General features: G+C 65.1%; 53 protein-coding genes and 1 other RNA gene (2 of these 54 only partly in view). 29 read left to right on the top strand and 25 right to left on the bottom strand.

Going from position 1 to position 55,308, the window contains the following annotated elements:
* Nucleotides 1–393: the 5' portion of a MarR family winged helix-turn-helix transcriptional regulator gene (locus BTJ49_RS02570; RefSeq protein WP_113063773.1), read on the bottom strand. It extends 42 nt beyond the left edge of the window; the window shows 393 of its 435 coding nt (coding positions 1–393); it begins with the start codon at nt 391–393; its stop codon lies beyond the left edge, outside the window.
* Between the two features lie 88 nt (nt 394–481).
* Nucleotides 482–1,123, bottom strand: a complete 642-nt coding sequence (locus BTJ49_RS02565; protein WP_113063772.1) for a hypothetical protein — start codon at nt 1,121–1,123, stop codon at nt 482–484.
* Nucleotides 1,124–1,674: 551 nt separating this feature from the next.
* On the opposite strand from BTJ49_RS02565, the gene BTJ49_RS02560 reads away from it, so the two are divergent.
* The 3 genes from BTJ49_RS02560 to BTJ49_RS02550 are packed head-to-tail and all read left to right on the top strand — an operon-like array spanning nt 1,675 to nt 3,782.
* Entirely contained in the window at nt 1,675–2,082 is a 408-nt protein-coding gene (locus tag BTJ49_RS02560) for a GntR family transcriptional regulator (RefSeq protein ID WP_113063771.1), read from the top strand.
* A gap of 23 nt (nt 2,083–2,105) precedes the next feature.
* Complete coding sequence (locus tag BTJ49_RS02555; RefSeq protein WP_113063770.1) at nt 2,106–3,011, top strand: ATP-binding cassette domain-containing protein; 906 nt, start codon at nt 2,106–2,108, stop codon at nt 3,009–3,011.
* A 57-nt stretch (nt 3,012–3,068) separates the two neighbouring features.
* A complete protein-coding gene (locus BTJ49_RS02550) occupies nt 3,069–3,782 on the top strand; it encodes a hypothetical protein (protein WP_113063769.1) in 714 nt (237 codons plus the stop codon).
* Here BTJ49_RS02550 and BTJ49_RS02545 read toward each other — a convergent pair.
* On the bottom strand, nt 3,769–4,143 hold the full coding sequence (locus BTJ49_RS02545) for a hypothetical protein (RefSeq protein WP_113063768.1): 375 nt from the start codon (nt 4,141–4,143) through the stop codon (nt 3,769–3,771). The genes BTJ49_RS02550 and BTJ49_RS02545 overlap by 14 nt on opposite strands.
* Before the next feature lie 12 nt (nt 4,144–4,155).
* Nucleotides 4,156–4,776, bottom strand: coding sequence for a hypothetical protein (locus tag BTJ49_RS02540; protein WP_113063767.1), 621 nt, complete (start codon nt 4,774–4,776; stop codon nt 4,156–4,158).
* 372 nt (nt 4,777–5,148) lie between these two features.
* Between BTJ49_RS02540 and BTJ49_RS02535 the strand changes: the two genes are divergently transcribed.
* Entirely contained in the window at nt 5,149–5,346 is a 198-nt protein-coding gene (locus BTJ49_RS02535; RefSeq protein WP_113064017.1) for a hypothetical protein, read from the top strand.
* A 133-nt stretch (nt 5,347–5,479) separates the two neighbouring features.
* Here BTJ49_RS02535 and BTJ49_RS02530 read toward each other — a convergent pair whose 3' ends face one another.
* Together BTJ49_RS02530 and BTJ49_RS02525 are read right to left on the bottom strand one after the other, a co-directional pair.
* Nucleotides 5,480–5,902: a hypothetical protein gene (locus tag BTJ49_RS02530; RefSeq protein WP_146742240.1), complete on the bottom strand. Its 423-nt coding sequence runs from the start codon at nt 5,900–5,902 to the stop codon at nt 5,480–5,482.
* Nucleotides 5,903–6,035: 133 nt separating this feature from the next.
* Nucleotides 6,036–6,572: a DUF924 family protein gene (locus tag BTJ49_RS02525; protein ID WP_113063765.1), complete on the bottom strand. Its 537-nt coding sequence runs from the start codon at nt 6,570–6,572 to the stop codon at nt 6,036–6,038.
* Between the two features lie 211 nt (nt 6,573–6,783).
* On the opposite strand from BTJ49_RS02525, the gene BTJ49_RS02520 reads away from it, so the two are divergent.
* Together BTJ49_RS02520 and BTJ49_RS02515 are read left to right on the top strand one after the other, a co-directional pair.
* Complete coding sequence (locus BTJ49_RS02520) at nt 6,784–7,434, top strand: hypothetical protein (protein WP_146742239.1); 651 nt, start codon at nt 6,784–6,786, stop codon at nt 7,432–7,434.
* A gap of 932 nt (nt 7,435–8,366) precedes the next feature.
* Complete coding sequence (locus tag BTJ49_RS02515; protein ID WP_113063763.1) at nt 8,367–10,031, top strand: hypothetical protein; 1,665 nt, start codon at nt 8,367–8,369, stop codon at nt 10,029–10,031.
* A 119-nt stretch (nt 10,032–10,150) separates the two neighbouring features.
* Here BTJ49_RS02515 and BTJ49_RS02510 read toward each other — a convergent pair whose 3' ends face one another.
* A complete protein-coding gene (locus BTJ49_RS02510; RefSeq protein ID WP_113063762.1) occupies nt 10,151–11,179 on the bottom strand; it encodes a phytanoyl-CoA dioxygenase family protein in 1,029 nt (342 codons plus the stop codon).
* Between the two features lie 149 nt (nt 11,180–11,328).
* The gene (locus BTJ49_RS02505) at nt 11,329–11,832 is read right to left on the bottom strand and encodes a hypothetical protein (protein WP_113063761.1); all 504 of its coding nucleotides are present in this window, start codon (nt 11,830–11,832) and stop codon (nt 11,329–11,331) included.
* A 268-nt stretch (nt 11,833–12,100) separates the two neighbouring features.
* Here BTJ49_RS02505 and BTJ49_RS15695 point away from each other — a divergent pair, with 268 nt between their 5' ends.
* On the top strand, nt 12,101–12,274 hold the full coding sequence (locus BTJ49_RS15695) for a hypothetical protein (RefSeq protein WP_168184638.1): 174 nt from the start codon (nt 12,101–12,103) through the stop codon (nt 12,272–12,274).
* 142 nt (nt 12,275–12,416) lie between these two features.
* Nucleotides 12,417–13,502: a hypothetical protein gene (locus BTJ49_RS02495; RefSeq protein WP_113063759.1), complete on the top strand. Its 1,086-nt coding sequence runs from the start codon at nt 12,417–12,419 to the stop codon at nt 13,500–13,502.
* 131 nt (nt 13,503–13,633) lie between these two features.
* Here the strand turns inward: BTJ49_RS02495 and metK are convergent, their stop codons facing one another.
* On the bottom strand, nt 13,634–14,878 hold the full coding sequence (gene metK / locus BTJ49_RS02490; protein WP_113063758.1) for a methionine adenosyltransferase: 1,245 nt from the start codon (nt 14,876–14,878) through the stop codon (nt 13,634–13,636).
* 201 nt (nt 14,879–15,079) lie between these two features.
* Here metK and BTJ49_RS02485 point away from each other — a divergent pair, with 201 nt between their 5' ends.
* Nucleotides 15,080–16,432 (top strand): hypothetical protein, encoded by a 1,353-nt coding sequence (locus BTJ49_RS02485; RefSeq protein ID WP_146742238.1) that lies wholly within the window; start codon nt 15,080–15,082, stop codon nt 16,430–16,432.
* Between the two features lie 8 nt (nt 16,433–16,440).
* Here BTJ49_RS02485 and BTJ49_RS02480 read toward each other — a convergent pair whose 3' ends face one another.
* The 10 genes from BTJ49_RS02480 to BTJ49_RS02435 all read right to left on the bottom strand — a co-directional run bounded on the left by BTJ49_RS02480 (nt 16,441) and on the right by BTJ49_RS02435 (nt 27,618).
* Nucleotides 16,441–17,565 (bottom strand): transporter substrate-binding domain-containing protein, encoded by a 1,125-nt coding sequence (locus BTJ49_RS02480; protein WP_113063756.1) that lies wholly within the window; start codon nt 17,563–17,565, stop codon nt 16,441–16,443.
* Between the two features lie 160 nt (nt 17,566–17,725).
* Nucleotides 17,726–18,712 carry a tRNA dihydrouridine synthase DusB gene (gene dusB, locus BTJ49_RS02475; RefSeq protein WP_113063755.1) on the bottom strand — a complete coding sequence of 329 codons (987 nt, stop codon included), beginning with the start codon at nt 18,710–18,712 and terminating at the stop codon, nt 17,726–17,728.
* Nucleotides 18,713–18,882: 170 nt separating this feature from the next.
* Nucleotides 18,883–19,944: a PepSY-associated TM helix domain-containing protein gene (locus BTJ49_RS02470; protein WP_113063754.1), complete on the bottom strand. Its 1,062-nt coding sequence runs from the start codon at nt 19,942–19,944 to the stop codon at nt 18,883–18,885.
* A 182-nt stretch (nt 19,945–20,126) separates the two neighbouring features.
* A complete protein-coding gene (locus tag BTJ49_RS02465; protein WP_206098354.1) occupies nt 20,127–20,600 on the bottom strand; it encodes an NUDIX hydrolase in 474 nt (157 codons plus the stop codon).
* A 163-nt stretch (nt 20,601–20,763) separates the two neighbouring features.
* Nucleotides 20,764–21,729 (bottom strand): ribokinase, encoded by a 966-nt coding sequence (locus BTJ49_RS02460; protein WP_113063752.1) that lies wholly within the window; start codon nt 21,727–21,729, stop codon nt 20,764–20,766.
* A 6-nt stretch (nt 21,730–21,735) separates the two neighbouring features.
* A complete protein-coding gene (locus BTJ49_RS02455; RefSeq protein WP_113063751.1) occupies nt 21,736–23,091 on the bottom strand; it encodes a nucleoside permease in 1,356 nt (451 codons plus the stop codon).
* 100 nt (nt 23,092–23,191) lie between these two features.
* Nucleotides 23,192–23,803 (bottom strand): uracil-DNA glycosylase family protein, encoded by a 612-nt coding sequence (locus BTJ49_RS02450; RefSeq protein ID WP_113063750.1) that lies wholly within the window; start codon nt 23,801–23,803, stop codon nt 23,192–23,194.
* A gap of 221 nt (nt 23,804–24,024) precedes the next feature.
* Complete coding sequence (locus BTJ49_RS02445) at nt 24,025–25,395, bottom strand: FAD-linked oxidase C-terminal domain-containing protein (RefSeq protein ID WP_113063749.1); 1,371 nt, start codon at nt 25,393–25,395, stop codon at nt 24,025–24,027.
* Nucleotide 25,396: 1 nt separating this feature from the next.
* Nucleotides 25,397–25,756 (bottom strand): YraN family protein, encoded by a 360-nt coding sequence (locus BTJ49_RS02440; protein WP_113063748.1) that lies wholly within the window; start codon nt 25,754–25,756, stop codon nt 25,397–25,399.
* The gene (locus BTJ49_RS02435) at nt 25,756–27,618 is read right to left on the bottom strand and encodes a penicillin-binding protein activator (RefSeq protein ID WP_168184636.1); all 1,863 of its coding nucleotides are present in this window, start codon (nt 27,616–27,618) and stop codon (nt 25,756–25,758) included. Before BTJ49_RS02435 ends, BTJ49_RS02440 begins: the two co-directional genes overlap by 1 nt.
* Nucleotides 27,619–27,691: 73 nt before the next feature.
* Between BTJ49_RS02435 and rsmI the strand changes: the two genes are divergently transcribed.
* The 18 genes from rsmI (at nt 27,692) to lpxC (ending at nt 47,293) form a co-directional block, all read left to right on the top strand.
* Nucleotides 27,692–28,519: a 16S rRNA (cytidine(1402)-2'-O)-methyltransferase gene (gene rsmI, locus BTJ49_RS02430; protein WP_113063746.1), complete on the top strand. Its 828-nt coding sequence runs from the start codon at nt 27,692–27,694 to the stop codon at nt 28,517–28,519.
* A gap of 197 nt (nt 28,520–28,716) precedes the next feature.
* On the top strand, nt 28,717–29,892 hold the full coding sequence (locus BTJ49_RS02425) for a GGDEF domain-containing protein (protein ID WP_168184635.1): 1,176 nt from the start codon (nt 28,717–28,719) through the stop codon (nt 29,890–29,892).
* Nucleotides 29,893–29,906: 14 nt separating this feature from the next.
* Nucleotides 29,907–30,272, top strand: an RNA gene (gene rnpB / locus BTJ49_RS02420) — RNase P RNA component class A.
* A gap of 299 nt (nt 30,273–30,571) precedes the next feature.
* Entirely contained in the window at nt 30,572–31,018 is a 447-nt protein-coding gene (mraZ, locus tag BTJ49_RS02415) for a division/cell wall cluster transcriptional repressor MraZ (RefSeq protein ID WP_113063744.1), read from the top strand.
* 41 nt (nt 31,019–31,059) lie between these two features.
* Nucleotides 31,060–31,986, top strand: coding sequence for a 16S rRNA (cytosine(1402)-N(4))-methyltransferase RsmH (gene rsmH, locus BTJ49_RS02410; RefSeq protein WP_113063743.1), 927 nt, complete (start codon nt 31,060–31,062; stop codon nt 31,984–31,986).
* Nucleotides 31,983–32,255, top strand: a complete 273-nt coding sequence (ftsL, locus tag BTJ49_RS02405; protein ID WP_113063742.1) for a cell division protein FtsL — start codon at nt 31,983–31,985, stop codon at nt 32,253–32,255. The genes rsmH and ftsL overlap by 4 nt, the downstream gene beginning before the upstream one ends.
* On the top strand, nt 32,252–34,024 hold the full coding sequence (locus BTJ49_RS02400; RefSeq protein WP_240601694.1) for a penicillin-binding protein 2: 1,773 nt from the start codon (nt 32,252–32,254) through the stop codon (nt 34,022–34,024). Before ftsL ends, BTJ49_RS02400 begins: the two co-directional genes overlap by 4 nt.
* Nucleotides 34,021–35,499, top strand: coding sequence for a UDP-N-acetylmuramoyl-L-alanyl-D-glutamate--2,6-diaminopimelate ligase (locus BTJ49_RS02395; protein ID WP_113063741.1), 1,479 nt, complete (start codon nt 34,021–34,023; stop codon nt 35,497–35,499). The genes BTJ49_RS02400 and BTJ49_RS02395 overlap by 4 nt, the downstream gene beginning before the upstream one ends.
* Entirely contained in the window at nt 35,493–36,863 is a 1,371-nt protein-coding gene (gene murF, locus BTJ49_RS02390) for a UDP-N-acetylmuramoyl-tripeptide--D-alanyl-D-alanine ligase (RefSeq protein ID WP_113063740.1), read from the top strand. The genes BTJ49_RS02395 and murF overlap by 7 nt, the downstream gene beginning before the upstream one ends.
* Complete coding sequence (gene mraY / locus BTJ49_RS02385; RefSeq protein ID WP_113064015.1) at nt 36,853–37,935, top strand: phospho-N-acetylmuramoyl-pentapeptide-transferase; 1,083 nt, start codon at nt 36,853–36,855, stop codon at nt 37,933–37,935. Before murF ends, mraY begins: the two co-directional genes overlap by 11 nt.
* Before the next feature lie 3 nt (nt 37,936–37,938).
* Nucleotides 37,939–39,183, top strand: a complete 1,245-nt coding sequence (gene ftsW / locus BTJ49_RS02380) for a putative lipid II flippase FtsW (protein ID WP_193568470.1) — start codon at nt 37,939–37,941, stop codon at nt 39,181–39,183.
* On the top strand, nt 39,180–40,262 hold the full coding sequence (gene murG, locus BTJ49_RS02375; protein ID WP_113063739.1) for an undecaprenyldiphospho-muramoylpentapeptide beta-N-acetylglucosaminyltransferase: 1,083 nt from the start codon (nt 39,180–39,182) through the stop codon (nt 40,260–40,262). The genes ftsW and murG overlap by 4 nt, the downstream gene beginning before the upstream one ends.
* Nucleotides 40,259–41,704 carry a UDP-N-acetylmuramate--L-alanine ligase gene (gene murC, locus BTJ49_RS02370; RefSeq protein ID WP_113063738.1) on the top strand — a complete coding sequence of 482 codons (1,446 nt, stop codon included), beginning with the start codon at nt 40,259–40,261 and terminating at the stop codon, nt 41,702–41,704. The genes murG and murC overlap by 4 nt, the downstream gene beginning before the upstream one ends.
* Nucleotides 41,701–42,675: a D-alanine--D-alanine ligase gene (locus BTJ49_RS02365; protein ID WP_113063737.1), complete on the top strand. Its 975-nt coding sequence runs from the start codon at nt 41,701–41,703 to the stop codon at nt 42,673–42,675. The genes murC and BTJ49_RS02365 overlap by 4 nt, the downstream gene beginning before the upstream one ends.
* Entirely contained in the window at nt 42,672–43,424 is a 753-nt protein-coding gene (locus BTJ49_RS02360; protein ID WP_113063736.1) for a cell division protein FtsQ/DivIB, read from the top strand. The genes BTJ49_RS02365 and BTJ49_RS02360 overlap by 4 nt, the downstream gene beginning before the upstream one ends.
* The gene (gene ftsA / locus BTJ49_RS02355) at nt 43,421–44,656 is read left to right on the top strand and encodes a cell division protein FtsA (protein WP_113063735.1); all 1,236 of its coding nucleotides are present in this window, start codon (nt 43,421–43,423) and stop codon (nt 44,654–44,656) included. Before BTJ49_RS02360 ends, ftsA begins: the two co-directional genes overlap by 4 nt.
* A 141-nt stretch (nt 44,657–44,797) precedes the next feature.
* Nucleotides 44,798–46,009 (top strand): cell division protein FtsZ, encoded by a 1,212-nt coding sequence (gene ftsZ / locus BTJ49_RS02350; RefSeq protein ID WP_113063734.1) that lies wholly within the window; start codon nt 44,798–44,800, stop codon nt 46,007–46,009.
* A 372-nt stretch (nt 46,010–46,381) separates the two neighbouring features.
* Entirely contained in the window at nt 46,382–47,293 is a 912-nt protein-coding gene (gene lpxC, locus BTJ49_RS02345; protein WP_113063733.1) for a UDP-3-O-acyl-N-acetylglucosamine deacetylase, read from the top strand.
* 237 nt (nt 47,294–47,530) lie between these two features.
* Here lpxC and BTJ49_RS02340 read toward each other — a convergent pair whose 3' ends face one another.
* Nucleotides 47,531–48,013, bottom strand: a complete 483-nt coding sequence (locus BTJ49_RS02340; protein ID WP_240601693.1) for a DciA family protein — start codon at nt 48,011–48,013, stop codon at nt 47,531–47,533.
* A 29-nt stretch (nt 48,014–48,042) separates the two neighbouring features.
* Between BTJ49_RS02340 and BTJ49_RS02335 the strand changes: the two genes are divergently transcribed.
* Together BTJ49_RS02335 and secA are read left to right on the top strand one after the other, a co-directional pair.
* Nucleotides 48,043–48,975, top strand: coding sequence for a M23 family metallopeptidase (locus tag BTJ49_RS02335; RefSeq protein ID WP_113063732.1), 933 nt, complete (start codon nt 48,043–48,045; stop codon nt 48,973–48,975).
* Between the two features lie 177 nt (nt 48,976–49,152).
* On the top strand, nt 49,153–51,870 hold the full coding sequence (gene secA, locus BTJ49_RS02330) for a preprotein translocase subunit SecA (protein WP_113063731.1): 2,718 nt from the start codon (nt 49,153–49,155) through the stop codon (nt 51,868–51,870).
* Nucleotides 51,871–51,942: 72 nt separating this feature from the next.
* Here the strand turns inward: secA and BTJ49_RS02325 are convergent, their stop codons facing one another.
* The 5 genes in view from BTJ49_RS02325 to BTJ49_RS02305 are tightly spaced (at most 50 nt apart) and all read right to left on the bottom strand, a layout consistent with a single transcriptional unit that may run on beyond the window.
* Nucleotides 51,943–52,878: a symmetrical bis(5'-nucleosyl)-tetraphosphatase gene (locus tag BTJ49_RS02325; protein ID WP_113063730.1), complete on the bottom strand. Its 936-nt coding sequence runs from the start codon at nt 52,876–52,878 to the stop codon at nt 51,943–51,945.
* 27 nt (nt 52,879–52,905) lie between these two features.
* On the bottom strand, nt 52,906–53,289 hold the full coding sequence (gene apaG, locus BTJ49_RS02320) for a Co2+/Mg2+ efflux protein ApaG (RefSeq protein WP_113063729.1): 384 nt from the start codon (nt 53,287–53,289) through the stop codon (nt 52,906–52,908).
* A 50-nt stretch (nt 53,290–53,339) separates the two neighbouring features.
* On the bottom strand, nt 53,340–54,113 hold the full coding sequence (gene rsmA, locus BTJ49_RS02315) for a 16S rRNA (adenine(1518)-N(6)/adenine(1519)-N(6))-dimethyltransferase RsmA (protein WP_113063728.1): 774 nt from the start codon (nt 54,111–54,113) through the stop codon (nt 53,340–53,342).
* Nucleotides 54,110–55,135 carry a 4-hydroxythreonine-4-phosphate dehydrogenase PdxA gene (gene pdxA, locus BTJ49_RS02310; RefSeq protein WP_113063727.1) on the bottom strand — a complete coding sequence of 342 codons (1,026 nt, stop codon included), beginning with the start codon at nt 55,133–55,135 and terminating at the stop codon, nt 54,110–54,112. Before pdxA ends, rsmA begins: the two co-directional genes overlap by 4 nt.
* Nucleotides 55,135–55,308, bottom strand: partial view of a peptidylprolyl isomerase gene (locus tag BTJ49_RS02305; RefSeq protein ID WP_113063726.1) — the 3' end only. It continues 1,176 nt past the right edge of the window; 174 of the gene's 1,350 nt are visible here — the last part of the coding sequence; the start codon falls outside the window, past its right edge; the stop codon is at nt 55,135–55,137. The genes pdxA and BTJ49_RS02305 overlap by 1 nt, the downstream gene beginning before the upstream one ends.

Genomic DNA, 55,308 nt, shown 5'->3' with positions numbered 1-55,308 from the left:
CATGCGCACGAATGTCGCGACGGACGTCGGCGGAAGGCCGCGCACCATGCGCGTGCCGGCTTCGCGTTCGGCCTCGGCAACGCGTGCGCGCAGGCGTTTGCCGGAAGCGGTCGGCGCGAGGAGTTGGCGGCGGCCGTCGTCAGGGTCGGGGCGGCGCGTGATCAGTCCGGCCGCCTGCAGGTCGTGCACGACACGGGTGATCTGCGACTTGTCGCGATGCATGCGTTCGGCGATGGCCTGCGCGGTACATTTCGGCAGGCCGCAGATCGCCTTCAATGTGCGTACGTGCGAAGAGGGCAGGTCGATGCCGGCAGCGCGATAAGCCTCGCGCATGGCGCGCTTGTAGGCGTGCAACAGACGATGCAGGGCATCACCGGGGGGCGTGGAGGACATGGCGGGATAAAGTTGACAAAATCAACCATATTCTTGTCGTTATGGTTGACCTTGTCAACTAACTCCGGGGCATTTCCAATGCAATACCTCAGTGGCAGAACAACTGATACCAGTGCCGGCAGCGGAAGCGCACCGCGCAGCGCTTGAGCTGCGCGCCGTACTGGCGGGAGCGGTAGGCTACGCCGTTGGCCGTGCGAAGCAGCGAGCGATTGCGCTTCCAGTGTCCGCTACGGTAGCCGCCGATACCCTCGTGGTAGGCGAGGTACAGGTGCTTGGCGTCCCATTTGGAAATGCCCAGCGCGCGATGGATACGGTCGGTGTACCAGCCGATGAAGTCCAGCGCGTCCTTCATGTCCGTTCGACTCTTGAACAGGCCGCCGTTGGCTTTCTTGTAGTCCTCCCATGCCGGGTCCTGGATCTGTGCGTAGCCGTAGGCGCTGGATTTGCGCGGCAGGGGAATGAACAGGAACCAGGGGCGGTCGGGCCGCGCGCGCTTGCGAAAGCTCGACTCGCGATTGATGAAGGCCATCAGCACATGGATCGGGGTGCCCCAGCGCTTCTGCGCGTCGTGGGCCGCGTCGTACCAGTCCGGATGCTGGTCGAACACCTTGCACAAATTGTCGGTGTGCCGGGGCGGGTTCGAGGCACAGCCGGCGAGCAGGATCAGGCAGAGCGCGGTGAGTGCGCACGCGACGATGCGGTGTGCGCGAACGGTCCTTGTAGCAGTCATGCGCCCTAGGGTAGCAGTGACGCTGAGCCATAAAGCAGAAAGCCAGCGTGTGAACACTGGCTTTCTGTGGGCGGGCTTACCCTTTCACGGATCGGGTCCCCCAACCTTCACCGTGTCGTGCCTAGGTCGAACTCCACTTGCCGATACGCGCCGGCCGTCCAAGCGCGAAACGCGATGCCGCATGTGGAGCACGAATAGCTTCCGTGATTCATGTCCCAATGTCTGTAGGGGAAAGCTGATCCATGATGTGGTCGTCCACCCGCGCAGGAGAGGTGGCACATGAAGTGCCGTCGAGCAGGCGATGCATAGGTTATGTCCGGTGCGACCCGCCGTGTCGGGATGGAGGTGGTCGGGATCGCTACGGTGTTCGCTCTGCTCGACGAAGTGCCAATGCGGTATTGAAAGCGGGTGATAGGCGGTGAGCAGGGTCACAAGAGGTCCGTGTTCTCGCCCATTCCTTTGGAATATCCGCCTACCATGACCCATGGCCTTGACGGAGTAGGTTGCGCAAAGTGTACTATGTATCGCAGTACACCATACGGAGAGCGGGCATGCCGCGCACCCAAGTCCTGGCCATACAAGTTGCGACCGGCGATTCGCGCCCGCTGAGCAAGCAGATCGTCGATGCTGTGCGCATGAAGATCGCCACCGGCGAACTCGCGCCGGGCGGCAAGCTGCCCAGCGTGCGCGGTCTTGCCCAGCAGCTGGGTATCAACCCGAACACCGTGGCCAAGGCCTATGCCGAACTCGGCAACGAGGGTTGGGTGGAATCGCGGCAGGGGCTGGGTTTGTTCGTGGCCCCGCCGCGTCAGCGCTTGAGCGACGACGAGCGCGAACGCCGTCTGGACGACGCCATTCGCCACTTCGTGCATGAAGTGGTGGCGCTGGACTACCCGCCGCAGCAGGCCTTGCAGCGTCTGGATGAAGCGCTGCGTGTCCTGATACGCAAGACCGCCTGAGGGATTTCACAAGGAATTTTCCGATGAGCGAGTACGTCATCGAGACCGAGGCGTTGTGCAAGCGCTACGATCGCAAGCTTGCGCTGGATCATCTGGATCTGCGTGTGCCGCGCGGCCACGTGCACGCGATCGTCGGCGCCAACGGTGCGGGCAAGTCCACGCTGTTTCGCATCCTGCTTGGATTCCTGGCACCGAGCAGCGGACGCGCGCGCATTCTCGGCTGCAGTAGCGACGCGTTGACGCCGGCGTTGCGCGGCCGCATCGGCTTCGTGAACGAAGAGCACTCTCTGCCGCGATGGATGCGCGTGGACGCCGTGACGCGCATGCAGCGCAAGCAGTACGCACACTGGAATCAGGTCGCGTTCGAGGAAGTCATTGGGCACTACCACGTACTTCCGGAGCAGAAGGTCGGCCAGCTTTCGCGCGGCGAACGGGCGGGGCTGAATCTGGCCCTGGCTCTGGCGCAGTCGCCGGAACTGCTGGTGCTGGACGAGCCGACGCTGGGCCTGGATGTCGTGGCCAAGCGCGCATTCCTGGAGGCGTTGTTGTATTCCAGCGCGGCCGAGGCCTGCACGGCGATCTACTGTTCGCACCAGATGGAGGAGGTCGAGCGCGTGGCCGACAATCTCATCGTGATGGAGCGCGGGCGGCTCATGCACATGTCGGCGCCGGAGGATTTCTGCGCCCGCGTGCGTCTGTGGATCGCCGACATGCCGTTCAAGGGGCCGCCGCCTTCCGAGGTGCCGGGCCTGCTCGAACACAAGCGCATCGAGGGCCTGCATCACTACCTGGTGCTGGATCAGGACGATGACTTCGGCAGCTTTCTCGAAAGCCACGGTGTGCGTTCGATGCAGAGCATGCCGGTCAGCCTGGATCGTGCCGTGAACGGTTTTCTGGGCAAGAACCACGCTTCTCCCGCGGCGGCCTGACGGCGAGCCCTTTCCCCGAGCGCGTTGCCGACGCGCATCCGATGTCGAGGTTGGATCATGTTCGAACTGTTCAAGGCCGAACTGCAGCGTTTCCGTGGCTGGGCCATCGCCTATGCGGCGCTTCATCTGGTGGTGCTGTTCCTTATTTGCCGCCTGCTCGATCCAGGGCAGCAGACGTTGTTGTTCTATCAGGCGTTCGCGGCGATCTACCTGCTGAGCGGCGTCGTGCTGGGCGTGGTGCAGATGAGCGGATACCGACGCGGCAGCGCGTGGCTGAATCTGCTGCACCGGCCCCTGGCACCTTGGCGCATTGCCTTGGCGCTGACTGGAGCGGGCGCGGTTCTGTTGGCCGCGGCGATCGTGCTGCCGCTGCTGGCGGCGCTGGGGTATCAGATTGCGTTCACGGCGCGGGTGGTCGATCTGCGCCATGGACTGCTGCCCCTGGCGGCGCTGCTGCTGACCTCCTGCGGTTATCTCGCAGGCAGCTATGTCACGCTGGCGAACCGGCGGATCGCCGTCACGGCGATCGTCTTCGTGCTGGCGTTGTACGAGAGTCGTGCGGGCGGCGTCGACGCGTTGGTGGTGCAGGCACTGGTGCTGCTCTGGCTTGCGGGGTTGTTGTGGACGGCGTTCAAACCGGATCTGAGTGCGTTGCCGCGAAGTCTTCCCGCCACGCTGATCACGGCCTTGCCGTTGCAGATGATGATCATGCTGGGTGCGACGCCGGAGCTTCGGAAAGGTATCGAGCGGCGTTCGTTCAGGCGCGCTTGATCGGTTGGCGATTGGCGATGTACTGCCTGCGGCCGGCGACAGCCCAGAACGCCAGCATCACGGGTAGCGCGTAGAGTCCCGAAAACAGCAGACCGATCGCGCTCTGCGGGTCGGGATGCCAGTGGAAGATGTCCATGTACAGATAGCCGAACCAGGCCATGTAGAGGACGGTAGAGGCCAGCAGGATCGCCTCAGCCCGCCGTTCCGAGAACAGCAGGGCAAGCAGCAGCGTGATGCACAGCGGTCCCAGCGCGAACGGCGCGAAGAACAGTCCGGTCAGGGCGGGTGTCGCCTCGATGCAGAGAAGGACCAGCCCGATCAGTATCGCCGCCACTGTGGTCGTCAAGGTCGCGCGGCGCATGATGGATGGTCCTCAGTGCCCGGTCGCCGACGTGGGCCGTGCATGGCCGGACGTCGCTTTGTTGAGCACCTCGAAGTTGTGCGGTTGCAGCTCCGGCTGCGTCTTCAGGTACTGGGTGATGGTGAACAACTGCACGATGCTGGCCGAGGACACGACGGGATTACCGCTGCAGGTGGCCGGCGTGTTCTTGCTGGTGGGTACCACGTATCGTTTCGATGTGCGGCCGATGCAGACGCAATGGGCCGTCTTGCCGTCCATACTGGGCGTACAGACCTTGTCCAGACAGAATGCCCAGGTGGTCGGGCCGGGGCAGGTCACGAAGCTCTTGATCGGGTAGTAGCGCGATGGAATCCGACCTTGCGCTTCCAGCTGCTGGATCTGGGCGCAGGTCTGGGTGCCGGCCGACCAGCCTTTCTTCACCTTGCAGGTGCAGTCGTACTGGTTGTTCCCGGCGGGTGTGCATGTGGCCTTGGTGCACAAGGCATAGCGAGCGTTGCAGACGGTGAAGGGGGCGCTGGTATCGATCCCGGCCAGCATGTCGCGAGGATGGGGCTTCGCGGGAGCAGGCTGGGCAAGAGCCGTGTGGCCGATCATGCAGGTCAGTGCGAGCACGACGAATCCGAGCGTCTTCATACGGCCTCCTCCTGCACGGAATCCTTCTCTTGCTTATCATGAGCCGACTTTTTTATATATACAATCAAAAAGTTGCGTCATTCGATTCAGGCTTGATAAGCATGGTGAGCGACATGTTTGTCCGGCATGGCCCATTGCACGGCCCCATTGCAGGGATGGATGTGGTCGAATTGCGGCAGGGAAGCCGCGATGTGTTCGCTTGACTCTCCTGGATACGGACATGCGCGGCCGGGCGTCGCGTGCACAGCCGTGCGTCCGGCGCACGCGTGTTCCCGGTCTGATCCTGGGCGACATGGCTTTCGGCACTGGATGGACCACGCCGATGACCTCATGATTATCTTGTCTATTTTCGTCGAATGCCGGGAGACTGCCATGCTGACGTTCGTGCTCTGGCTTCTGTTGCTCGTGTTCTGTTGGCCGCTGGCGCTGCTTGCGCTGGTGCTCTATCCGTTCGTGTGGCTGCTTCTGCTGCCGTTCCGGCTGCTCGGTGTGGCGGTCGAGGGCGTGTTCGCCTTCCTCAAGGGAATCGTCATGCTGCCTGCTCGCATCCTGGGCGTACGCCCGGGTTAGCCATCATCGCGATGAATACGTGGAAAAGGCCGCTTTGTGCGGCCTTTTTTTTGCGTGGAACCCGGGTTTGCCGAGACCAGACGTGAGTGCGGGTCGACCTGTTCCGGAGCATTCCGGCATGTCGATGTCGTGCTCAGTTTCGCGCGGGGAGCAGGAATTGGCCGACGAGACTCGCGGTCAGCGTTGCCGTGGCGATCAGCACGATGGCCGAGATCTGGAACCACATGGGGTGCGGAAACATGGTCAGGTTCACCAGCGCGGCGATCAGTACCACACCGCCGATCAGGGTCGCATAGAGTCCGGCCCTGGCGCGTGCGATCACGATGGCGACCAGCGTGCCGTCCAGCACGCCGAATGCCCACGCCGAGAGGACGAAGCCGAACGCGCCGGTCGGCAGGGAGCGGATGAAGGCAGCGACCGCGTTATGGTCGGAGAAGTCCAGGTTCTCCGGCGGCGGATACAGACTGTGGCCGACGTACTCGATGACGGCGACAGTGATCAGGGCGCTGAGGATGCCGGCTGCGCCTGCGACGATGCGACGTGCTCTGGAGTTCATGAAAGCCATCCTGACAGCGGACCATTGCGGGAATTGTACGGGGCAGCGCGGCGACGTGCAGAGAACGCGAGCATGGATGGCGCGAGTACCTTGCCGCGATCGGTTGTCGCCTCCGTCCGTCGCATCGGCGAGCCTAGAACCTGGATCCGGGATGTTCGAGGAACGCGACTTCCTCCGGCGTCGACGCGCGTCCAAGTATGCCGTTGCGATGAGGATAGCGACCGAAACGTTCGATGATTTCACGATGTCGCACGGCGAAGCGGTAATTCTCTTCCAGGCCATTTTCGCGGAACAGCGAGTCGGCCCAGGCCTGGATGACTCGCGACTCGCTGTGCATGAACGGCATGTAGAGAAAATTGCGTTCGATCGGTGAAAGACGGGGCGGTGCGTCTGCGCGAATGGCCTCCTGCGCCAATGCCAGCGCCATGGGATCGTGGGCGAATGCCTGCGGCGTGCCGCGGTGGATGTTGCGTGAGAACTGGTCCAGCACGATCACTTCCGCTAATCGGCCGCGAGGCGTCTCGCGCCAGTCATGCAACTCGCCGGCGACCGCCTGTTCCAGCACGGGACCGAAACGCTTGCGGATGCGGGCATCGAAGTCCGTGTCCTTGGCCCACCACATTTTCGGATCGATTTCGTCGAACCAGAATTCGAGGACGGTTTCGCGCATGCGTAGGGTTTCGTGTAGAGGGAAGGAGGCGGTCTGTTTCAGTGCAGACATTCGACAGGGATTTTACGGTCACGGTTCGGATGTGCTTCCGAAACGGAAGTCATGGCTTGCGGTGATCGGGAGAGTTGATGATGCTGGATGGAAGGTTCGCATCAGATGCAGACTCTACTGAAGAGGCCGGCGGCGATTTACGGATTTCCGGAAACGGGTCGTGTTTGCCCGCTCTGCAGGCCGTTTTTGCTTGCGTCCTCAGCAAGGGTATGATGAAAACAATGGTGCGCGGTTTGCTTGCCAGAAGATCCAATACCAACAAGGAGGGGAAGCTATGTCACGTTTTGTTTCTGCCATTTTGGGCGTGAGCGCATTTCTTGCGGTCACCACTGCGTTTGCAGCCCAGACGAGTGTCAAGGCCAATTCGGCCGCGGATGCGGATATGCGGACGCTGCCGGTCCTGGTTCATGTCGACAAGCAGGGCACGGTGACGGATGTCACCCCGGCGTACAAGGTGCGCCCGAGCCTGGTCAAAGTATTGCGTGCCACGCTGAACAAGATGATCACGAAGCCTGCACAGGATCACGGGAAGCCGATCTCGAGCGATGTCGTGGTCACGCTGGCCTTGCATGTCATGGAGAAAAAGGACGGCACCCATGCGGCGAATTTCCAATATGTGTCCATGAAGCCGCTGCCGGCTGGGTCCTGGCATTGGGTGCACACCCCGGACCATCGTCTGGCCCTGGGTAATCATCAGGGTGATTTCATGCAAGCGGATCCGAATGCTACGGGGGGCGCGTTAGGCGGTTCCCAAGGCTGGAGCAATTTGACCAAGCAGGGATACGGTGTAAGCGGAAAAGCGAATCGCTGATCTAGGTCCTGCGCGAACTGAACTATGGCCGTGTACCCATGGCGGGGCATGAGTCGATGGAAGCGCGTGGCGACTGAGCAGTGAGTGGGGTGGTATACGTAACGAATGGGATTTCCGTCGTTGCATGTACCGCCCCATTCTTATGTCCTTTCGAGAGGGTGCATATCGCCCGACATGCGTGCCCGTGACGAGCCGGCCTTGTTTTCTTTCGGAAGAATATGGCGTCGGCGATACCAAATACCTTTTCTCATTGTTTTTCGTAAGTCGGATTCGCGGCAATGATGCTTCGGCCGAATAACATTCAAAAAACGTCATTGGGTCGCTTGAATCCGAGCGTTGCAGGCAGGCTTTAGTCATTCGCGGCTTCAGCGCTTGCGAACGGGATGTTTCGAGCATTCGGGGCAAGATAGAAAGCGCGGGCGGCGTGCATTTCATCGTGACCATGTTCATGAATCATCGTGCGCATAGTAGATCGTGCGTTCCTGGGCATGATGACGGTGTGCCACATCTCCATTGGTCGGTATACGGTCTTTCCCATGTCTTTAGGCGGAGAGAGCGAGCAGCGGCCTTGGTGTCTGACTCCGCTCGCGATTTATGCAGTGACGGATGCCATTACAGCGCATTCGGATGCTGGATTTTGCCAAAATTGTGCATGAATTCACGATGTGGCGGCGTATTCTCATGTATGAGCTGCGCATGATCGCGCGGCAAGTCCTGAATCGTACGAGCGTGCAAAGCGCCGCGCGCGCAGGTCTAGTACGGCGTTACGTTGAATAAAGAATTTGGTCGACGTTCACAGATGGCGCGTTGATCGATATAGGGTGGCCGATTGGCACGACGGCGGACATTCCGGAAGGGGATTGGGCGGACGAACGCCTTACGTCGTGAAGTGCCGACTTTCGTTGGATGGGAAATCAAGGAAGGAGGGGAACATGAAGATCGCATCGATGCTTGCATGGGCGGGTGTGTCCTGCCTGGTCTGGACGGCTCCTGCTGTGGCGGCCGGGCCGCCGCCGGGATCCTATCTGCTGAGTTGTACCGGCGCGGCGGTTCAGGGGGATGCGCTGTCCGCCAGTTGTCAGACCTTGAGCGGCAGTTTCCAGCAGACCACGCTGGAGCAATTGGGAACCTGCCAGAACGAGGTGATGAAGGGTGGCGACATCGCCAACCTCAACGGCAACCTGGTCTGCGTGCCCAATCTTCCGAATGCGACCGGCGAGGCGTATCCGCAGTCGGAAACCACCGTCAACGGCTGGGTCTATTCGGGCAATCAGGCGGCGTTGATTCGGCATGCCTGGTCGATCTGGGCGGGATTGACCCAGTACACCGGCAAGGTCAACGGCACGCCCGTGCGCGCTTTCGAAACCTGGACCACGCCCTCGAACATGATCTATCGCATCCAGTCCGGGCTGGGCACGGATGTCGTCAAGGGACGGGTGCTGCTGCAGAAGTCGCAACTGCTGCGTCCGGGCAGCCGCTTCAAGCTGGAAATGCCGCATCAGTTCCGTAATCTTCAACCGATGCTGAAGTCGGCGTCGGCGATTCCGGACGGCGACACCAAAATCTTCGTCACGGTGGCCTACAACCCGGCCGCTGCCGAACATGCTATCCGCAACAAGTTGTTCCTTCAGAGCACGCTTAACCGCTACCTGAAGGAGGGCTACACGCAGATCCCGGTGTTCCCGACCAGCGCCATCACGATCAAGCCGGTCTACAAGGTCATTCAGAAAAACGAGACCGATGGGAACGTCAAGGACGGCATCTACACGATGCCCGGCTGGCCTGGCACGCCTTCGCCGGCGAAGACCTTCCCGGAACCGGACTGGGGCGCGTGTGTGTACGTCGACGTCAATCAGAGTGGCCCCAGCACGGGCAACGCGATCGATAAGGGCTGTGCCGGCCGCACGGCGTCCACTACGTTTCATGTGAGCGACTTCATCCATCACGTGATCACGGCGCAGGAAGCGCCGGCCATCGCTTCGCAGACCAGGATGAAAGTGTCCGCGGGCGACATCGCCATTCTGGTCGGCATGCACGTGACCACGCGCGAGACCACGCGCTGGGCCTGGCAGACCTTCTGGTGGTCGGCCAACCCGGACCAGCCGTATCTGCCCAGCGACAGCACCATCGCGGCGGCCCGTCCGCAGCAGGACATGGATGCGGAGTCCGGTCACTACGCGATGGCGCTCTCGTACCAGATGGTCGCGCCGGCGCAACCGATCAATGGCGGCCAGAGCGTCGGTCATTCCGTGATCGCCTACAACCCGCATCTGGAAGCCGGTTTCTCGCCGTCGACCTTCCAGGCCAGGGGCAGCATCACGCAGCCGGACGGTAAGGTGATCACCAACGAGTACGGGGTGCAGACCAACTGCATGAGCTGCCACGGACAGGCGCAATACCAGTCCACGCCCGGGCACTACAAGGATCCGGACAATCGCGAGAAGCCGTATGCGGCGGACTTCTATTTCGGTCTGAACGATCCCTCGTTCCAGGGCAAGCTGCAGCTCGACTTCGCCTGGTCGATTTTGGGTAACCTGGTGCTCGATGACGATGGTGGGCAAGGCATGGTCAAGAGCAAGAAGGCCATGCAAAAGTAAAGCGGGCCATCAGGTCCTGAATGCGAAAAACGGGATGCTTCAGGCATCCCGTTTTTCGTTGCAGTCGATCGCCGAAGCGCATTTTCGTCGGGTGATCGATGTGCTCGATTCGTTCCCTGTCAGCCAGCGCGGGCAGTTGTCATGCCGACGGTGGCTGCATGCGTGATGTACTGGACGATCCGCGGGCGTTCACCCAGGTTGGGGCGACTGCCGTGTGGCAGCCAGGCGTGCCAGATCACCAGGTCGCCAGCGCGGCCCGCAATCGGCTTCGAGCCCAGTGCATGGAGGTCCTGTTGGTGCGGATCGACGCCGGGTTCGAGCGTGGTCAGCCAGTCGGGCAGTTTGTGGTGGAAACCCGGCACCACAGTCAGTGCCCCCTGTTCGGCCGGCGTATCGGTGAAATAGAGGATGCCCTGCGTGTCGAACGCGAGCGGTGCAGCGAGATCGAGATCCCAGTGCAGGTCCGGTCCGGGGAAGGGGCAATACTGGCGCTGCGGCGGATGGAATCCGCAGCGGTCCGCCGTGGGCCACAGGTCGGCGGTTCCCCACAACTGCGCGAACGCCTTGTGGATGCGCGGTGAGCGTCGCGCGGCATCCAGCGCCGGGTGCTGGATCAGCTCGACCATGATGCCGTGGCGATCGGTGCTGGATCGATACCACGACTCGGGGTCTTCGAGATCGGCTCCGACATGGGCGCATATGGTCTTCACGGCGGCCTGTCGTTCGGCCTCGGTGATGGCATCGTGCAGCACGACGTAACCGTGTTCGTTCCAATGAGCGAGGTCCGCGTCGCTCAGTACGGGCGGGCTTGCCTCGATGGCATCCAGCCAGGCGCGGGCAACTTTTGGACACGGTTCGCGATGAACGGCAGCACGCAGGCGCTCGACGTTGAATGGATCGGGCGTGCCAGCCGTGGCCACAATCCAGGCTTCGAAGGCCTCGAATGTCGAAGCGTTGTGCATCAGGTATTCCCAGGTCTGATGCAGGCCGATTCCCAGCGCATTGAGGACCTGGTGATCCAGCCGCTCCTCGCCGGGGCGCGATGGTTCCGTGGCGGACCGTGCCGCCACGGCGAACGCCCACATGCGCTTGAGGTGAGGAACGCCGAGTGCACCGGTCTCGGTCGAGGAAGGCAGGGATACGGGCATGGACAAATGATTTTTCCGATTGGGTCGTCGAAGTCGTTGTCAGCTTCAAGCTGTGCTCGGCGGTGCGCGAAACCCGGTCGCTTCCGGCATCAAGGGGCGAGCATGATACTTACCGGCTCGCTTGCCACGACAGGAAGCTGCCTGACTCATCACATACGGTCGGAATGTTTCGGTCCCATCCGCGTGAAGTAGTGAGTTTTCAGAATCGGGTGGCCGTTCTTGTCGTAATACACGGCCGTTTCAGTCATGTGCTTATGGTCCGCAGCGACCGTGTAGATGCGTGTCGAGGCCGGTATGCCATGCATGCTGAGCGCCAGGACCAGCGTATCGGGTTGCGGCATCTTCATTGCATAGAGATCGGCCTCGGGGCTGCCCTTCACCGGATACGAAGCGCCGTCGAGCGTGGCGGTGCTGACGGTGTGTACCGCTTTGCCGTTTGCGTAGACGATATCGACATCCATCGTCAGCTTCGCCAGGTCCGCGGGGCGGAATGCTATGACGACCTTTTTCGGCCGCTGTGCCGGCGGCATCGGCAGGCGTGATTTGACGACGGCCCAGCGACCGAGCAAGGGAGAGCCGTGTGGAGACTTGGACAGAACCGGGGCGCTGATCGTAGCGGCGACGAGCACAAAACAGGAAAAGACGGTTTTCATGCGAATTTTTCTAGAAACAGCAAGCCTCAACTTTGCATCAATGCCATATGTTCGGCAAATTCTTCGCGCAGCGATTGGATTAGCCATTAACCGGCATTGAGTGGGTGTTATTTTTGCCGTGCCGGGCCCATGTGTGATTTTTTTCACATTTTTTTATAGCGATGGTTCTAGAATCGGTAGGTAGTGTCCCTCCAATTATTAGGGGCGCTCGATGGGGTGCGTGTTATTCGCGCACCTCGTTCATTGTATTTGACAAGGAGATTGCATCATGGAGAGCAATAAGGTGACCGATCGCACCACCCGCCCGTTTGGGCGCGTCGTGGCGAGTGAGATCAACCGCCAGGATTCGGACGAGCTGAAAAAGGGGTGCTTCATTTCCGTAACTTCTGGCTCGGTTTGGAATGACGCGCCGGATTCGGCTGACCTGGGTTTCCTGCCCTGATCGGTGCGATGACAATTCGCTGTACCGGATAACGGGTGCGGCGGATGTGTCTTGGCCGACCGTTGCCTGCATGATCTTGCGGCGGTCGGCCATCGTTATGAAAGCAAGCTCTATATCGAACTCGATTTGAATGGAGACATACATGGACAAGGCTGTCCTGATTCTGGCCAAGTGGAATGAACCGCATACGGCCGCTTTGCGCTGGTCACTCGACCGCATGGGTATTCCAACCCGGATCGCTCCCGATTTCAGTCGTGTGGGGCAGCGTATCTCGATTCACGCCGACGATGGCGGGACGCATTGGTGGTCGGACGCTTGTCCGGAAACGCCTCGCTCGATCTGGTTCCGGCGGCCGGAAATGCCCGAACCCAAGCAGTGCATGGAAGCGGATCGTGAGTTTCTCACGATTCAGTGGAAGCTCTTCCAGAGGAACCTCTTCGATTTGGGCACGAAGCTTCTGGATACGCTCTGGATCAACGATCCGGCCGCAGCCTATGCTGCTGAGAGCAAGCTCGTGCAGTTGCAGGCGGCGGCTGAGCTGGGTATTCCGTTTCCGGACATGGTAGTGACCAATCATGCCGAGGATGTCACGCGGCTGATCGAGCGGTGGGGACAGGTGATCTACAAGACGTTCTACCCGCACAGCTGGGTGAGTCGTTCCGAGGGCACGCTGTACGACTTGGGCGTGACTCTGCTGGATGCGGATTCGGAACTGCCCGAGGCGTCCATCGCCATGTGTCCCGGCATCTTCCAGCGCTATATCGAAAAGACCGAGGACATTCGCGTGACCGTGATCGGTGATCGGATTTTCGCTGTGCGTGTGCTCAAGCATGCCGGGGGCGCCTATCTCGACTGGCGACAGAAGGTGCTTGCGAACGAAACTCGTGTCGAGATGGTGCAGTTGCCGGCAACATGGGAAGATCACATCCGTAGGCTCATGAAGAAGCTAGGGATCGTGATCGGCTGTGCCGATCTGGTTGTCGATCAGCAGGGCGACATGTATTTCCTGGAGATCAACCAGGCGGGGCAGTTCCTGTTTGTAGAAGAGAAGCTCCCGGAGGTGCCCCTGCTCAGGGCGATGACAGCGATGCTGATCCAGGGACGCTGTGACTATTCGCTTGATGCCTGCGATCCGGTACATTTCCGGGACTACAAGCAATCTGCCGAACATCAGCGCGTCATGGACTCCTACGGCGAGGTGGCGCTGATCGCATCCGAGGAACCCTGACTGCGGCACGCCTCGATTCCGCGGAAGCCGCAGCGCGAAAGGTTTCGCGTGGCCTGTGGACGGAATCGGCATAAAAAAACGGGCGGCCTGGAGCCGCCCATTTTCGATACTACCGTGTGTTCGACGCGACGTTACTTGAGTTTGGCCGCCTTGCGCAGTTCTTCCGCACGATCCGTCTTCTCCCACGGGAACGCCTCGAACGCGTCGGTCTTGTGCTGCGTCTTGCGGCCGTTCTCGAGGGTCTCGTAGCTGTAATGCGCCTTCGTCACCGGTTTGCGGCCGAAGTGGCCGTAGCTGGCGGTGCGCTGGTACATGGGATGGATCAGATCCAGCATCTGGATGATGCCGTACGGACGCAGGTCGAAGTGCTGCGCGATCAGGGCCTCGATCTTCTCGTCCGGGATCTTGCCGGTGCCGAAGGTGGTGACGGAAATGGAGGTCGGGCGGGCCACGCCGATGGCGTAGCTGACCTGCACCTCGCACTTGTCGGCGATGCCGGCGGCGACGATGTTCTTGGCTACGTAGCGCGCGGCATAGGCGGCCGAGCGGTCCACCTTCGACGGGTCCTTGCCGGAGAACGCGCCACCGCCGTGGCGGGCCATGCCGCCATAGGTGTCGACGATGATCTTGCGGCCAGTCAGGCCGCAGTCGCCGACGGGACCGCCGATGACGAACTTGCCGGTCGGGTTGATGTGCATTTTCGACTTGGTCAGCGTCTTCAGCCACGCGGCCGGCAGCACCGGCTTCAGGATGTGCTCGTAGACGCCGTCGAGGATTTCCTTGTGCTTGATGCCCGGATCGTGCTGCGTGGACAGCACCACGGCGTCGATGCCGGCGATCTTGCCGTCGTCGTAGCGCAGGGTGACCTGGCTCTTGGCGTCCGGACGCAGCCACGGCAGCGGGCTGTTCCTTTGCTTGCGAACCTTGGCTTGCTGCTCGACGAGGCGGTGCGAATAGTAGATCGGAGCCGGCATCAGCTCGCGGGTCTCGTTGCAGGCGTAGCCGAACATCAGGCCCTGGTCGCCGGCGCCTTGTTCCTCGGGCTTCTTGCGGTCGACGCCGCGATTGATGTCGGGCGACTGCTTGCCGATCAGGTTCAGCACGCCGCAGGTGGCGCCGTCGAAGCCGACTTCGGACGAGTCGTAGCCGATGTCGAGGATGACCTTGCGGGTCAGATCTTCGATGTCGACCCAGGCGTCGGTGGTGATTTCGCCGGAAACAATGGCGACACCGGTCTTGACCATGGTCTCGCAGGCCACGCGGGCGCGCGGATCCTGGGCCAGGATGGCGTCCAGCACGGCGTCGGAGATCTGGTCGGCGATCTTGTCCGGGTGTCCCTCGGAGACCGACTCGGAGGTGAAGAGGTAGCTGCTCATCGAGGCCTATATCCTTCCTTGCGGATAAAGAGATAAACGAAAGGCGCCATGATACAACCGCTGCTTCGCGATTGCATCGTGCGCTGCGGCGTCGCATGCCCGCAAACCGCCCGAACCTGCGCCGCATGCGGGCCGCGGTGCGCCCGACGGACGCCGTTCGTCGCCCTGAGTCTGGGCATGTGCGAAGCGTGGAGCAAGTCGATGAAATACAAGGGTGTGCTGATGTTGGCCCTTCTGGCAGGCCTGATCGGTCCGGCTCGGGCGGCGCAGGGGTCGTGTACCGGGCGGACGCTGCCGGTGCAGCGGATGTTCTGCGAAAGCCCGGCGTTGCAGCGTATGGAGATGGCAATCCAGGATCTGGAGCGCACCCACGTAGACGCTGGGGCTGCACGGGACGCGAGCGTGTGGCGGGCCGATCGCGATGATGCGCTGTGGACAGCGATGCGCTACGGCTTTTCCGGGCGCGAGGTGCGCAAGCGGGCCTGGGCGCTCGAACGCGCACGCATGGACGAGTTGCTGAGCCGAAGAGGACTCGGGGCTGGGCTGGATGAACCGCTGACTGCTCTGGTGCGGGTTCTGCGTGCGGCGGACGTGTCGGTGGATGTGGATCTTGCGTCGGTCTGGCGAGCCTCGGATGCATCCGTGCATACGGCACGTGTCGTGGCCGGCGACAATCCGGCGGCAGTGCCTTCGCCCGAAGGCGTGTTCCGGTCCTTGCAGGTGCATCCGACGCCGGCCTTGACGGAGCAGGTGAGGCAGTGGGCTTCCGGTAGCCCGAATCTGACGCTGCACTGGCTGGCCTCCGCACGCATCGGCGCCGTGGAGAGCGTGCAGGGCTCGGCGGATTGCGCGTACCGGGCATGGTTCCGCGTCGATGCAGACGGTGTGGCGCATGTCTTGCCCGCGCCGATGCTGGACCAGGCCCCTTGCATCGGCGCCGGCGAGCGCATCACGCTCGTGCGTGCGGGGCATGACACCTATGTGATGCTGCAGCGGCGCGTGGATGCGGACACCGTGGATGTTTCCACGCAGTGGTGGGCCGGTCAGCGTTGGGCCAGTCCGCAGCGCGTGCGCCTGCGGTTCGATCATGCGCTGCACGTCGACGCGCTGCGCTGTGCGGTCCGCGACTGCGGACCCTATCGGAAGGCGGTTGCGCGTCTCGCTGCGCGCTACGACCGCAGCCCACAGGCGGGTCAGTTGCCGGTGCCGAAGATCGAGAAGGTTGTCATGCAACGCATGCTGCGCATGGCTCGGCGAACCGCGGCGGCGCATCCCGAGGCCGGCACGAACCGCTTGCCATTCGGTCAGGATCTGGCGTGGAACCGGTTCTGCGACGAGGCGACGTATTTCTACGTGCGCGTGAACGGGCAGCGGTTGCTCGGCCGGATCGGCCACGGCCATCGGGGTTGGCGCACCGACGATGGCTGGCTGGTCGGGCTGTGGGCCGAGCGTGACGGTCGGCTGCAGCCGGTCGCCGGCGCGGTGGTGCGACGCGCACGCGGGCGGTTGCTCAGCGTGTCGGCCATGCCGCCGGCAATCATGCCGACACGTTGAGCGGGCGCTTAGGGACGGTCCGGACCGAAGTATTTCTTCAGGCGCTGGTTCCAGTCCGGTGCGTTGATTCGCTGCAGCAGCGAGGTGTCGATCTGCTCGCGCAGCGGGCTGTTGTCCGGCAGGGCGAACGCGTAGTCCTGTCGCTCCAGACGCAGCGGCAATACGCGCAGGCCGCTGAATTGCTGGTTGATCTGCCAGCGCAGCAGCGGTGCGTCGTAGACCACCGCATCGACCTTTCCGGCAGCGAGGCGTTCCAGTGCATCGTCCAACGAGTCGGCATGCACGAAGCTGTCCTGGTTGCGTTGCAGCCATTGCCCGCTGGTGCTGCCGGCGATGCTGGCCACGCGGACATGGCTCAGGTCATCGGCGGTGCGGATGCGGTTGCTGAGCTGGCCCACGGTCAGTGCGCTGGTGATCGAGGCGGTGAAGAAGGACACCACCATCAGGGCCGCCAGCATCCACACCATGCCGAGCAGGCGGCCGGGCACCGTACGCGGCGCGGTGTCGCCGTAGCCGACGGTAGTCATGGTCACCATGGCCCACCAGAAACCGGAAAAAATGCCTTGGGCGCGCGTGCCGCCGAACTGTTCCGGGTTGTGCTTGTGCTCCAGGCTCCAGACCAGGAGGCCGACGGCGAGCAGCAGCACGATCAGGGTGCCGATGACGCTGAGGAAGGCCGGCGACACCAGTGCCTGTGCCACCGCCAGCCAGCCCGATCCGCTCTGGTTGCGCACGGCGATGCCGAGGCCGGAGCTGGTGATCGGGTGGGCGAAGTCCATGCGCTGCTCGCGCTGTGCCGTCGCGGTGATTGCGCCCAGACCGACGTCGACCTGGTGGCGCTGCACAGCATTGAGCAGACCTTCCAGGTCGTAGGACTTGTATTGGAATTTCCAGCCGTGGTCGGCGGCGACTTCTTCCCACAGGTCGATGGCCAGACCGCGATAGTGGTCGCCGTCCCGGATCACGAAGGGCGGCGCGACCTTCACGCCGATGGTCAGCGTCCGCGCCGGCGCGACGGCAGTGGCAGCGTCGGCGGGTGCACTTGCGGCGGGTGCGTTCTGTGCGAACGCGAGGGGGGTGAGCAACAGCGTGCAAAGACAAAGCAGGATCGTGCGCGGCGTACGCATGGTCATCCGGGACTCCCAGTGTCGATATCCAGCGCATCGCGCACGCGATGCGCTGGCCCAGCTTAGCGCGATGTGCGACCGGCTTCAGGGCATCGGGAGGTGGCGGATGGCATGGCGATGCGCATCCACGAGTTGCGCTACGCCAGCTAGCCGGCGCAGCGCGAGTTCAGGCCGCCAGTGCTGCGTCGTCGGCGAGACGGGCGAAGTAGTCGCGGGTCAGGCGCAGCTGCTCGGCGGCGGATTCGGCGCGATTGACCACGGCGCGGAAGGCCGCGTTCTCGGGACGGTCCTTGGCGTACCAGCCCAGATGCTTGCGCGCGATGCGCACGCCCTGGTGCTCGCCGTAGAAAGCGTGCAGGTGTTCGAGGTGTTCGCACAGGATCGCGCAGACTTCGTCCGGCGTTGGCTCGGGAAGCTTTTCGCCGGTGGCCAGATAGTGTGCGATCTCGCGGAAGATCCACGGTCGGCCTTGTGCACCGCGTCCGACCATCACGGCGTCCGCGCCGGTGACGTCGAGCACGTGCCGGGCGCGTTCCGGCGAGGTGACGTCGCCATTGGCGAACAGTGGAATCGAGATGGCCCGCTTCACCGCGGCGATGGTCTCGTATTCGGCCTCGCCCTGGTACTTGTCGGCGCGGGTGCGGCCATGCACGGCCAGCGCGGCGATGCCGGCGTCCTCGGCGATACGGGCGATGGTCAACGCATTCTTGTTCTCGCGGTTCCAGCCGGTGCGGATCTTCAGTGTCACCGGCACATCGACCGCCTCGACCACGGAGCGGCAGATGCGCGCGACCAGCGGCTCGTCCTGCAGCAGCGCGGAGCCGGACCACACGTTGCACACCTTCTTCGCCGGGCAGCCCATGTTGATGTCGATGATCTGCGCGCCGTGGTCGACGTTGAAGCGCGCGGCCTCGGCCAGCATCTGCGGGTCGTAGCCGGCGATCTGCACGGCGATGGGGTCCGGCTCGCCGTCGTGGTCCATGCGTTTGCGCGACTTGGTGGTGTGCCACAGGCGCGGGTCGGCGGTGGTCATCTCGGACACGGCCAAGCCGGCCCCCATGCGCTTGCACAGGAGCCGGAACGGCTTGTCGGTGACGCCGGCCATCGGGGCCAGCACCACCGGCGGGTCGATGACGTGGGGACCGATGCGCATGGCGCGTATTGTACGGCAGTCGGCGATGACAGGTCCGGCGTTCGGTGGTTCAAGCGTCCGCCTTGGCGCGATGAGCGCCCGACCAGCGTCACGCATGCATCGATGCCTGGGCCAATATCGGCATCGATCGTGTATGCCGAGCGATGCGAGCGTGCACGACATGGGGCGATTCAGCTTGCCGCACGCCCTCCGGCTCGAAGCTTGCGGCGCGTCCACCAGAACAGGAAGCCGGTGACGACGAAGAACGGCGGCAGCAGGCCCGACAGGGCGGTTAGCACTTCCCACCATGTGCCGCCGATGCGGCCGGCGTGCAGCCCATGCACGACGCGCATCACGCTGCGCCCGCCGCGGTTGCGCGGGCGGACTTGTAGCCGCGCCGGCTGTGCCGACGCGGCGTCGACCTGCAGCGTGATTCGGCCCTTGCCGGGCTGGATGGCGCGTACGTCGACGATGGAGCGGCCGCGTGCGGGCAGGCTCACCATCGACAGTGTGGCGTCCGGCGCCGCCGCTCGCGTGCGCTCAAGCACCGATGCCCAGTCGATGGTGATCGGTGCCATCGACGCTGCCGGCGCGCGTTTTGCGGGCGTTGCGCTCTGCGGCGCGCGTGGGCGTTCGCCACGGAACGTCAGCCACGTGCCCGTGACCGTGATAACCAGCAACAGCGGCAACGTCAGCACGCCGATGCTGCGGTGCCAGCTGACCCAGCGCCGCGTCGGCGGTTGCGTGTACGGACGCAGGCTCTGGCGGACATACCCCTTGCGCGGCCACCACAGCACGATGCCGGAGACCAGCAGGAACAGCGCGCAGAAACCGAGGATGCGTACCAGCAGATTGCCCGTCGATCCGGCCAGCAAACGCGCATGGAAGCGGTGCAACAGGCCGAGGACATCGCTGCCGCGCTGGCGGGTCAGGATCACCTTGTCGCCCTGCGGATCGAGGTAGGTGCGTGTGCCGTCGGTCGTCATCAGCTGCCAGTACGGCGCGTCGGCCGAGGGCAGGCCGATCGCACGCAGGCCGGTGCGCTGCGCGCCGCCGGCGGTCAGCTTGTCGAGGATGCGTGCCTGCCGCGCCGTGTCGGGCACGCGTGCGTCGTGCGCCTGCAACTGCGGATACAGCCAGGCCTGCAGCGGGTGCTCGTAGACCAGTGCGGTGCCGGACAAGGCGATCAGGGCGAAGACCAGTCCGACGCTGAGGCCGAACCACAAGTGCAGGCGTCGCAGCCAGTGGCGCATGAGAGGGCTTCCCGAGGAAAACTCGAATATTATTGAGAAGCATTATCGTTTGTAAAGGTTTGGCAAAGAACTGGCCAGTCTCTCTCGGTGCCGGTTGTGTTCGTGAGACGGCTGTTCGGCACGCGGCCCGTTCGACTTCAGAGGCTTTCCGATCATCGGAAACGCTTGTGGCCGTGCGTTCATCAGGGATGATCCGTGCCCAGTTTGGCGATAAAGCGACGTAGGTGCGGGTCGCTACGGGCGAAGGGCACCTGATCGAAGACGAACCAGCGGGCTGCCAGAAATTCACCCTCGTCGAAGACGATGGGCTGGGTCCGGTCGGCGTGGACCACGTACCAGAGCGACACGTCGACGTGGCCGGCGGTGAGGCCGACGGTCGTCGTGCAGGTGACCATCAACGGCGCTGCGATGGGATGACCGGGGGCGAGGCCCAGTTCTTCCTTGAGTTCACGTGCCACGGTCTGTCTAGGGTGCTCGCCGGGTTCGACGTGACCACCCGTCGGCAGCCAGCGTTGCGCGTTCCGGTGATCGACCAGCAGGATGTGCCCGTCATCGACGACGGCGAAGTAGGCGACCAGATGCTTGGGCGGCGTGGCCGGCTTGGCGAGGCGGCATAGCTCGGCACCGGATTCGACCCACGCCAACGCGTCGGTCAAGTGATTGTTCTCCATCGCGTCCAACGGCCGGATCGACCGCAACTCGGCACGGATGGACGCCCGCATCGTGGCGTGAACGGGAAAAAGGTCCGGGGCTGCGGAGTTGGTGTTCACCGTGCGCAGCGCTTCGCGTGTTCGGGAACGGTCAGGGTCGTGCAGATCTTCAACGGAACCGCGCGGCGACTTCGTCCCGTCGCGGCATGGCGACGGCGGCGCCGGCGCGTTCCGTGGACATGGCGGCGACACGGCCTGCCTGGCGCACGGCATCGGCGAAGCGCGCGCTATCCGTGCAGGCGAGACCAGCGACCAGCGCGCCGCAGAAGGCGTCACCGGCGCCGGTGGTGTCGACCGGCGTTACAGTCTCGGCCGCGACGCGATAGCAGTCGGCCTCGTCGCCGCGGCGGGCGGCGCCATGCGAGACGAAGCTGCCATGGCGACCGAGGGTGACGACGACACTGCCGTTGCATAGCCGGCGGCACAGAGTGTGCAGGCGTTCGTCGTCGAGGCTGGCGACATCGTCGGTAGCGACCTCGGCGTCGAGGAAACGGGCGCAGAGTTGCGCGAATTCGCTTTCGTTGGGCGTCAGCACGTCGACCAGACCGAGCAGACCGGCATCGAGATCGGGATGCACCGGCGCGGGATTGAGCACGCAGGTGAGGTTGTGTTCGCCACCGAGTTCCAGCGCTGCGCGCGTCGCGTCGAGGTTGTTCTCCAGCTGCACCAGCAGTACGCGTGCATCGGCGAACCGAGTCGACTGCGCGCGCAGGAAATCCGGATCGAGCCGTTCATTGGCGGCCAGGTCGACGATGATCTGGTTCTGCCCGCTGGCCTCGACCAGGATCGCGGCGGTGCCGGTCGGCACGTCCTCGCGCACTTGCCAGCAGCCCATCAGGCCTTCGCTCTCGGCCAGCGTGGCGGCGCCTTCACCCAGCGCATCCTTGCCGCGCGCGCCGATGAAGACCGTCGCCACGTCCTGGCGCGCGCAGGCCACGGCCTGGTTGAACCCCTTGCCGCCCGGACCGGTACGGAAGCCGCTGCCGCGCCGGGTCTCGCCGGGCTGCGGGAAACGGTCCACCTGCCAGACGTGATCCTGGTTGTAGCTACCGACGACGATGACCTGCGTTGCCATGGCGGATCAGGCCTCGCTGGCGGGCTGCTTCGGCAGGCGGTTCTCGTCGCGCACGTGCTTGTGCTTGAACAGGGGAATGAACAGCAGCGCCATGATCAGCGCGTAGCCGGCAAAGGCCATCCAGATGCCCGGCCAGTCCTTGCACACGGCGACGGCGTCGTTGCAGGTGTGGTCGGTGAAGAAGGTGTCGATGGCCCAGCCTGCGATCAGGCTGCCGAGCACCGCGCCGACGCCGTTGGTCATGAACATGAACAGGCCCTGCGCGCTGGCGCGGATCTTCGGGTCGGCCTGGCTCTCGACGAACAGTGAGCCGGAGATGTTGAAGAAGTCGAACGCCATGCCGTAGATGATGCACGACAGCACGATCATCCACAGACCGCCGCCCGGATTGCCCAGCCCGAACAGGCCGAAGCGCAGCACCCAGGCCAGCATGCTCATGGTCATCACTGCCTTGATGCCGAAGCGCTTGAGGAAGAACGGGATGGTCAGGATGAACGCGGTTTCCGAGAACTGCGAGATCGAGATGATGATCGCCGGATGCGCCACCGCCAGACGCGTGGCCAGCTCGGAGAACGAGTGCCAGTTCAGCGAGGCGAAGAAGGTGTGCCAGTCCAGTGGCGCCATGTCCTTGTACGGCGCGAGCTTGTTGAAGTCGTGCAGGAAGGTGTCGCCGTAGGCGTTGGTCAGCTGCAGCGCCGCGCCAAGCAGCATGGCGAAGATCAGGAACACCGCCATGTTCTTGTTCTTGAACAGCACGAACGAGGTCAGGCCCAGGCGGTCGGCCAGCGACACGCTCTGCGCGGCATTCAGCTTGGGCGGGCACTTGGGCAGGGTGAACGCGTACAGGCCCAGCAGCAGCGAGGCGGCCGCGGCGATGCGGAACTGCAGCGGCGAGGTCTCGAAGTGCATCAGGCTTACCGTCCAGGTCGCGGCGATGAAACCGATGGTGCCCCACACGCGGATTGGCGGGAACGTCTTCACCACGTCGTGGCCTTCGCTCTTGAGCGCGTTGTACGCCACCGCGATGGAAAGCGAGATGGTCGGCATGTAGAAGATCATGTTCACGAGCATCACCCAGAACATCAGCTCCGGGTCATGCACGAACGGCACGCAGAACAGCACCACCGCGCCCAGGATCTGCAGGATGCCGTAGAGGCGTTCGGCGTTGATCCACTTGTCGGCGATGATGCCGGCGAGCGAAGGCATGAACAGCGAAGCGATGCCCATGGTCGAGAAGATCGCGCCGAAGCTCGTGCCCGACCAGTGCCGCGTCTGGAACCACCAGGCACCGATGGTCAGCAGCCATGCTCCCCAGATATAGAACTGCAGGAAGTTCATGACGGTCAGGCGAAACTTGAGCATGGTGGGCGTCCCCCGCATAGCGGCCGCGGGAACCGCCCCATGGCCATCAAACCTTCGCAGAGTAGAGGAATGTCCGCGAAAACGGCAAGCAGAGGGCCGGTCAGGCCAGCGCGTCGGCGACGCGTTCGCGCAGCGCCGGTAGCAGCTCTTCCGCGAACCAGACGTTGCGCTTGAGCCAGCGGTTGTTGCGCGGACTGGGATGCGGTAACGGCAGACGGCCGTGTTCGAGGTGCGTGCGCCAGTCCTGCACAGTGGCGGTCAGATTCGCGCCGCGCGCATCACCGAGCACGGCCGCCTGCGCGTACTGGCCGATGACGAGAGTCAGACGCACTGCACCCAGGAGCGGCAGCACGCGCGGATGCCAGGTCGGCGCGCATTCCGGGCGCGGCGGCAGATCGCCGCCGGAGCCGGTACCGGGATAGCAGAAGCCCATCGGCACGATGGCGATGCGATTCGGGTCGTAAAAGGTGTCGCGGTCGACGCCGAGCCAATCGCGCAGGCGCTCGCCGCTGGGATCGTCGAACGGTACGCCGCTCTCGTGCACGCGCCGCCCCGGCGCCTGACCGACGATCAGCAGGCGTGCGTCCGCTGCCGCTTGAAGTACGGGGCGCGGACCCATCGGCAAATGCGCGGCGCACAGGCGGCAGCCGCGAATCTCTTGCAGCAATGCCTCGAAGGAGGACGAAGCAGGTTTTTGCAGGTCTTCGGCCATGATTGTTCGAGAACGATGCATTTCGGTTCAGCGTACAGCCGATCGAAGCGCAGCGGGGAGGCGCCGATGCAGGTTCGTCCGTACCTCATCCCGGCGAAAGCCGGGATCCAGTGTCTTACGGCTAGCAAACAGACGCTAGGTCACTGCTTTCGCCGGGATGACGGCCCGGTGGGGTTACGGAAGCAGTGCTTTGAGTCTTCAGTCCCGACTCAGGCTGTGGCTTACGGCAGCAGCTTGCCCGGGTTCATGATGCCGTCCGGGTCGAAGCTGTGCTTGATGCCGCGCATCAGTTCGAGTGTTTCCGCGCCGAGCGCCATCGGCATGAAGTCGCGCTTGGCCAGACCGATGCCGTGTTCGCCGGACAGGGTGCCGTCGAGGGCGACAACGGTTTCGAACAGTTTGCGCAGGCATGGCTCGGCGCGTTTCATTTCGGCGTCGTCGCGCGGCAGCAGGTTGACGTGCAGATTGCCGTTCCCGGCGTGACCGAAGCTGACGATGGGCAGATCGTGCTCACGCGCCAGCGCCTCGATGGCGGCGACCAGTTCGGGCAGGCGGCTGACCGGCACCACCACGTCTTCGTTGATCTTGTTCGGCGACAGCTTGCGTTGCGCGGGCGACAGCGCCTTGCGCGCGGCCCAGAGCGTCTTCGCTTCGTCGGCATCGGCCGCGGCATGCAGGTCGAGCAGGCCATCGCCGCGGGCGGCGCGCGAAATGGCCTCGACCGCGCCGGGAAGCGCGTCGGGTTCGCCGTCGACCTCGATCATCAGCAGCGCGCCAGCGTCGGGCACGCTGTCGCCGGCATGGTCGCGCGCCAGCTTCAGCGCGGTGCCGTCCATGAATTCCAGCGCGCAGGGCGTGACCGGCTGCGCCATGATCCGCGCCACTGCGCGCGCGGCGCTGGCGACGTCGGCGTAGGTCGCGCGCAGCGTGCGCAGGGCGGAGGGTTTCGGCGTCAGTTTCAGCGTGGCTTCGGTGATCAGCGCCAGCGTGCCCTCGGAGCCGATCAGCAGGCGCGTGAGGTCGTAGCCGGTCGCGCCCTTGCTGGTTTGCACGCCGCAGCGGAAGGCTTCGCCGGTACCGGCCACGGCGCGCAGTCCCAATGTGTTCTCGCGCGGGCTGCCGTACTTCACCGTGCGCGGTCCGGCGGCGTTGCAGGCGAGGTTGCCGCCGATGGAGCAGAACGGCGACGAGGTCGGATCGGGCGGCCAGAAGAAACCGTGCGGCGCCAGCGCTTTCTGCAGGTCGCCGTTGAGTACGCCGGGCTCGACCACGGCCAGGCGGTTGTCCGGGTCGATGCGCAGGATGCGGTTCATGCGCTCGAAGCTGACCACGACACCGCCGGCGACCGGCACGGTCGCGCCGGTGGTGTTGGTGCCGCGACCGCGCGCGATCAGCGGCACGCGATGCGCGCGGCACAGGCGCACCAGTGCGACGGCCTGATCGTGGCTGTCGGCGAAGACCACGGCGTCGGGCATGGCCTGGCGGCGCGAGTTGTCGTAGCCGTAGGTCAGGCGCTCGGCGGGGTCGGTGCGTACGTGTTCGTCGCCCAGCGCCGCGCGGAGTTCGTTCAGGAAGGTGTCGTTCAAGGCCATTTCACGCCTCGGCGTCGAAGGCGGCGCGATGCCAGGCCGTGTCGGGGTGTTCGGCATCGCCCTCGAAGGCGATCACGTCGAAACGGCAGTCGCGTGCGGCGTGCTCGGGATGCGCGGCGAGATAGCCTTCCGCGGCGAGCACTAGGCGCTCGCGCTTGCGCGCCGTGACCGACATCGCCGCGCCGCCGTAGCCGCGATTGCGGCGGTAGCGGACCTCGACGAAGACCAGTGTCGCGCCGTCGCGCATGATCAGGTCCAGCTCGCCGAACCGGGTGCGGAAGTTGCGCGCGACGACTTTCAGGCCGGCGCGTTCGAGGTGCGCCAGCGCGCGATCCTCGAACGCGTCGCCGGTGGCGCGCATCAGTTGCCGACAGCGGCCGGCGCGGCGTTGGCCGTCGTCGGATCGGTCGGCGAGCCGACGTCCAGACTGCCGGAGAGCGGGTGGGCCAGGCCGTTGCGGAAGCGCGCCCAGGTCAGCACACGCTGGATGCGGCCGAAATCGTCTTCGACCAGCTGACCGGTGGCGCCCGGTACGTAGCTGCCGGGGTGCGTGCGCAGGAAACCGAGGTAGGGCGTCAGCGACCAGGCGTCCATGCCGAACGCGAACAGGCGAGCGCCGGTGCCGGTAGTGGCCGGCAGCAGGTTGGCGATGCTGCTGCGCGAGGGCAGGCCGGGCTGGGCGTCGAACAGCCACGGCGCGTCGCAGAAGCTCACGCCGTCGAGATCGCGGTCGGCATCCGGGTTGTCGTAGCCGCCGTAGACGTGCGAGGTCGCGAACACCGGCTGCCGCAATTGCGCCAGGCGCAGCTGCGGCATGACCAGACGCGCCTGCTCCGGACGCATGCTGAGGAAGATGCCGCTGCCGTCTTCCAGCTTGGCGACGCGCTGGTTGTAGGCGTCGGCGATGTCCTTGTCGGTGCTGGCCTTGGATGGCGCGGGCGGTGGCGCGATGGTCTGGATCTGCGAGCCGACGTTGATGGTCTGGGGGTCGAGCGAGAGCTGTCCGGCGATTTCGCCACCGTGCGAGGTGAATTCGCGGGTGAATGCCTTGCCGGCGCGCTGGGCGAAATCTTCGGTGGAGACGACCAGATAGGCGCGCTTGAGGCCCTGCGCCAGCATGTGGTCGGCGACGCTGGCGCCCTCGGTCTCCGGCAGCAGGCCGAATTCGTTGACGCCCGGCGGGGGCACCTGGTCCGTGTCGGGATGGTTCAGGGCCAGCACCGGTACCGGCAGCGTGTTCTGGCCGATGACCGCGGCCACGTCCTCGCGCGTCAGCGGACCGATGACCTGATTCGCGCCGTCCTGCACGGCCTGCTGGTACGCGGCCAGCGACTGCGCCGGCGTGCCGCCGCTGTCGTAGACCTTGACCTGCGGACGATGCGCGCCGCCCACGCTGTCATTGAAGTAGGCGGTGAAGAAGCCTTCGCGGATCAGGGTCGCGGCGCGCGCCAGGGAGCCCGTCAGCGGCAGCAGCAGCGCGACCTTGCCGGGGTTGTGGTAGCCCTGGCCCAGCGGCTGGCCCGGCATCACGGTACCGACCGGCTGGTTTGCGTCCAGCGCACTGTTGGACATGCCGGCGCCGAGCTGGTTCAGGGCGCGGTCGATCCAGGGCTGCATCGGGTTGCCGTCGGCCAGTGTGTCGCGGCGCTGCTTGAGTTCGCCGGGGCCGAGGCGGCCCAGCAACTGCACGATGTCGCGTTCGTTCTGGGCCTGGTCCAGTCCCTGCAGCTGGTTGTCCATCCGCACCCGGATGCGGGCAGCCTGATAGGGCTGGCCGGCTGCCGCCAAGGCCTGCGCGCGTAGTTCGAGTGTGCGCTGCTGCAACGCCGGGGACAGCTGGCCGACCGGCGCGGATGTCAGCGCCAGCGCGCGCGCCGTGTCGCCGTTGTTCAAGGCCAATTGCGCCTGCAGCAGGTCGTAGCGGTGACGGTCGGTGGCAGACAGCTGACGCCGGTCGATACCGGACAGGGCGCGCTCGACCTTGTTCAGGTCGCCTTCCTGGCGCCAGTCTTCGGCGGCGCGCAGGCGGAAATAGCTGCCGGAACCGGCATTCTGCGTGGCCAGCTGCATATAGGCCTGCGCGGCCTGTGCGTACTGCCCCTGGTGTTCCAGGCGCGTCACCTGCGCGGATTGCGCTTGCTGCTGCGCGGTCGGGCCGTTGACCGTGGCACAGCCGGCGAGCGTCAGAAGGCCGAGCAGGCCCAGGGCACGGATCATGCGCATGCGTGTTCCTCGAAAATTCATTGCACAGCGATTTGAGCGATCATAGCGGATGACTTCGTACTCAGTCTTGAACATGGATCAAGCCACGCCCGGTACCCTGCATGTCGTCGCCACGCCCATCGGCAATCGGGAGGACATTTCCGCGCGCGCCGTGGAGGTCCTGCGCTCGGTGGCACTGATCGCGGCCGAGGACACCCGCCACAGTAAGCCGCTGATGACACACCTGGGCGTCGACACGCCATTGAAGGCGTTGCACGAGCACAACGAGGATGGCATCGCGCAGGCACTGGTCGAGCGTCTGCTGCAGGGCGAGGACGTCGCTCTGATCTCCGACGCCGGTACGCCCCTGGTCAGCGATCCGGGCTATCGCCTGGTCCGCGCCGCACGGGCAGCGGGCATCCGTGTGTCCCCTGTGCCCGGCGCGTGCGCGGCGATCGCGGCACTTTCCGCCGCGGGTCTGCCCAGCGACCGTTTTGTGTTCGAGGGATTCCTGCCAGCCAAGCGCGGTGCGCGCAGAACGCGCCTGGCGGAACTGGCGAGCGAAACGCGCACGCTGATCTTCTATGAGTCGCCGCACCGGGTGGCCGAGGCCCTGGCCGACATGCGCGATGCTTTCGGCGAGGCGCGCGAGGCGGTGCTGGCGCGCGAGTTGACCAAGTTGTTCGAGACCGTGCTCGGCCAGCCGCTGGCCGAGCTGGCCGAGCGCGTGGCGTCCGATGCCGATCAGCAGCGCGGCGAATGCGTGCTGCTGGTGGCCGGTTGCGCCGATGCTGCCGAGGCGCAGTTGGCCGAGGGGCGGCGTTTGTTCGCCCTTCTGCGCGAGGAACTGCCGCCGTCGAAGGCGGCCAAGTTGGCGGCTTCCATCAGCGGCGCATCGCGCAAGGCGCTCTACGGCGACTGAGCCGGGGTGCCGTTCTTGGAGATGGAGCGCTAAGATCGAGCGCTTGCCGGCAAGGTCAGGACGCGAGCCGGCGCGGAGCGCGAACTTGGCGTTCCCGATTCGTGGGTGAAACGTCGGCGTGGACGCCTGACGGCATGCGCCGGGTTTTCCGTCGCGCATGGGCGCCCGGTTATGTTCCTTCCGACCCTCGCGTGCCCATGACCGGATTATCCAGCCGTGCCCTGACCTATCGCTACATCGTCGCGCTCGGCCTGATCGCCGTATGCACGGTGTTTTCCCACCTGATTCTCGGCCGCGTCCTGCGCGAGGACGACGGCTCGGCGGCCGTGGCCGCGATGAGCACGCGCCAGATCGTCCTGAGCGAACGCATTGCGCAGATGGCCGATGAGTATGCGGACGGCTCGGCGCAGGCGCATGCCGTGCTGCATGCCAGTCTTGTCCGTTTCGAGAAGGAATACCGCATCCTGTCCCGCGATGAAGGCGAGTCGTCCTTCATCGCCTACGGCAAGCCGCGCGCGCTGGCGCTGTATCGAGACGGACTCGGGCAGAACATCGAGCGCTTCATCGGCCTTGCCCAGCGCATCGATGGCGGTGTGCCCGGCGATCCGCAGTTCGCCGAGTCCCTGCGCGCCTTGCGCGCGCTGGCCCGCAAGCGCCTGCCCGACGGACTGGAAGCGGTTGCTTCCGTTCATGTGCGGGCCGGCGAGGTGCATCTACAGCGCATGGAAATCTTGCAGCACATCATTCTGGGTGTTGTTCTGCTGGTGCTGCTGTTCGAGGCGTTGGGCATCTTCCGGCCGATGATCCGGCGCATCGTGCGCTATGCCCGTCAGCTGCAGGATCTGGCTACGCGCGACGTACTTACCGGCCTGTGCAACCGCCGCGAGTTCCAGGCGCGAGTCGCCGCCGTGCGCGATGCGCCGGTGTCGACGACCGAAGTCGCCGTGCTCATGCTCGACGTCGATCACTTCAAGTCGATCAACGACCGGTACGGCCACGCGGTCGGCGACGTGGTGCTGACGCGTCTGGGCGCACACCTGCACGGCGTGCTGCGCAGCGGCGATATTGCCGGTCGCATCGGTGGCGAGGAGTTCGCCCTGGCATTGCCGGCCACCACGCGCGACGGCGCCGTGAAGATGGCCGAGCGGTTGCGCAAAGAGGTGGCGGCCATGGCCGCGCCGGACGAAGCACCGGATCTGCGCGTGACCGTCTCGATCGGCGTGGCCGCGCTCGGTCCCGGCGCGGCACCCACGCTGGACGAGGCCCTGCGCCGGGCTGACGAGGCGCTATACCGGGCCAAGCGCAACGGGCGCAATCGCGTTGAGTCGGCGGAAGAAACTTCGTCGCCTGCCCCCGCGCTCGCCGACGGATGAAGTACACTGGCGTCGGAGTCGGCCGGACAGTCGCGTCGCGCCTTGCGTGCGTCGAGGAAAGTCCGGGCTCCATAGGGCAGGGTGCCAGGTAACGCCTGGGCAGCGCGAGCTGACGGCCAGTGCAACAGAGAGCAGACCGCCGATGGCCCCGCAAGGGGATCAGGTAAGGGTGAAACGGTGCGGTAAGAGCGCACCGCGCGCGGGGACAACGCCGCGTGGCACGGTAAACCCCACCCGGAGCAAGACCGAATAGGGGAACGATAACGCGGCCCGCGTTGTTCCCGGGTAGGTTGCTGGAGCCTGGCGGTGACGCCAGGCCGAGAGGAATGACTGTCGCGCCGCAAGGCGTACAGAACCCGGCTTACAGGCCGGCTCCATCTTATCCATGGCGGCAGTGATGCTGCCCGACGCCCTCCCCGTGCGGGGAGGGCGTTTTTGCATCGGTGGATGCGGGTGGTGATCGGCGAAGTGGGGAAAGTCTTCCGTCCGTTTGCTCGAATCGCACAAAAAAGTTACCGATTTCAAGGGCATCAAAGCAGTTCCTGAGAAACTGCATAAAAATTCAGCAACCGTTGTCTTTGTCCTTGATCTGCAAGCAAAAATTCCTTGACAGTCTCAGGGGCTGAGACTATTGTGGGTTCCAGTGTGAATTCGTGGGAATTCGTGGAAGTCCCTAGCCATGTTCCAAGGCGAAACCGCCATTACCGTCGACGACAAGGGCCGCCTGGCCATCCCGACTGCGTATCGGGATCTGGTCGCGCGCGAGTGCGGCAACCGTCTGGTCGTGGCGTACAACCCGTTCGAGGCGGGCTGTCTGTGGATTTTCCCGCAAAGCGAATGGGAGCGGGTGCGCGATCAGGTCAATGCGCTGCCCAGCGTGAAGGCCGTGCATCGTGATCTGCAGCGCAAGCTGGTCGGTGCCGCGGCCCACGTCGAGCCCGACAGCGCCTCGCGGATTCTGTTGCCGGCCAGCCAACGCGCTTCGGCCGGCATCGAGAAAAAAGCGGTGTTGCTGGGCATGGACACCAAGTTCGAGTTGTGGAGTGAGCAGGCGCATCTGAGCCGCATCCGCCAGACCATCGGCGAGGATCAGATCAGCGACGACATGGCGGAACTGAGGTTGTAACGGTAACGAACGAACGGACGACGACGAAACGGGATGGCGCAATGGGAAGTCAATTGATGCACATCCCGGTAATGCTCGAGGAGGCACTGGAGGGACTCGCCGTGAAGGCAAGCGGGCGATATCTCGATGGCACGTTCGGTCGAGGCGGTCATGCGCGCGCGATCCTCGAGCGCCTGGGGTCCGACGGTCACCTGCTGCTGATGGATCGCGATCCGCAGGCCATCGCCGAGGCCGAGATGGCCTTCGCCGGCGACGCGCGTGTCCGCATCCGGCGCGGCAACTTCGCCGAACTGGCGCAGTGGCCGGCGACGGAAGAGGGGCTGGACGGAATCCTGCTCGATATCGGCGTGTCCTCGCCGCAGCTGGACGAGGCCGAGCGTGGCTTCAGCTTCATGGCCGATGCGCCGCTGGACATGCGAATGGATCCGGACAGCGGCGAGAGCGCGGCGGAGTTTCTGGCGCGCGCGGATGAAAAGGAGATCGCCGATGTGCTCTGGCGCTTCGGCGAGGAGCGGTTCAGTCGCCGCATCGCGCGCGCCATCGTGGCGCAGCGCGAGACGCAGCCGATCCGCCGAACCGGCGAACTGGCGCAGTTGCTGGAGCGACTGCTGGGTCGGCGCGAGAAGGGCAAGCACCCTGCGACGCGCACGTTCCAGGCATTGCGCATCCGGGTCAACGGCGAACTGGATGCGCTGGAACAGGGGCTCGAGGGAGCGCTCGCACGGCTGACGCCGGGCGGGCGTCTGGTGGTCATCAGTTTCCATTCGCTGGAGGACCGGGTGGTCAAGCAGTTCATCCGCAGCCAGTCGGGCATCCGTCCGGCCGGTCGCCGCAACCTGCCGCCGCCCGAGGCGCCGCCGGCGAAACTGCGCGCGGTGGGCAAGGCGCATTTCCCTTCCGCATCCGAGCTGGAAGCGAATCCGCGCGCCCGCTCCGCAGTGCTGCGTGTGGCGGAGCGACTGCCATGACGGCCCGTCTCGTGCTGCTGCTGCCGATCCTGCTGGCGCTGGTCCTGATCAGCGCTATCGCGGTGGTCTGGGCGCGGCACGAGAACCGCGTGCTGTTCGTGCAGTTGACCAAGCTGCAGTCGCAGCGCGACGCCTTGAATGTCGAGTTCGGCCGCCTGGAGCTGGAAAAGGCCACCTGGGCCGAGCCGAGCCGTATCGAGACCATCGCCCGCTCGAAGATGGGCATGGTCAATCCCACCGCTGCCGACACCCGTCTGATCCGCCGATGAGCCGCAACCGCGCCAAACCGGAACTGCAGCTGCCCGAGCGCGAACGCGCGCCGAGCGTGCGGCGGCGCATGACGCTGGTGGTGTCGTTGTTGTCACTGGCGGCGCTGGGGCTGCTGGCGCAGGCGGTGAAGCTGCAGGTCGTGGACAAGCGCTTCTATCAGGCGCAGGGCAATGCGCGCTTTCTGCGCGAAGTGCCGATTCCGGTCTCGCGCGGCAGCATTTTCGACCGCAATGGCGTGCCGCTGGCGGTGTCGACGCCGGTCGAGTCCATCTGGGCCAATCCGCAGGAAGTGCTCGACCACACCGACCGCATGCCGGAACTGGCGCGCGCCCTGGGCATCGACGCAGACGATCTGGAGCAGTACCTGGATCAGCGCGCCAATCGCGAATTTGTGTACTTGAAGCGGCGCATGAGTCCCGAGGCGGCACAGGCCGTGTTGAATCTGAAGATTCCGGGCGTGAACGAGCAGCGCGAGTTCCGCCGCTACTACCCGCTGGGCGCGGTCACCGCACACGTGCTCGGGTTCACCAACATCGACGATCACGGTCAGGAAGGGCTGGAGCGCGCCTACGATCAGTGGCTCAGCGGCGAGGCGGGCAGCAAGCGCGTGATCCGCGACCGGCTCGGCCACACCGTCGAGACCGTGGACATGGTGCGCGCGCCCAAGCCGGGACACGACCTGACCCTGAGCATCGATCGCCGCATCCAGTATCTGGCCTACCGCCAGCTCGACGAGACGGTGAAGAAGTTCAAGGCCTCCTCGGCCTCGATGGTCATCATGGACCCGCGCACCGGCGAAGTGCTGGCGATGGTCAATTTGCCGTCGTACAACCCCAATGCCGTCGGCAACAGCAATCCGGCGCAGCGCCGCAACCGCGCCGTGACCGACGTGGTCGAACCCGGTTCCACCGCCAAGGCCTTCACCGTGGCGGCGGCGCTGGAAAGTGGCAAGTGGACGCCGACCACCAAGATCGACACTTCGCCGGGCTGGATCCAGTTGTACGGCCACACCATCAAGGACGACGAGAACAACGGTGTGCTCGATGTCACCGGGGTCATTACCCGGTCCAGCAACATCGGCGCGGCGAAGATGGCGCTGAGCCTGACCCCGGACGCCATGTATAAGGTGTTCCGCGATTTCGGCTTCGGCGCCAGCACCGGCAGCGGGTTTCCGGGCGAATCCGCAGGTCTGCTGCCGATCGGCGGCGACTGGCGGCCGATCCGCCAGGCCACCATTGGCTACGGTTACGGTTTCAGTGTGACCGCGCTGCAGCTGGCGCAGGCCTACTGCGTGTTCGCCGATGGCGGGCTGCTGCGTGCACCGAGCTTCGTCAAGGGTCAGGACAACACGCCCAAGCGTGTGCTCAGTCCGCGTGTGGCGCAGGAAGTGGTCAACATGCTGAAGACGGTGGTCGAGCCCGGTGGCACGGCTTACCGTACCGCGGCCATCGCCAATTACACCGTTGCCGGCAAGACCGGCACCTCGCACATTGCCGAGGCAGGTGGCTACTCGAATTCGAACTACAACTCGCTGTTCGCCGGTATGGTCCCGGCCAGCAATCCGCGTCTGGTCGGCGTGGTCATCGTGCGCGGCGCGCAGGGTGGCTACTTCGGCACGACGGTCGCGGCGCCGGTGTTCAGTTCGGTGATGAAGGGTGCGCTGCGCCTGCTGGACATTCCGCCGGACAACGTGCCGCAGTTGTATGCGTCGCACGGCGGAGCGGCCGCGATGCAGGGCGGTCGCTCGCGACAGGAGGGTGCGCGATGACGGCGAGCATGCGTCTTCACGACCTGCTGGCGGGTGTGGCCGATGCGCCTGCGAACGGCGACATCGCGGTCACGGGTCTGCAGATCGATTCGCGCCGTGTGCGCGCCGGCGACGCCTTCGTGGCGCTGGCCGGCCAGCACGCGCACGGCATCACGTTTGCCCCTGCGGCCGTCGCTCAGGGCGCCTCGGTGATTCTCGCCGAGGGTCCTGAGCGCGCCGCTCCCGAGATCGACGCGCCGGTGATCTGGATCGACGGTCTGCGAGACAAGGCCGGGTCACTCGCTGCGCGCTTCTTCGGGCAGCCTTCCGAGGGCATGACCGTGATCGGCGTCACCGGCACCAACGGCAAGACGTCGTGCGTGCAGATGCTGGCGCAGGCGTTGACGCTGCTGGGACATCGTGCGGCTACGATCGGTACGTTGGGCAGCGGCCTGCACGGTTCGATCGAGCGCGGCGAGCGCACCACGCCGGATGCCTTGAGCATGCAGGCGTTGCTGGCCGGGTTCCGCGAGGCGGGTGCCAGTCACGTGGCGATGGAGGTTTCCTCGCATGCGCTGGATCAGGGGCGCGTGGAAGGGGTGGACTTCGATCTGGCCGCCTTCACCAATCTGACGCGCGACCATCTGGACTACCACGGCAGCATGCAGGCCTACGGTGAGGCCAAGGCACGGCTGTTCGACTGGCCCGGACTGAAGGCTGCCGCGATCAATGTGGACGACGCATTCGGTCGCCGTCTGGCCGAACGCGTGTCGGAAGACGTGAAATGCCTGCGCGTGAGCGTCGGCGGCGTGCAGGCCGAAGTGACCGCGACCGATGTGGAAGCGCACGGCGACGGTCTGCATTTCGTGCTGCACACGCCATGGGGCGATGCTGCGGTGCGAAGCCCGCTGCTTGGGCGCTTCAATGTCGCGAACCTGCTCCTGGTCGCCGCCTGTCTGGGCGCGCTGGGCGAGGACTTCTCACGCGTCGCGGAAGTGCTGGCGCAGTTGCATCCGGTGCATGGACGCATGAGCCGGCTCGGCGGCGAAGCCGGGCAGCCGCTGCTGGTGGTCGACTACTCGCACACGCCGGATGCGCTGGAGCAGGCCTTGAACAGCCTGCGCGGACACACGCGCGGCGCGCTGATCTGCGTGTTCGGCTGCGGCGGCGAGCGCGACGCCGGCAAGCGTCCGCACATGGGTGCGATTGCCGAGCGTCTGGCCGATCGCGTCATCGTCACCGACGACAACCCTCGAGGCGAGGACGGCGACGCCATCGTCGCGCAGATTCTCGCCGGCATGGATCGGCCGCAAGCGGCCGTGGTGCAGCGCGATCGCGCGGCGGCCATCCATGAGGCGCTGAACATGGCGGGTGCCAACGACGTGGTGCTGATCGCCGGCAAGGGGCACGAGGACTATCAGGAAGTGAACGGCCAGAAGCATCCCTTCGACGACCTGGAAGTGGCACGCGCCGCCATGGAGGTGCACGCATGCTGACGAAGTATTTGCAGCAAATCGCCGAATGGACGCATGGCCGCGTGCACGGTGACAACGTCCTGATTCGCGGCGTGAGCACGGACAGCCGTCACGTGAAACTCGGCCAGTTGTTCGTGGCCCTGGTCGGCGAACGCTTCGATGGACATGAGCATGTGGCCGCTGCCGCCGAGAAGGGCGCGGCGGCGGCTCTGGTTTCCCGGGTACAGGATGTGGAGATCCCGCAGATCCTGGTGTCGGACACGCTGAAGGCGCTGGGTGACATGGCCGGCGCACGTCGTCGCGCGTCGTCGGCGCGGGTGATCGGAATCACCGGATCGAATGGCAAGACCACGGTGAAGACCCTGACGGCGACCATTCTTGCCCGACACGGCCGCACCCACGTCAACGCCGGCAACTTCAACAACGAGATCGGCATGCCGCTGACGCTGCTGGAGATGCCCGACGACGCGGAATACGCCGTCCTGGAGATGGGCGCGGGCAAGCGTGGGGACATTGACTATCTGGCCGCCATCGCGCGGCCCGATATCGGCCTCGTGAACAACATCGCCTCGGCGCATGTTGAGCGCATGGGCAGCATCGAGAACATTGCCGAGACCAAGGGCGCGATGTACCGCTCCCTGCCGCCGGACGGTATCGGGATCATCAACGCCGACGATGCCTTCGCCGACTATTTCGCCGGCCTGCTCGGCACGCGCCGAGCGCTGCGATTCGGCCTTGAGCGCGAGGCCGATGTCGGCGCCGAAATCGTGGAAATGCATGCGGGTGGAAGCCGTTTCGTGCTGAGCACCCCGCAGGGCGATGCCGAGATCGCCTTGCCCCTGCCGGGTCGGCACAACATTGCCAATGCGATGGCGGCGGCGACGATCGCCTGCGCGCTGGAGGTGCCGCTGGAGCACATCACGCATGGCTTGCATCACGCCGGCGGTGTGCCCGGTCGACTTCGCAGCCACACCATGCCGGAGGGCTGGAAGCTGATCGACGACAGCTACAACGCCAACCCGGCCTCGACCCGTGCCGCGATCGACACGCTGGGGCTGGCCGAAGGCGAAAGCTGGCTGGTGCTGGGCGACATGGCCGAGCTGGGACCGGATGCGCGCGAACTGCATGCGCAGATCGGTGCCTACGCTCGCGAACACGGCCTGGCGCGGCTGTTCGGCGTCGGCCTGCTCAGTCGTGCCGCCTGCGATGCTTTCGGCTCCGGCGGCGAACATTTCAGCGATCAGTCCGCGCTGATCGAAGTCCTGCGCAAGGAATTGCATGCAGGCGTCACCTGCCTCGTGAAGGGCTCGCGCAGCGCCGCCATGGATCGCGTGGTCGCCGCGCTCGAAGCAGATGCGCAAGAAGGGGGGCCGCATGCTTCTTGAACTGGCCAAATGGCTTTCGACCTATCTGGGCGCGCTGCGCCTGTTCGAATACATCACGTTCCGCACCATCATGAGCGCGCTGACGGCCCTCGCCGTATGCCTGCTGATGGGGCCGGGCATGATCCGCAAGCTGGCGGCGATGAAGGCTGGCCAGGTGGTACGCGAGGACGGTCCGCAGTCGCACCTGAGCAAAGCGGGTACGCCAACCATGGGCGGATTGCTGATCCTGGTCGCCATCGCCATCGGCACGTTGCTCTGGGCCGATCTGCACAATCGCTACGTCTGGGTGGTGCTGGCGGTGACGCTGGCGTTCGGCGGCATCGGGTTCTACGACGACTACCGCAAGCTGGTACTGAAGGACAGCCGCGGCCTGCCGGCGCGATGGAAGTATCTGCTGCAGTCGCTGTTCGGTCTGGCCGCCGCAATCTTCCTGTACGTGACTGCGAAGACGCCACCGGAAACCGCGCTGTTCGTGCCGCTGTTCAAGCATGTCGCGCTGCCGCTGGGCGGGTTGTTCGTGCTGGTCGGCTACCTGATGGTGGTCGGCTTCTCCAACGCGGTGAATCTCACCGACGGTCTGGACGGCTTGGCGATCATGCCCAGCGTGCTGGTCGCTGGCGCGCTCGGCATCTTCGCGTACCTGGCCGGTAACGCGGTGTTCTCGCAGTACCTGGGCATTCCGTCGATCCCGGGCGCTGGTGAACTGGCGATCTTCTGTGGCGCGCTGGCCGGGGCCGGACTGGGCTTTCTCTGGTTCAACACGTATCCGGCGCAGGTCTTCATGGGCGACATCGGCGCACTGTCGATCGGCGCCGCGCTGGGTCTGATCGCGGTGATCGTGCGGCAGGAGATCGTGCTGCTGGTGATGGGGGGCGTGTTCGTGATCGAGACCGCCTCGGTGATGTTGCAGGTGGCCAGTTTCAAGCTGACCGGCAAGCGGCTGTTCCGCATGGCACCGATCCATCATCACTTCGAATTGAAAGGCTGGCCGGAACCGCGCGTGATCGTGCGCTTCTGGATCATTTCCGTGGTGCTGGTCCTGATCGGACTGGCGACGTTGAAGGTGCGTTGATCGATGCTGCTGATTTCGCCATCGTCGCAACAGGCCAGGCGCCGGGAGGGGCCGCGCGGCCGCTATGACCCGGTGCTGCTGCTGGCCATCGTGGCGTTGGCGAGCATCGGCATCGTCATGGTGGCCTCGGCGTCCATCGCGGTGGCCGACGGCAAGCATATCGGTGCGTTCTACTACCTCAAGCGGCATCTGTTGTTCCTGTCGCTGGGCACGGTGCTGGCAGTGATCGCCATGCGCGTGGAGCTGAAGTTCGTCGAGAAGTTCAGCATGCCGCTGATGCTGCTGGGCATGGCGACGATGCTGGCGGTGTTCCTGCCGGGTATCGGCATGCGCATCAACGGTGCGCGGCGCTGGCTGAATCTGGGCGTGACCAGCTTCCAGCCGGTCGAGGCGATCAAGCTGCTGCTGATCGTGTATCTGGCCAGCTATCTGGTGCGCCACAAGCAGGCGGTCGAGCGCAAGCTGTTCGGTACCGTCAATCCGCTGGTGGTGGCGGGGCTGATCGTCATCAGCCTGCTGCTGCAGCCGGACTTCGGTTCCTCCGCGCTGATCATCGCCGTGACCGTGGGCATGATCTGGCTGGGCGGCGCGCGCATGCGCTATCTGTTCGGCATGGCCGCGGTGGCCGCGCCGCTGCTGGCGGCGGCCGCGCTGAGCGAGAACTATCGCGTGCGTCGTCTGATGACGTTCCTGGACCCGTGGAAGGACCCGTTCAACGACGGTTTCCAGCTGACCCAGGCGCTGATCGCGATCGGGCGCGGCGAATGGACCGGTGTGGGACTGGGCGAGAGCGTACAGAAACTGTTCTACCTACCCGAGGCGCACACCGATTTCATCCTCGCCGTGATCGGCGAGGAGCTGGGTCTGGTCGGCATCGTAGTGGTGCTGGCGCTGTTCGCATTGCTGGTCGGCCGCGGATTGATGCTGGGGCTGCGTGGCGTCGAACTGGGCCAGCATTTCGCCGGCTATGTGGCCTTTGGCATCTCGCTGATGATCGGCCTGCAGGCGATGGTCTCGGCGGGCGTGAATCTCGGCGTGCTGCCGACCAAGGGCCTGACGCTGCCGTTGATCAGTTCCGGCGGCTCCAGCGTGATGATGACCTGCGCCATGCTCGGCGTGCTGCTGCGCGCCGGCTACGAGATCCATCGTGCGGGCGACGCCCGGCGCATGGCCGTGCGCAACGAGAGTGCGCGCGTCGCCGATGCGAACGTGGCCGATGCGAGCGCGACCGAGGAGGCGCCGGCATGACCGCGCAGCGTCCCGTTCTGATCATGGCCGGCGGCACCGGCGGCCACATCTTCCCCGGGCTGGCCGTGGCCGCCGAGCTGCGCGCGCGCGGCATCCCGGTGATCTGGCTGGGTGCGCAGGGCGGTCTGGAGACCACGCTGGTGCCAGCGCATCGGATCGAGATGGATACGGTGCGCATCGGCGGTCTGCGCGGCAAGGGCTGGCGTACGCGCCTGACCGCGCCGTTCGTGCTGCTGCGCGCAGTGCTGTCGGCATGGCGACTGCTGCGGCGGCATCGGCCGCGCAGTGTGCTGTCGATGGGTGGCTACGTGGCCGGGCCGGGCGGTCTCGCCGCATGGTTGCTGCGTATTCCACTGCTGGTGCACGAACAGAATCGAGTGCCGGGCGTGACCAACCGCGTACTGGCCAAATTGGCGCGAAAAGTGCTCGTGGGATTCGCCGACGCGTTCCCGATCGAGGTCGGGGCGGAGTGGGTCGGCAACCCGGTGCGTGAGGACATCGCTGCGGTACCGCCGCCCGCCGAGCGTTTCGCCAATCGCAGCGGCGCGGCGCGCCTGCTGGTGCTGGGCGGCAGCCAGGGCGCGCGCACCCTGAATCGTCTTGTGCCGGCCGCGTTGGGGCGCATGCCGCCGGCTTCGCGGCCGGAAGTGCTGCATCAATGCGGCATGCGCGACCTGGATGCCGCGTGCAAGGCCTACCGCGACGCCGGCGTCGAAGCCCGGGTCGAGGCGTTTATCGAGAACATGAGCGCCAGCTACGCCTGGGCCGACCTGGCCGTGTGCCGCGCTGGTGCGCTGACGCTGGCCGAGCTGGCCGCTGCCGGGCTGGGCGCGATCCTGGTGCCGTTCCCGTACGCGGTTGACGACCACCAGACCAAGAATGCCGAGGCGCTGTGCGAAGCCGGCGCCGCCGAACTGATACAGGAGCGCGACTTGCGCGAGGACGATCTGGAAACACGTTTGCAGGCGCTGCTGAGTGACCGCGCGCAACTGCTGAAGATGGCCGAGGCCGCACGCGGATTGGCACAGGCCGACACCGCGGCGCGCATCGCCGACCGTTGCCTGGAGGTGGCTGCATGAGCGTGCGTCGACTGCGACCCCACGACGACATCATGACCGTGTTCCGTCGCGTGCACTTCATCGGCATCGGTGGCGTCGGCATGAGCGGTATCGCCGAAGTGCTGCAGAACCTCGGCTACACCGTGTCCGGTTCCGACCGCGCACGCACGCCGGTCACCGAGCGTCTGCAGAAACTGGGCGTGACCGTACGCGAGGGGCATGCCGCCGAGCATGTCACCGACGTCGACGTTGTGGTCACCTCAAGCGCGATCAAGGAAGACAACGTCGAGCTGATGGCCGCGCGCGAGCGTCGCATTCCAGTGGTGCCGCGCGCCGAGATGCTGGGTGAGCTGATGCGCTTCCGCCGCGGCATCGCCATCGCCGGTACACACGGCAAGACCACCACCACCAGCCTCACCGCCAGTGTGCTGGCCGAGGCCGGGTACGATCCGACCTTCGTGATCGGCGGCCAGCTCAATTCGGCCGGCGCCAACGCACGACTGGGCACGGGCGAGTATCTGGTGGCCGAGGCCGACGAATCGGACGGTTCGTTCCTGATGCTGTCGCCGATTCTGGCCGTCATCACCAACATCGACGCCGACCATCTGGAGAACTACGGCGGCGACTTCGCCAACGTGCGTCAGGCCTTCGCCGACTTCCTGCACCGGTTGCCGTTCTACGGTCTGGCCGTGCTGTGCGTCGATGATCCGGAAGTCGAGAAGCTGTCGCACGAGATCGCGCGCGGCGTGGTCACCTACGGCATCGACAACGCCGACGCCGACGTGCGTGCGTTGAACCTGCGCCAGCGCGGCTTCGAGATGCATTTCGATCTGCAGTTGCCGGGACGCAAGACGCCGCTGCCGGTGGCGCTCAATCTGCCGGGCCGGCACAACGTGCTGAATGCGCTGGCCGCGGTTGCGGTCGGCTGGCAGCTGGGCGTGGACGAAACCGCTCTGGTCGGTGCGCTGGCCAGCTTCCAGGGCGTGGGCCGGCGCTTCCATCGCCGCGGCGAACTGGCGCTCGATCAGGGCAGCGTGATGCTGATCGACGATTACGGCCATCACCCCAGCGAGATCGCGGCGGTGTTCGACGCCGTGCGTAGCGGCTGGCCGGACAAGCGTCTGGTGGTTGCGTTCCAGCCGCATCGTTACAGTCGTACGCGCGATCATATGGACGACTTCGCGCGCGTGTTGTGCGAAGCCGACGTGCTGGTGCTGACCGAGGTCTATCCGGCCGGCGAGAAGCCGATTCCGGGCGCCGACGGTCGTGCCCTGGCGCGGGCCGTGCGTGCGCGCGGGAAGGTCGCGCCGGTGCTGGTCGAGCATCCGCGCGAATTCGCCGAAGCGCTGCCGGCGTTGCTGCGCGATGGCGATCTGCTGTTGCTGCTGGGCGCGGGCGACATCGGCAGCACGGCCGCGGCGCTGGCCGCGGCCGGTCACTTGAAACAGGAAGGTGAGGCATGAACCGGCCGGTCGACGACACGACGCTGCGTTCCCCGGGCGAATTCGGTCGCGTGGCCGTGGTCATGGGTGGCAATTCGGCCGAGCGCGAGGTTTCGCTGGATTCCGGTCGCAATGTGCTGGACGCGCTGAAGGCGCGCGGCATCGACGCGCACGCCATCGACGGCATCCCTGCGCTGCTGGACGCGCTGCGCGCGGGCCACTTCGCGCGCGTGTTCAACATTCTGCATGGCGGCGGCGGCGAGAACGGTCAGTTGCAGGGCGCGCTGGACGCGCTGGGCGTGCCGTACACCGGATCGGGCATCCTCGGTTCGGCGCTGTCGCTGGACAAGATTCGCGCCAAGCAGGTGTGGCTGACCCGCGGGTTGCCGACGCCGCGCTTCGAGCCGCTGCCGCGTGGCGGCGACGTGCATGCCGTGGTCAAGCGCCTCGGTCTGCCGGTGATCGTCAAGCCGGCGTGGGAGGGCTCCAGCGTCGGCATCACGCGCGTGTTCGAGGAAGCCGATCTCGACGCCGCCGTCGAGCTGGCGGCGCGCTATCCGGGCGACCTCATGGTCGAGCAGCTGATCGAGGGCGACGAACTGACCGTCTCCATCCTCGGCGACCGTGTGCTGCCCTCGATCCGCATCGTGCCCAAGGGCGCGTACTACGACTACCACGCCAAGTACGTGGCCGAAGACACGCAGTACATCTGCCCGGGCCTGGACGATGCCGACGCCGAGGCCGAACTGCGCGCCCTGGCGCGGGCGGCGTTCGATGCGCTGGCCTGCGGCGGGTGGGGCCGCGTTGACGTGATGCGCGACCGGCAGGGCCGCAACTGGCTGCTGGAGGTGAACACCGCGCCGGGCATGACCGCACATTCGCTGGTGCCCAAAGCGGCGGCCACCGTCGGTATTCCGTTCGACGAGCTGTGTCAGCGCATTCTGGAGACCAGTTTCGACAGCACGCCGGCGCGTGCGGGAGGCGGCGCATGAAGGCACCGATTTCCCTGCGCGGAGCGGCATGGCTGATCGCGGTGGCGCTGGTGATCCTGCCGGTGGTCGGTCTCGTGCGTGGCTGGTTCGCCTCCGATCGCTGGCCGATCCGCACGCTGCAGGTGCAGGCGTCCTACCAGCATGTCAGCGCCGACAAGATCCGCGCGACGGTCGAGCCGTATCTGGGCAAGGGTTTCTTCGCGACGCGGCTGGATCATGTGCAGAAGGCCGTGCAGGCGCTGCCGTGGGTGGCTTCGGCCGAGGCGCGCAAGGTCTGGCCCGACACGCTGGAACTGCGCGTGCATGAACGGCAGCCCGTCGCGCATTGGAACGGTGACCGTCTGATTGGCCGCGATGGCGGGATCTTCACCGCGCCCGGCGCCGCGAGCATCAGCGGTTTGCCGCAGCTCAGCGGCCCGGATGCGCGTGAGCCGGAGGTGGTCGCGTTCTATCAGAAGGTCCGCGACGAGTTCTCGCCGGTCGGCCTGCGCGTCGATGGCGTGACCCTGAGCGGCCGAGCCAGCTGGCGCCTGCAGCTGGGCAATGGCGCCGAACTGGTCATCGGCAGCGATGACGTGGAGCAGCGTCTGAAGCGTTTTCTCGACGTGTATCCGCGTCTGGCCCAGGACGGCGATGGCAAACCCTTTACCCGAGTGGATCTGCGCTATGCCAACGGTTTCGCCGTGCGCTGGCCGCAACCCGAGGCGAATGCGCAGCCCGCGGCAGGCGGGGGAGTTCCGCAGTCATGAACCGCAAGAACGAAAAACAGCTGGTCGTGGGCCTGGATATCGGCACCTCCAAGGTGGTGGCGATCGTCGGCGAGTACGAGCCGGGCGAACCGGTCGAGGTGATCGGCGTCGGCTCCCACGTCTCGCGTGGGCTCAAGCGCGGTTCGGTAGTCGACATCGAGTCCACCGTGCATTCGATCCAGCGCGCGGTCGAGGAAGCGGAGCTGATGGCCGGGTGCGACATCCGTTCGGTCTACGCCTCGATCTCGGGTAGCCACCTGGAGACCAAGAACTCGCACGGCACCGCGGCGATCCGCGATCGCGAAGTCACGTCCGGTGACCTCGAGCAGGTGCTGGAGGCGGCGCGCGCGGTGGCGATCCCGGCCGACCGCAAGGTGCTCTACAAGGAACCGCAGGAATACCGCATCGACGGCCAGGACGGCATCCGCCATCCGGTCGGCATGAGCGGCGTGCGCCTGGAGGCCAGCGTGCATCTGGTCACCGGTGCGGCGCCGGCGGTGCACAACATCACCAAGTGCATCAGTCGTTGCGGCCTGTCGGTCGACGAGCTGGTGCCCTCGGCCGTGGCCAGCGCCAAGGCGGTGCTGACCGACGACGAGCGCGAGTTGGGCGTGTGCCTGGTCGACATCGGCGCCGGCACCACGGACATCGCCATCTACACCCAGGGCGCGATCCGCTACACCAAGGCGCTGCCGGTGGGTGGTGATCAGGTGACCAACGACATCGCCTACGGCGTGCACACGCCGACCGCACATGCCGAGGAGATCAAGATCAAGTACGCCTGCGCGCTGGCGCAGCTGGCGCGGGCCGAGGAGACCATCCAGGTGCCCAGCGTCGGCGATCGCCCGCCACGGCGGCTGGCGCGGCAGGCGCTGGCGCAGTCGGTGCAGGCCCGCTACGAGGAGATCTTCGAGATGGTGCAGGACGAACTGCGCCGCTCGGGCTTCGAGAGCATGGTCGCGGCCGGCGTGGTACTGACCGGCGGCGCCTCGCGCATGGAAGGTGCGCTGGAGCTGGCCGAAGAGGTCTTCCACAAGATGGTGCGTCTGGGGCACCCGACGCAGGTCGCCGGGTTCGGCGACGTGGTCGGCAATCCGATCAACGCCAGTGGCGTCGGTCTGCTGCTGCACGGTGCGCGCAGCGGCGGTTCGCGGCTGGCCAGCGGGCCAATCGGCCCCGGCATGGGCGGCATGGTCGACAAGGTACGTGACTGGCTGACACGGAATTTCTGACCGCGTTCCGGCGCGGCAGCAAGGAACAGGACGCGCACGGAGGCGCGACCCGGCAGGAGAACGTCCTGCCAAACCCGGACCGCGACCGGTGTCGCGGCCGGGCAACAACGACAAAAGTGAAACACTGACGGAGGACGGGAAATGTTTGAACTGGTCGAAAAACTGGCACCGAATGCGGTGATCAAGGTGATCGGCGTGGGCGGAGGCGGCGGCAACGCCGTGGCTCACATGGTCAATGCCAACATCGAGGGCGTGGAATTCATCTGCGCCAATACCGACGCCCAGGCGATGAAGAACTGTGGCGCCAAGGTCGCGCTGCAGCTGGGCGCGAACGTGACGAAGGGTCTGGGCGCGGGCGCCAATCCGGAAGTCGGCCGTCAGGCCGCGCTGGAGGATCGCGAGCGTCTGGAGGAAATGCTGGAAGGCACCGACATGGTGTTCATCACCGCCGGCATGGGCGGCGGCACCGGTACCGGCGCGGCGCCGGTGGTGGCACAGCTGGCCAAGGAGAAGGGCATCCTGACGGTGGCCGTGGTCACCAAGCCGTTCCCCTTCGAGGGCAGCCGCCGCATGCAGGTGGCGATGAAGGGCATCGAGGATCTCTCGCAGCACGTCGATTCGCTCATCACCGTGCCCAACGAGAAGCTGCTGACCGTGCTCGGCCGCGAGGTCACCCTGCTCAGCGCCTTCAAGGCTGCCAACGAGGTGCTGCAGGGCGCAGTGCAGGGCATTGCCGATCTGATCACGGCTCCGGGCCTGATCAACGTCGACTTCGCCGACGTGCGCACCGTGATGTCCGAGATGGGCATGGCGATGATGGGGTCGGGCAGCGCCACCGGCGACGACCGCGCCCAGGCCGCGGCCGAGGCGGCGATCAACAATCCGCTGTTGGAGGACGTGAACCTGTCCGGCGCCTGCGGCATCCTGGTCAACGTCACCGCCGGTCCGAACCTGACCATGCGCGAGTTCGACGAGATCGGTCGCGTGGTGCACGACTTCGCCAGCGAAGACGCCACGGTGGTACTGGGCACCTCGCTGGACACCGAGCTGAAGGACGAGGTCCGCGTGACCGTGGTCGCGACCGGCCTGAACCGCGCGGCCGCGGTGCGGCAGCCGCTGCGCCAGGGCGTGCGCGACGACGCCCGAGCAGCGGGCAGCAAGCCGAAGCCGGCCGCCACGCGTCAGCCGCCGCGCCCGGTGGTGCTGCGCACGGGTACCGGCAACGAGGTTGTGGATTACGCGGAACCGCAGCCGAAGGCGCAGGCCAAGGTCGAGCCGGCCCCCGCGGCCGACAGCGACCCGGGTATGAACTACCTGGATATCCCGGCCTTCCTGCGTCGTCAGGCCGACTGATCGCGTCGGTTCGGGCGGATCCGCGGCCCGAACCTGCGTGATCGAGGAATGCCTGCGTCGGAACTCCCGTCCTCCGACGCAGGTCCTATCTTTCCGTGCGGGGCCGTTCGGCGTGGTATGCGCTGACGGAACCGCACGGCATTTTTACCGCTGTCGCCGACGGAAGAAGTCCGTACAGGAGGGTCGATCCGGCGAGTGCACCATCCATGACAAGACGGTCCATGCCCCGAGTCCGGCATACGCAGACGTACTGACCTGAACGAAAGTGATACCTTGCTCACATTTGAACGCACCGGTACACTATCTCGGTAGTTAAAACTGTGTTAGCCTTTCACCCACTTTGGGCTGCTGTCCCAATAAAAGGTTGCAGGCATGATCAAGCAGCGCACTCTTAAAAACATCATTCGTGCCACTGGCGTCGGCCTGCATACGGGCGATAAGGTCTACATGACCCTGCGTCCGGCCCCCGTCAACACCGGCATCATTTTCCGCCGCACCGATCTGGCCGAACCGGTCGAGATCCCGTCGCGCTGCGAGAATGTCGGCGACACGCGCTTGTCCAGCACTCTGGTCAAGGACGGCGTGCGCGTGGGCACCGTCGAGCATCTGATGTCGGCCATGGCCGGCCTCGGCATCGACAACGCCTACGTCGACCTGTCTGCACCGGAAGTGCCGATCATGGACGGCAGCGCGGGTCCCTTCGTGTTCCTGCTGCAGTCGGCCGGCATCGAGGAGCAGCAGGCGCCCAAGCGCTTCATCCGCATCAAGAAGCCGATCAAGGTCGAGGACGGCGAAAAGTGGGCCCGTTTCGAGCCGTTCGACGGCTTCAAGGTGGGTTTCTCGATCGACTTCAATCACCCGATCTTCACGCAGCGCACCTCCAGTGCCGAGATCGACTTCTCCACGACCTCGTTCGTGAAGGAAGTCTCGCGTGCGCGCACCTTCGGTTTCATGCGCGACATCGAGATGCTGCGCGAGCGCAACCTGGGCCTCGGCGGTTCGATGGACAACGCCGTGGTGCTGGACGACTACCGTGTTCTGAACGAGGACGGTCTGCGCTACGAAGACGAATTCGTGAAGCACAAGATTCTCGACGCCATCGGTGACCTGTACATGCTGGGTCACAGCCTGATCGGCGCCTTCTACGGCCACAAGTCGGGCCATGAACTCAATAACAAGCTGCTGCGTGCACTGGAAGCGAATGCCGACGCCTGGGAAGAGGTGATCTTCGACGATCCCGCCAATGCGCCGATTTCCTATGTGCATCCGGCGCAGGCCGTGTAACACCGATACGCTCATCCATTTCGGGGTGAATCCAACGCCTCCGGCCCAGTCGGGGGCGTTTTTATGCTCGGATATCGTAAGAACTTGCGTAAAATCTCGCAAAGTTCTGAGACCTATGACTTTGCAAATAAGCTGAACGTGCTATAAACCCTGAGACGCCGGTCGCAGTCGCGAGCGACGGAATCGAAAACAATGTGAAACGTAGCGGGCAGGGGGTATTCAGCCGCTGCGGGGGAGTCATTGCGACTCTGGAGGGGAAGAAGAATCTTCGGCGACGGACGCCAGACTCAGGAACAGGGCCTTCAATTCATGGTCCGAAAGGGACTGCGCCGCTTTGCGGAGGTGGTCCGCGGCAGCGCGGGGAAGGGGTTTCGCAGCGACCGGTTCTTCCGGTTCGGGTAGCAGCGGAGCCACTTTCACGACGACGGAACTGGCCTTGGCGCCCAGATTGTGGGCAGCGGCGAGCAGATCGCCCTGACTCATCCGCAATCGAGACGCCCAGGCCGGAGTCGGTGCCAGAAACACGATGCGGTCATCGCGCAGGTCGGCCAGGCGGACCTGCTCCCTCAGGGGGGATGGCAACGTCTGGCGCAACCGTTCGTCCAGTGCGGTCAATGCTCGGGCACGCTCACGCAGCGCGGCCACGGGCTTGCAGTCACCCACGACCTTGGCGGTCTTGGTGTGTATGCGAAAAGCCGAACGCTGGCGTGGTGGTTGCACGGAGTCGAACCTAACAAGTTGTTGAAGTAATGCAGATCATACTCGTTCCTCGAAACAAGCAGGCCCCGAAGACCTACGACACCGCCAACGTCGCATTGCGTGCACGTGTGCTGGCGATCGCCGCCGGCGCGTTGCTCGTGGTGGCGAGCCTGGGGGCGGCAGCGGCGCTGGCGGTGGTCCGACCTCGCGACAGCGCGGTTCGCGAGATTCAGGCCATGCGGCAGACCATTCAGCAGCAGCAGCAAAGGCTGACACAGGTGCATGCCGATGCGCAGCGCGATGTCAATGCGCTGGCGGTCAAACTCGGCGAGCTCCAGGCCCAGTCGGTGCGACTGGATGCGCTGGGCGAGCGCCTGGCGAAGGCCGGCAAGCTGAAGGACGGCGAGTTCGACTTCGACCAGCCGCCCGCCATCGGTGGCGCCGAGGACGGCGGCGAGGCGACGTTCTCGCTGCCGCAGACCCTCAATACGAGCATCAGCAGCCTGTCGAACCGCTTCGACCGCCAGCAGGTACAGCTTAAGGCGCTGGAAGATCTGCTTCTCGATCGCAAGGTGGCCTCGAGCCTGCGTCCGACAGGCATGCCCATCTCGGGCGGCTACATCTCCTCGTATTTCGGCTACCGGACCGATCCGTTCAACGGCCATCGCGAGTTCCATTCCGGACTGGACATGGCCACGCCGATCGGAACGCCGGTGCATGCGGTGGCCGAGGGCATCGTCACCTACGCCGGCAAGCGCAGCGGCTATGGCAACGTGGTGGAAGTCGACCACGGCAATGGCTACATGACGCGCTATGCACATAACAGCAAGCTGCTGGTGCATGTCGGTGAACGCGTGCGGGTAGGCCAGAAGCTCTCGTTGACCGGCTCGACGGGCCGTTCCACGGGTCCGCATCTGCATTTCGAGGTCTGGTTCAAGGGCCGCGCGATCAACCCGCTGGCCTTCGTTCGCAGCCACCGCTAGGGTTCTTGCGACCCGTGCGTCGCGCTTCCGGCGCGATGAAACGGGTCGGCCCGACGTCGGGTGCTTGAAACTGGCGGGGTATGCCACCATTGGCAGGGCAGGGAGCCGGCGTGCGTAGTATGATTGCGGATTCGACCGCGCGCGCTGCGGCCATTCGTTAATCAAATCGGATCTTCGATGTTCAATCGCCTACTGACGAGCGTTTTCGGCAGCCGCAACGAGCGCGTGCTGCGCCAGCTTTCCAAGACCGTGGCGCGCATCAATGCGCTCGAGCCCGAATTCGAGCAGCTCTCTGACGATGCGCTGCGCGCCAAGACCGACGAATTTCGCAAGCGCCTCGATGGTGGCGAGTCGCTCGACAAGTTGCTGCCGGAGGCCTTCGCCACCGTGCGCGAAGCGTCCAAGCGCGTGCTGGGCATGCGCCACTATGACGTGCAGCTGATCGGCGGCATGGTGTTGCATCAGGGCAAGATCGCCGAGATGCGTACCGGCGAGGGCAAGACCCTGGTGGCGACGCTGCCGGTCTACCTCAACGCCCTGGAAGGCAAGGGCGTGCACGTGGTCACCGTCAACGACTACCTGGCGCGCCGCGATGCCGCGCAGATGGGCAAGGTCTACGGGTTCCTCGGTCTGACCACCGGCGTGGTCTGGCCGGACATGAACCACGAGGACAAGCATGCCGCCTACGCCGCCGACATTACCTACGGCACCAACAACGAATTCGGTTTCGACTACCTGCGCGACAACATGGCGCTGTCCAGCGAGCAGCGCTATCAGCGCGGGCTGCACTACGCCATCGTCGACGAAGTCGACTCGATCCTGATCGACGAGGCCCGCACGCCGCTCATCATCTCCGGTCCGGCCGAGGATTCTCCGCAGCTGTACGTGGCGGTGAACAAGATCGTGCCGCACATGAGCCGGCAGGAAAGCGAGGAAGCCGAGGGCGATTACTGGGCCGACGAGAAGCAGAAGCAGGTGCACCTGTCCGAAGCGGGTATGGAGCACGCCGAAGAACTGCTGCGTCAGGCTGGCGTGATCGAGCCGGACAGCACGCTGTACGATTCGGCCAATCTGGCCGTGGTGCATCATCTGAACGCCGCTCTGCGTGCGCACGCGCTGTATCAGCGCGATACCGACTACATCGTGCGCGACGGCGAAGTCATTATCGTCGACGAGTTCACCGGTCGCACTCTGGCCGGTCGCCGCTGGTCCGAGGGCCTGCATCAGGCGGTCGAGGCCAAGGAGGGTGTGCCCATCCAGCGCGAGAACCAGACGCTGGCCACGGTCACCTTCCAGAACCTGTTCCGCATGTACAACAAGCTGTCGGGCATGACCGGTACCGCGGACACCGAAGCCTACGAATTCCAGTCGATCTACGGTCTCGAAGTGGTGGTGATCCCCACCAACGAGCCAATGATCCGCAAGGACAATCCGGACATCGTCTTCCTCAGTCAGGAATACAAGTTCAAGGCCATCGTCGAGGACATCCGCGATTGCCAGCAGCGTCAGCAGCCCGTGCTGGTCGGCACCACCTCGATCGAAGTGTCCGAGTTGCTGGCCAACGAGCTGCACAAGCAGAACATTCGCCACGAAGTGCTCAATGCCAAGCAGCACGAACGCGAAGCGCACATCGTGGCGCAGGCCGGTGCGCCGGGTTCGGTGACGATTGCCACCAACATGGCCGGTCGCGGTACCGATATCGTGCTCGGAGGCAGTCTGGAAGTCGACCTGGCGGCATTGCCGGAAGACGCCACGGACGCCGACCGCGAGCGAGTCAAGGCCGAATGGCAGAAGCGCCATAATGCGGTGCTGGAGGCTGGTGGCCTGCACATCATCGGCACTGAACGTCATGAGTCGCGCCGTATCGATAATCAGCTGCGCGGCCGTTCCGGTCGTCAGGGCGATCCGGGTTCGTCGCGCTTCTATCTGTCGCTGCAGGACAATCTGGTCCGTATCTTCGCCGGCGAGCGCGTGGGACGCTGGATGCGCGCCTTCGGCATGAAGGAAGAGGACGCGCTGGAAGATCGCATGATCAGCCGTCAGATCGAAAAGGCGCAGCGCAAGGTCGAGCAGCACAACTTCGACATCCGCAAGCACCTGCTCGAATTCGATGACACCGCCAACGATCAGCGCAAGGTGATCTACAACCAGCGTCGCGAGTTGCTGGAGTCGGAGGACGTTTCCGAGACCGTGCGCGACATTCGCGACGACGTGTTCACTGCATTGGTGAATGCCTTCGTGCCGCCGGACAGCATCGACGATCAGTGGGACATCGCCGGTCTGGATCGCACTCTGCAGAGCGAATACGACCTGCATCTCGAGCTGCAGCGCTGGGTCGAGAGCCAGGAAGAGATCGACGCCGAGATGATCCTCGAGCACGTGCGCGAGGCGGCCGAGAAGATGTTCGCGGACAAGGAAGCAGAGCTTGGCGCGGAAACCATGCGTCAGCTCGAGAAGCACATCATGCTGTCGGTGCTCGACAACGCCTGGAAGGAGCATCTGGCGAGCATGGACTACCTGCGTCAGAGCATCCATCTGCGCAGCTATGCGCAGCAGCAGCCGAAGCAGGAGTTCAAGCGCGAGTCGTTCCTGCTGTTCTCGAAGATGCTCGACCGCATCAAGAGTGAAGTGACGCAGATGCTCGCTCGCGTGCGCATCCGCAGCGAGGAAGAGGTGGCCGCGCTGGAAGCCGAGCAGCGTCGTCAGGCACAGGCCAAGCAGCTGCAGTTCCAGCATGCCGATGCACGCGCCATGGGCGATGAGGAAGACGGCGGCGAAGGCGCCCCGCATCCCGAGTCCCCGGTGGTGCGCGACGGGCCCAAGGTCGGCCGCAACGATCCGTGCCCGTGCGGCTCCGGTCGCAAGTACAAGCACTGCCACGGTCGTCTGGACTGACCGCTGCAGCGTTTCGGACATGAAAAAACCCCGCCAAGGCGGGGTTTTTTCATGGAGCAGGTCCGACCTCCGTCAGTGCTGGTCGCGTTTTTCGGGCTTCTCGGCTTTATCGGGTTTCTTGCCCTTTTCGCGTTTGGGGTCCTTGTTCTTGCCGTTTCGCTCATCGCGGACAACGGGGCGGGATCGGCTCGCCTCAGCCGGCACGCTGATGATCTGAGGCTCCTCGCAGTCGAGACGAAGGGCCGTCAGCTTGCCGCCCCACACGCATCCGGTGTCGATGGCGTACACACCGAGTCCGGCGAAGAGGCCAAGTGCCGACCAGTGTCCGCAGACGATGCGCGTATCGCGCCGGCGCATGCCGGGGACTTCGAACCAGGGATACAGTCCGGGTTTCTGTGTGCCGGGAATGTCCTTGGCGTTGAAGTCGATGCGGCCGCGCACATCGCAGTAGCGCATGCGCGTGAACACGTTGATGGCGGCGCGCATGCGTTCCTCGCTGCGCAGCTTGGGGGACCATGATGCCGGCGTGTTGCCGAACATCTTCGCCAGCAGTCGCGGGTGCTTGTCGCCGCGCAGCTCGCGTTCGACCTCGTGGGCGGCGCGCTTGGCCTGGCGCAGGCTCCAGCGGGGCGCCAGGCCGGCATGCACCATGGTCCAGCCCAGGTCCTTGTCGCTGTGCAGCAGCGGTTGCTGGCGCAGCCATTCAAGCAGCACGGGAGCGTCGTCGGCGAACAGGATCTCGCGCAGTTCGGGATTCACGCGGCGTTGTGCGTCGCGTTTGCGCTGGGCGATGGCGAGCAGGCTGAGGTCGTGATTGCCGAGCGTGATCACGATGTGGTCACGCAGATCATGCAGAAATCGCAGCACGTCCAGCGATTGGCCGCCGCGGTTGATCAGATCGCCGCAGAACCAGAGGCGGTCGGCGGCCGGGTCGAAAGACAGTTTGTCCAGAAGGCGTTGCAGTTCCGGGTAGCATCCCTGCACATCGCCGATTGCATAGACGGCCATCAGGCGTCTCGCTCCATGTCGGGATTGTCAGTGCAGTGTGCGCGGAATCGAGAGCGTGAACTGCGGAATATCGGCCTCGAAATGCGTTCCATCGTCCGCGACCAGCTGATAGCTGCCGCGCATCGTGCCGACGTCGGTCTTCAGCACCGCTCCCGAGGTGTACTCGAAATCGTCGCCGGGGCGCATCCACGGCTGTTCGCCGACCACGCCTTCGCCGCGCACTTCCTCGGTGCCGCCGTTGGCGTCGGTGATCAACCAGTGCCTTTTCAGTAGTTGTACGGGGATTTCGCCGGCATTATGCAGCGTGACGGTGTAGACGAAAACGTAGTGGTCATCCTCGGGACGCGATTTATCGGCATCGAATCGGGTCTGAATCTGGACGGCGAGGGCGTACGGGCTGGTTGAATTCATGAGACGATTGTCCGGCACTGGCTGTGCGCGGGGCAAGCCCGCGAGTGTGATCAAGCGGTCAATGCGCGGGTCAGCAGAACAAAATCGGCGGGCGCGAGGGTTTCGGCACGCGCCTTCGGATCGATGCCGCAGGCAGCGATGCTCGGCGCGTCGAGCAGCCCCTTGAGCGCGTTGCCGAGGGTCTTGCGGCGCTGCGCGAAGGCTGCCCGGACCACGGCGTAGAGCCGATTCGCGTCGACATCGGGACGCTGTGCGAGTGGACGCGGGCGCAGCCGCACTACCGCGGAATCGACCTTCGGAGGCGGCCGGAACGCTCCGGGTGGAACTGTGAACAGCGCGGTGACCTCGCAGACCAGCTGAAGCATGACGCTGAGGCGTCCGTAGATCTTGCTTCCCGGTGCGGCGGCCATGCGGTCCACGACTTCCTTCTGCAGCATGAAGTGCATGTCGGTGATGGCATCGACGTGCTTCAGGCAGTGGAATAGGATCGGGCTGGAAATGTAGTAGGGCAGGTTGCCCACGATGCGCAGCGGATGCCCTTCGGCCAAGGCGGTGAAATCCACGCTGAGTACATCGGCCTGGATGATCTCCAGTTCACCGATGTCCGCTGCGCGTTCGCGCAGGCGCGGGATCAGGTCGGTGTCGAGCTCGATCGCGGTCATGCGGCCCGCCCGTTTCAGAAGCGGGAACGTCATTGCGCCCTCGCCGGGGCCGATTTCGACCAGACGATCCCCGGGTTGCGGTGCGATGGCAGCGACGATGCGGTCCAGATAGCCGTGTTCGTGCAGAAAGTGCTGACCGAAGTGCTTCTTGGCGCGGCTCATGTCTGCGGTGACCGTGCATGCGGAATCAGTCGCAACGCCAGTCGGGCCGCTGCGATCAGGCTGGAGGGATCGGCTTGTCCGCTTCCGGCGAGCTCCAGCGCGGTGCCGTGATCGACCGAGGTGCGCACGAAGGGCAGACCCAGTGTCAGGTTGACGGTGCTGTCGAACGCCTCGCTCTTGAGCACCGGCAGGGCCTGATCGTGATACATGGCCAGTACGGCGTCCATGCGCGGTCGCATGGCGGGCACGAAGGCCGTATCGGCTGGCAAGGGGCCGAGCAGGTGCAGGCCCTGTTCGCGCAGGATCTGCATCGCGGGTTCGATGATGTCGATTTCCTCGCGCCCCATGTGGCCGCCTTCTCCGGCGTGCGGGTTCAGGCCGAGCACGCCGATGCGTGGCTCGGCGATACCGAATTGCCGTTGCAGCGCGTCATGGACGATGCGCAGCTTGGCGCAGAGCATGTCGACGTCGAGCGCGTCCGGCACGGCGCGTAGCGGCAGGTGCGTCGTGGCCAGCGCCACGCGCAGAGGGGGGCGTTCTGCGCCCCCTTCGCTGGCCAGCATCATGACCACGGAGGCATTGGCGCGGCGGGCGAAGAATTCGGTGTGCCCGCTGAATGGTTCGCCGGCGTCGTTGATGATCGATTTCTGCACCGGCGCCGTGACCACGGCATCGAATTCGCCGCTCATGCAGCCGTCGGCGGCATGGCTGAGCGTGTTCAGCACCTGGAAGGCGTTGCGAGGATCCGGCTGGCCGGGTTGCTCGGGCGTGCGCAGCGGATGATGCGCGACGCGGATCTGTCCGGGCTGCCGTTCGGCGATGCGCTGTCCGTCGTCGTCCGTGATCTGCAGGGTCAGGCCGCAATGCGCCGCGGCGCGACGCAGCTGATCGGCGTCACCGATGGCGATCAGGTCGGCGGGCAGGGGCTGCATGGCCAGTCGCGCGACCAGCTCGGGTCCGATGCCGGCCGGCTCGCCGGCGGTGACGGCGAGCCGCGGCAGAAAGGCCGCGGCGGCGTGCATCAGGTGCTGCTACCGGTGCCGTTGTCTTTCGGTTCCCGTAGCGACGGCACGCGGATGTTCACGTAGCCGGTCGAACGCAGTTGCCGGAGGAAATTCTCATAGGCTTCCTGCGCCTTGCGGTTGCCGATGGCCTGGCGGGCCTGGTTGCGGCGCTCCTCGTCGGTGCGGTCCTT

Origin of the sequence: Oleiagrimonas sp. MCCC 1A03011 (genome assembly GCF_003267965.1) — a bacterium.
Lineage (GTDB): Bacteria > Pseudomonadota > Gammaproteobacteria > Xanthomonadales > Rhodanobacteraceae > Oleiagrimonas > Oleiagrimonas citrea.
The sequence above is the reverse complement of the archived record's forward strand: the minus strand, read 5'-3'. Positions and strand labels throughout refer to the sequence as shown.

Bases quoted from the DNA above. Each gene is read 5' to 3' on its own strand.
- BTJ49_RS02565 (WP_113063772.1), bottom strand. From the start codon at position 1,123: ATGACTGCTACAAGGACCGTTCGCGCACACCGCATCGTCGCGTGCGCA.
- BTJ49_RS02560 (WP_113063771.1), top strand. From the start codon at position 1,675: ATGCCGCGCACCCAAGTCCTGGCCATACAAGTTGCGACCGGCGATTCG.
- BTJ49_RS02555 (WP_113063770.1), top strand. From the start codon at position 2,106: ATGAGCGAGTACGTCATCGAGACCGAGGCGTTGTGCAAGCGCTACGAT.
- BTJ49_RS02550 (WP_113063769.1), top strand. From the start codon at position 3,069: ATGTTCGAACTGTTCAAGGCCGAACTGCAGCGTTTCCGTGGCTGGGCC.
- BTJ49_RS02545 (WP_113063768.1), bottom strand. From the start codon at position 4,143: ATGCGCCGCGCGACCTTGACGACCACAGTGGCGGCGATACTGATCGGG.
- BTJ49_RS02540 (WP_113063767.1), bottom strand. From the start codon at position 4,776: ATGAAGACGCTCGGATTCGTCGTGCTCGCACTGACCTGCATGATCGGC.
- BTJ49_RS02535 (WP_113064017.1), top strand. From the start codon at position 5,149: ATGCTGACGTTCGTGCTCTGGCTTCTGTTGCTCGTGTTCTGTTGGCCG.
- BTJ49_RS02530 (WP_146742240.1), bottom strand. From the start codon at position 5,902: ATGAACTCCAGAGCACGTCGCATCGTCGCAGGCGCAGCCGGCATCCTC.
- BTJ49_RS02525 (WP_113063765.1), bottom strand. From the start codon at position 6,572: ATGCGCGAAACCGTCCTCGAATTCTGGTTCGACGAAATCGATCCGAAA.
- BTJ49_RS02515 (WP_113063763.1), top strand. From the start codon at position 8,367: ATGAAGATCGCATCGATGCTTGCATGGGCGGGTGTGTCCTGCCTGGTC.
- BTJ49_RS02510 (WP_113063762.1), bottom strand. From the start codon at position 11,179: ATGCCCGTATCCCTGCCTTCCTCGACCGAGACCGGTGCACTCGGCGTT.
- BTJ49_RS02505 (WP_113063761.1), bottom strand. From the start codon at position 11,832: ATGAAAACCGTCTTTTCCTGTTTTGTGCTCGTCGCCGCTACGATCAGC.
- BTJ49_RS15695 (WP_168184638.1), top strand. From the start codon at position 12,101: ATGGAGAGCAATAAGGTGACCGATCGCACCACCCGCCCGTTTGGGCGC.
- BTJ49_RS02495 (WP_113063759.1), top strand. From the start codon at position 12,417: ATGGACAAGGCTGTCCTGATTCTGGCCAAGTGGAATGAACCGCATACG.
- metK (WP_113063758.1), bottom strand. From the start codon at position 14,878: ATGAGCAGCTACCTCTTCACCTCCGAGTCGGTCTCCGAGGGACACCCG.
- BTJ49_RS02485 (WP_146742238.1), top strand. From the start codon at position 15,080: ATGAAATACAAGGGTGTGCTGATGTTGGCCCTTCTGGCAGGCCTGATC.
- BTJ49_RS02480 (WP_113063756.1), bottom strand. From the start codon at position 17,565: ATGACCATGCGTACGCCGCGCACGATCCTGCTTTGTCTTTGCACGCTG.
- dusB (WP_113063755.1), bottom strand. From the start codon at position 18,712: ATGCGCATCGGTCCCCACGTCATCGACCCGCCGGTGGTGCTGGCCCCG.
- BTJ49_RS02470 (WP_113063754.1), bottom strand. From the start codon at position 19,944: ATGCGCCACTGGCTGCGACGCCTGCACTTGTGGTTCGGCCTCAGCGTC.
- BTJ49_RS02460 (WP_113063752.1), bottom strand. From the start codon at position 21,729: ATGGCAACGCAGGTCATCGTCGTCGGTAGCTACAACCAGGATCACGTC.
- BTJ49_RS02455 (WP_113063751.1), bottom strand. From the start codon at position 23,091: ATGCTCAAGTTTCGCCTGACCGTCATGAACTTCCTGCAGTTCTATATC.
- BTJ49_RS02450 (WP_113063750.1), bottom strand. From the start codon at position 23,803: ATGGCCGAAGACCTGCAAAAACCTGCTTCGTCCTCCTTCGAGGCATTG.
- BTJ49_RS02445 (WP_113063749.1), bottom strand. From the start codon at position 25,395: ATGGCCTTGAACGACACCTTCCTGAACGAACTCCGCGCGGCGCTGGGC.
- BTJ49_RS02440 (WP_113063748.1), bottom strand. From the start codon at position 25,756: ATGCGCGCCACCGGCGACGCGTTCGAGGATCGCGCGCTGGCGCACCTC.
- BTJ49_RS02435 (WP_168184636.1), bottom strand. From the start codon at position 27,618: ATGCGCATGATCCGTGCCCTGGGCCTGCTCGGCCTTCTGACGCTCGCC.
- rsmI (WP_113063746.1), top strand. From the start codon at position 27,692: ATGGATCAAGCCACGCCCGGTACCCTGCATGTCGTCGCCACGCCCATC.
- BTJ49_RS02425 (WP_168184635.1), top strand. From the start codon at position 28,717: ATGACCGGATTATCCAGCCGTGCCCTGACCTATCGCTACATCGTCGCG.
- mraZ (WP_113063744.1), top strand. From the start codon at position 30,572: ATGTTCCAAGGCGAAACCGCCATTACCGTCGACGACAAGGGCCGCCTG.
- rsmH (WP_113063743.1), top strand. From the start codon at position 31,060: ATGGGAAGTCAATTGATGCACATCCCGGTAATGCTCGAGGAGGCACTG.
- ftsL (WP_113063742.1), top strand. From the start codon at position 31,983: ATGACGGCCCGTCTCGTGCTGCTGCTGCCGATCCTGCTGGCGCTGGTC.
- BTJ49_RS02400 (WP_240601694.1), top strand. From the start codon at position 32,252: ATGAGCCGCAACCGCGCCAAACCGGAACTGCAGCTGCCCGAGCGCGAA.
- BTJ49_RS02395 (WP_113063741.1), top strand. From the start codon at position 34,021: ATGACGGCGAGCATGCGTCTTCACGACCTGCTGGCGGGTGTGGCCGAT.
- murF (WP_113063740.1), top strand. From the start codon at position 35,493: ATGCTGACGAAGTATTTGCAGCAAATCGCCGAATGGACGCATGGCCGC.
- mraY (WP_113064015.1), top strand. From the start codon at position 36,853: ATGCTTCTTGAACTGGCCAAATGGCTTTCGACCTATCTGGGCGCGCTG.
- ftsW (WP_193568470.1), top strand. From the start codon at position 37,939: ATGCTGCTGATTTCGCCATCGTCGCAACAGGCCAGGCGCCGGGAGGGG.
- murG (WP_113063739.1), top strand. From the start codon at position 39,180: ATGACCGCGCAGCGTCCCGTTCTGATCATGGCCGGCGGCACCGGCGGC.
- murC (WP_113063738.1), top strand. From the start codon at position 40,259: ATGAGCGTGCGTCGACTGCGACCCCACGACGACATCATGACCGTGTTC.
- BTJ49_RS02365 (WP_113063737.1), top strand. From the start codon at position 41,701: ATGAACCGGCCGGTCGACGACACGACGCTGCGTTCCCCGGGCGAATTC.
- BTJ49_RS02360 (WP_113063736.1), top strand. From the start codon at position 42,672: ATGAAGGCACCGATTTCCCTGCGCGGAGCGGCATGGCTGATCGCGGTG.
- ftsA (WP_113063735.1), top strand. From the start codon at position 43,421: ATGAACCGCAAGAACGAAAAACAGCTGGTCGTGGGCCTGGATATCGGC.
- ftsZ (WP_113063734.1), top strand. From the start codon at position 44,798: ATGTTTGAACTGGTCGAAAAACTGGCACCGAATGCGGTGATCAAGGTG.
- lpxC (WP_113063733.1), top strand. From the start codon at position 46,382: ATGATCAAGCAGCGCACTCTTAAAAACATCATTCGTGCCACTGGCGTC.
- BTJ49_RS02335 (WP_113063732.1), top strand. From the start codon at position 48,043: ATGCAGATCATACTCGTTCCTCGAAACAAGCAGGCCCCGAAGACCTAC.
- secA (WP_113063731.1), top strand. From the start codon at position 49,153: ATGTTCAATCGCCTACTGACGAGCGTTTTCGGCAGCCGCAACGAGCGC.
- BTJ49_RS02325 (WP_113063730.1), bottom strand. From the start codon at position 52,878: ATGGCCGTCTATGCAATCGGCGATGTGCAGGGATGCTACCCGGAACTG.
- apaG (WP_113063729.1), bottom strand. From the start codon at position 53,289: ATGAATTCAACCAGCCCGTACGCCCTCGCCGTCCAGATTCAGACCCGA.
- rsmA (WP_113063728.1), bottom strand. From the start codon at position 54,113: ATGAGCCGCGCCAAGAAGCACTTCGGTCAGCACTTTCTGCACGAACAC.
- pdxA (WP_113063727.1), bottom strand. From the start codon at position 55,135: ATGCACGCCGCCGCGGCCTTTCTGCCGCGGCTCGCCGTCACCGCCGGC.